General features: G+C 35.0%; 50 protein-coding genes, 4 pseudogenes and 1 riboswitch. Of the genes and pseudogenes, 19 read left to right on the top strand and 35 right to left on the bottom strand.

Annotated features, from left to right (window positions below; all coding sequences use genetic code 11):
• Positions 1–398: 398 nt before the first annotated feature.
• On the bottom strand, positions 399–707 hold the full coding sequence (locus ACTYA4_RS14735; protein ID WP_443482143.1) for a hypothetical protein: 309 nt from the start codon (positions 705–707) through the stop codon (positions 399–401).
• A 64-nt stretch (positions 708–771) separates the two neighbouring features.
• On the bottom strand, positions 772–1,089 hold the full coding sequence (locus tag ACTYA4_RS14730; protein WP_443482144.1) for a hypothetical protein: 318 nt from the start codon (positions 1,087–1,089) through the stop codon (positions 772–774).
• Between the two features lie 761 nt (positions 1,090–1,850).
• On the opposite strand from ACTYA4_RS14730, the gene ACTYA4_RS14725 reads away from it, so the two are divergent.
• Positions 1,851–2,312: a YhfM domain-containing protein gene (locus tag ACTYA4_RS14725; RefSeq protein WP_443482145.1), complete on the top strand. Its 462-nt coding sequence runs from the start codon at positions 1,851–1,853 to the stop codon at positions 2,310–2,312.
• A gap of 1,094 nt (positions 2,313–3,406) precedes the next feature.
• Here the strand turns inward: ACTYA4_RS14725 and ACTYA4_RS14720 are convergent.
• Positions 3,407–3,544, bottom strand: a complete 138-nt coding sequence (locus ACTYA4_RS14720; RefSeq protein WP_443482146.1) for a JAB domain-containing protein — start codon at positions 3,542–3,544, stop codon at positions 3,407–3,409.
• Positions 3,545–3,683: 139 nt separating this feature from the next.
• Between ACTYA4_RS14720 and ACTYA4_RS14715 the strand changes: the two are divergent.
• Positions 3,684–3,907 (top strand): annotated as a pseudogene (locus tag ACTYA4_RS14715) (type 1 glutamine amidotransferase family protein); the annotation flags it as partial.
• Positions 3,908–4,015: 108 nt separating this feature from the next.
• Here ACTYA4_RS14715 and ACTYA4_RS14710 read toward each other — a convergent pair.
• Positions 4,016–5,323, bottom strand: coding sequence for an acyl-CoA thioester hydrolase/BAAT C-terminal domain-containing protein (locus ACTYA4_RS14710; RefSeq protein WP_443482147.1), 1,308 nt, complete (start codon positions 5,321–5,323; stop codon positions 4,016–4,018).
• Positions 5,324–5,530: 207 nt separating this feature from the next.
• Between ACTYA4_RS14710 and ACTYA4_RS14705 the strand changes: the two genes are divergently transcribed.
• Together ACTYA4_RS14705 and ACTYA4_RS14700 are read left to right on the top strand one after the other, a co-directional pair.
• Positions 5,531–5,701 (top strand): VOC family protein, encoded by a 171-nt coding sequence (locus tag ACTYA4_RS14705; RefSeq protein ID WP_443482148.1) that lies wholly within the window; start codon positions 5,531–5,533, stop codon positions 5,699–5,701.
• A gap of 4 nt (positions 5,702–5,705) precedes the next feature.
• The gene (locus ACTYA4_RS14700; RefSeq protein ID WP_443482149.1) at positions 5,706–5,897 is read left to right on the top strand and encodes a VOC family protein; all 192 of its coding nucleotides are present in this window, start codon (positions 5,706–5,708) and stop codon (positions 5,895–5,897) included.
• A 126-nt stretch (positions 5,898–6,023) separates the two neighbouring features.
• Here the strand turns inward: ACTYA4_RS14700 and ACTYA4_RS14695 are convergent, their stop codons facing one another.
• Positions 6,024–6,521 (bottom strand): JAB domain-containing protein, encoded by a 498-nt coding sequence (locus ACTYA4_RS14695; protein WP_443482150.1) that lies wholly within the window; start codon positions 6,519–6,521, stop codon positions 6,024–6,026.
• A gap of 1,305 nt (positions 6,522–7,826) precedes the next feature.
• Between ACTYA4_RS14695 and ACTYA4_RS14690 the strand changes: the two genes are divergently transcribed.
• Positions 7,827–8,573, top strand: coding sequence for an Abi family protein (locus ACTYA4_RS14690; RefSeq protein WP_443482151.1), 747 nt, complete (start codon positions 7,827–7,829; stop codon positions 8,571–8,573).
• On the opposite strand, the gene ACTYA4_RS14685 is transcribed toward ACTYA4_RS14690, so the two are convergent.
• The 4 genes from ACTYA4_RS14685 to ACTYA4_RS14670 all read right to left on the bottom strand — a co-directional run bounded on the left by ACTYA4_RS14685 (position 8,521) and on the right by ACTYA4_RS14670 (position 10,516).
• Positions 8,521–8,826: an alpha/beta fold hydrolase gene (locus tag ACTYA4_RS14685; protein WP_443482152.1), complete on the bottom strand. Its 306-nt coding sequence runs from the start codon at positions 8,824–8,826 to the stop codon at positions 8,521–8,523. The two genes, ACTYA4_RS14690 and ACTYA4_RS14685, sit on opposite strands and share 53 nt — an antisense overlap.
• Before the next feature lie 83 nt (positions 8,827–8,909).
• The gene (locus ACTYA4_RS14680) at positions 8,910–9,140 is read right to left on the bottom strand and encodes an AbrB/MazE/SpoVT family DNA-binding domain-containing protein (protein ID WP_443482153.1); all 231 of its coding nucleotides are present in this window, start codon (positions 9,138–9,140) and stop codon (positions 8,910–8,912) included.
• 735 nt (positions 9,141–9,875) lie between these two features.
• Complete coding sequence (locus ACTYA4_RS14675) at positions 9,876–10,259, bottom strand: retropepsin-like aspartic protease (RefSeq protein ID WP_443482154.1); 384 nt, start codon at positions 10,257–10,259, stop codon at positions 9,876–9,878.
• On the bottom strand, positions 10,256–10,516 hold the full coding sequence (locus ACTYA4_RS14670) for a hypothetical protein (RefSeq protein ID WP_443482155.1): 261 nt from the start codon (positions 10,514–10,516) through the stop codon (positions 10,256–10,258). Before ACTYA4_RS14670 ends, ACTYA4_RS14675 begins: the two co-directional genes overlap by 4 nt.
• Before the next feature lie 579 nt (positions 10,517–11,095).
• Here ACTYA4_RS14670 and ACTYA4_RS14665 point away from each other — a divergent pair.
• A pseudogene (locus ACTYA4_RS14665) lies at positions 11,096–11,338 on the top strand (transposase); the annotation flags it as partial.
• 12 nt (positions 11,339–11,350) lie between these two features.
• On the opposite strand, the gene ACTYA4_RS14660 reads toward ACTYA4_RS14665, so the two are convergent.
• On the bottom strand, positions 11,351–11,944 hold the full coding sequence (locus ACTYA4_RS14660; RefSeq protein WP_443482156.1) for an Imm64 family immunity protein: 594 nt from the start codon (positions 11,942–11,944) through the stop codon (positions 11,351–11,353).
• Positions 11,945–11,949: 5 nt separating this feature from the next.
• Positions 11,950–12,111 (bottom strand): annotated as a pseudogene (locus ACTYA4_RS14655) (SAR2788 family putative toxin); the annotation flags it as partial.
• A gap of 132 nt (positions 12,112–12,243) precedes the next feature.
• Here ACTYA4_RS14655 and ACTYA4_RS14650 point away from each other — a divergent pair.
• The 6 genes from ACTYA4_RS14650 to ACTYA4_RS14625 all read left to right on the top strand — a co-directional run bounded on the left by ACTYA4_RS14650 (position 12,244) and on the right by ACTYA4_RS14625 (position 19,345).
• A complete protein-coding gene (locus tag ACTYA4_RS14650; RefSeq protein WP_443482157.1) occupies positions 12,244–12,540 on the top strand; it encodes an ArsR/SmtB family transcription factor in 297 nt (98 codons plus the stop codon).
• A 188-nt stretch (positions 12,541–12,728) separates the two neighbouring features.
• Positions 12,729–15,536 carry a non-ribosomal peptide synthetase gene (locus ACTYA4_RS14645; RefSeq protein WP_443482158.1) on the top strand — a complete coding sequence of 936 codons (2,808 nt, stop codon included), beginning with the start codon at positions 12,729–12,731 and terminating at the stop codon, positions 15,534–15,536.
• Positions 15,533–16,375 carry an alpha/beta fold hydrolase gene (locus tag ACTYA4_RS14640; protein WP_443482159.1) on the top strand — a complete coding sequence of 281 codons (843 nt, stop codon included), beginning with the start codon at positions 15,533–15,535 and terminating at the stop codon, positions 16,373–16,375. Before ACTYA4_RS14645 ends, ACTYA4_RS14640 begins: the two co-directional genes overlap by 4 nt.
• Positions 16,365–17,735 carry an MFS transporter gene (locus ACTYA4_RS14635; RefSeq protein ID WP_443482160.1) on the top strand — a complete coding sequence of 457 codons (1,371 nt, stop codon included), beginning with the start codon at positions 16,365–16,367 and terminating at the stop codon, positions 17,733–17,735. The genes ACTYA4_RS14640 and ACTYA4_RS14635 overlap by 11 nt, the downstream gene beginning before the upstream one ends.
• A 47-nt stretch (positions 17,736–17,782) precedes the next feature.
• Complete coding sequence (locus tag ACTYA4_RS14630; protein WP_443482161.1) at positions 17,783–18,448, top strand: 4'-phosphopantetheinyl transferase family protein; 666 nt, start codon at positions 17,783–17,785, stop codon at positions 18,446–18,448.
• 678 nt (positions 18,449–19,126) lie between these two features.
• Positions 19,127–19,345, top strand: coding sequence for a hypothetical protein (locus tag ACTYA4_RS14625; RefSeq protein ID WP_443482162.1), 219 nt, complete (start codon positions 19,127–19,129; stop codon positions 19,343–19,345).
• A gap of 428 nt (positions 19,346–19,773) precedes the next feature.
• On the opposite strand, the pseudogene ACTYA4_RS14620 reads toward ACTYA4_RS14625, so the two are convergent.
• The 11 genes and pseudogenes from ACTYA4_RS14620 to ACTYA4_RS14570 form a co-directional block, all read right to left on the bottom strand.
• Positions 19,774–20,262 (bottom strand): annotated as a pseudogene (locus ACTYA4_RS14620) (type I restriction endonuclease subunit R, EcoR124 family); the annotation flags it as partial.
• A gap of 191 nt (positions 20,263–20,453) precedes the next feature.
• Positions 20,454–21,632: a hypothetical protein gene (locus ACTYA4_RS14615; protein ID WP_443482163.1), complete on the bottom strand. Its 1,179-nt coding sequence runs from the start codon at positions 21,630–21,632 to the stop codon at positions 20,454–20,456.
• A 124-nt stretch (positions 21,633–21,756) separates the two neighbouring features.
• Positions 21,757–22,542, bottom strand: a complete 786-nt coding sequence (locus ACTYA4_RS14610) for a hypothetical protein (protein WP_443482164.1) — start codon at positions 22,540–22,542, stop codon at positions 21,757–21,759.
• A gap of 42 nt (positions 22,543–22,584) precedes the next feature.
• Positions 22,585–22,905 carry a hypothetical protein gene (locus ACTYA4_RS14605; RefSeq protein ID WP_443482165.1) on the bottom strand — a complete coding sequence of 107 codons (321 nt, stop codon included), beginning with the start codon at positions 22,903–22,905 and terminating at the stop codon, positions 22,585–22,587.
• 207 nt (positions 22,906–23,112) lie between these two features.
• Positions 23,113–23,586: a DnaA N-terminal domain-containing protein gene (locus tag ACTYA4_RS14600; protein ID WP_443482166.1), complete on the bottom strand. Its 474-nt coding sequence runs from the start codon at positions 23,584–23,586 to the stop codon at positions 23,113–23,115.
• 248 nt (positions 23,587–23,834) lie between these two features.
• The gene (gene rlmD / locus ACTYA4_RS14595) at positions 23,835–25,229 is read right to left on the bottom strand and encodes a 23S rRNA (uracil(1939)-C(5))-methyltransferase RlmD (protein WP_443482167.1); all 1,395 of its coding nucleotides are present in this window, start codon (positions 25,227–25,229) and stop codon (positions 23,835–23,837) included.
• A 67-nt stretch (positions 25,230–25,296) separates the two neighbouring features.
• Complete coding sequence (locus ACTYA4_RS14590; RefSeq protein WP_443482168.1) at positions 25,297–26,157, bottom strand: DNA-3-methyladenine glycosylase family protein; 861 nt, start codon at positions 26,155–26,157, stop codon at positions 25,297–25,299.
• 196 nt (positions 26,158–26,353) lie between these two features.
• On the bottom strand, positions 26,354–27,106 hold the full coding sequence (gene pdaA, locus ACTYA4_RS14585) for a delta-lactam-biosynthetic de-N-acetylase (protein WP_443482253.1): 753 nt from the start codon (positions 27,104–27,106) through the stop codon (positions 26,354–26,356).
• 108 nt (positions 27,107–27,214) lie between these two features.
• A complete protein-coding gene (locus ACTYA4_RS14580; RefSeq protein ID WP_443482169.1) occupies positions 27,215–27,553 on the bottom strand; it encodes a hypothetical protein in 339 nt (112 codons plus the stop codon).
• Positions 27,554–27,763: 210 nt separating this feature from the next.
• A complete protein-coding gene (locus tag ACTYA4_RS14575) occupies positions 27,764–29,299 on the bottom strand; it encodes a fumarate hydratase (protein ID WP_443482170.1) in 1,536 nt (511 codons plus the stop codon).
• Positions 29,300–29,685: 386 nt separating this feature from the next.
• The gene (locus ACTYA4_RS14570; protein WP_443482171.1) at positions 29,686–29,868 is read right to left on the bottom strand and encodes an SE1561 family protein; all 183 of its coding nucleotides are present in this window, start codon (positions 29,866–29,868) and stop codon (positions 29,686–29,688) included.
• Between the two features lie 409 nt (positions 29,869–30,277).
• On the opposite strand from ACTYA4_RS14570, the gene yfkAB reads away from it, so the two are divergent.
• A complete protein-coding gene (gene yfkAB, locus ACTYA4_RS14565; protein WP_443482254.1) occupies positions 30,278–31,396 on the top strand; it encodes a radical SAM/CxCxxxxC motif protein YfkAB in 1,119 nt (372 codons plus the stop codon).
• 1,022 nt (positions 31,397–32,418) lie between these two features.
• Here yfkAB and ACTYA4_RS14560 read toward each other — a convergent pair.
• From ACTYA4_RS14560 to cax, 3 genes are all read right to left on the bottom strand, one after another.
• Complete coding sequence (locus tag ACTYA4_RS14560; RefSeq protein WP_443482173.1) at positions 32,419–33,243, bottom strand: YfkD famly protein; 825 nt, start codon at positions 33,241–33,243, stop codon at positions 32,419–32,421.
• A 100-nt stretch (positions 33,244–33,343) separates the two neighbouring features.
• A complete protein-coding gene (locus ACTYA4_RS14555; protein ID WP_443482174.1) occupies positions 33,344–34,048 on the bottom strand; it encodes a YczE/YyaS/YitT family protein in 705 nt (234 codons plus the stop codon).
• Between the two features lie 543 nt (positions 34,049–34,591).
• Positions 34,592–35,653 (bottom strand): calcium/proton exchanger, encoded by a 1,062-nt coding sequence (gene cax, locus ACTYA4_RS14550; protein ID WP_443482175.1) that lies wholly within the window; start codon positions 35,651–35,653, stop codon positions 34,592–34,594.
• Positions 35,654–36,167: 514 nt separating this feature from the next.
• Here cax and ACTYA4_RS14545 point away from each other — a divergent pair.
• On the top strand, positions 36,168–38,087 hold the full coding sequence (locus ACTYA4_RS14545) for a heavy metal translocating P-type ATPase (protein ID WP_443482176.1): 1,920 nt from the start codon (positions 36,168–36,170) through the stop codon (positions 38,085–38,087).
• A 289-nt stretch (positions 38,088–38,376) separates the two neighbouring features.
• Here the strand turns inward: ACTYA4_RS14545 and ACTYA4_RS14540 are convergent, their stop codons facing one another.
• Together ACTYA4_RS14540 and ACTYA4_RS14535 are read right to left on the bottom strand one after the other, a co-directional pair.
• Positions 38,377–39,135 carry a YihY/virulence factor BrkB family protein gene (locus tag ACTYA4_RS14540; protein WP_443482177.1) on the bottom strand — a complete coding sequence of 253 codons (759 nt, stop codon included), beginning with the start codon at positions 39,133–39,135 and terminating at the stop codon, positions 38,377–38,379.
• A 104-nt stretch (positions 39,136–39,239) separates the two neighbouring features.
• Complete coding sequence (locus tag ACTYA4_RS14535; protein ID WP_443482178.1) at positions 39,240–39,710, bottom strand: low molecular weight protein-tyrosine-phosphatase; 471 nt, start codon at positions 39,708–39,710, stop codon at positions 39,240–39,242.
• A 251-nt stretch (positions 39,711–39,961) separates the two neighbouring features.
• On the opposite strand from ACTYA4_RS14535, the gene ACTYA4_RS14530 reads away from it, so the two are divergent.
• Entirely contained in the window at positions 39,962–40,183 is a 222-nt protein-coding gene (locus ACTYA4_RS14530; RefSeq protein WP_443482179.1) for a DUF1128 domain-containing protein, read from the top strand.
• Between the two features lie 694 nt (positions 40,184–40,877).
• A complete protein-coding gene (locus ACTYA4_RS14525) occupies positions 40,878–41,201 on the top strand; it encodes a helix-turn-helix domain-containing protein (protein WP_443482180.1) in 324 nt (107 codons plus the stop codon).
• Between the two features lie 95 nt (positions 41,202–41,296).
• Here the strand turns inward: ACTYA4_RS14525 and ACTYA4_RS14520 are convergent, their stop codons facing one another.
• The gene (locus ACTYA4_RS14520) at positions 41,297–41,452 is read right to left on the bottom strand and encodes an anti-repressor SinI family protein (RefSeq protein WP_443482181.1); all 156 of its coding nucleotides are present in this window, start codon (positions 41,450–41,452) and stop codon (positions 41,297–41,299) included.
• Between the two features lie 32 nt (positions 41,453–41,484).
• Positions 41,485–41,569, bottom strand: a riboswitch (cyclic di-GMP riboswitch).
• Positions 41,570–42,270: 701 nt separating this feature from the next.
• Between ACTYA4_RS14520 and ACTYA4_RS14515 the strand changes: the two genes are divergently transcribed.
• Positions 42,271–42,603 (top strand): helix-turn-helix domain-containing protein, encoded by a 333-nt coding sequence (locus ACTYA4_RS14515; RefSeq protein WP_443482182.1) that lies wholly within the window; start codon positions 42,271–42,273, stop codon positions 42,601–42,603.
• Positions 42,604–42,718: 115 nt separating this feature from the next.
• On the opposite strand, the gene motB is transcribed toward ACTYA4_RS14515, so the two are convergent.
• The 3 genes from motB to ACTYA4_RS14500 all read right to left on the bottom strand — a co-directional run bounded on the left by motB (position 42,719) and on the right by ACTYA4_RS14500 (position 45,322).
• A complete protein-coding gene (motB, locus tag ACTYA4_RS14510) occupies positions 42,719–43,516 on the bottom strand; it encodes a flagellar motor protein MotB (RefSeq protein WP_443482183.1) in 798 nt (265 codons plus the stop codon).
• A complete protein-coding gene (motA, locus tag ACTYA4_RS14505) occupies positions 43,509–44,306 on the bottom strand; it encodes a flagellar motor stator protein MotA (RefSeq protein ID WP_443482184.1) in 798 nt (265 codons plus the stop codon). Before motA ends, motB begins: the two co-directional genes overlap by 8 nt.
• A gap of 638 nt (positions 44,307–44,944) precedes the next feature.
• Positions 44,945–45,322, bottom strand: a complete 378-nt coding sequence (locus ACTYA4_RS14500; protein ID WP_443482185.1) for a DnaJ family domain-containing protein — start codon at positions 45,320–45,322, stop codon at positions 44,945–44,947.
• A 143-nt stretch (positions 45,323–45,465) separates the two neighbouring features.
• Between ACTYA4_RS14500 and ACTYA4_RS14495 the strand changes: the two genes are divergently transcribed.
• Positions 45,466–45,624, top strand: a complete 159-nt coding sequence (locus ACTYA4_RS14495) for a hypothetical protein (RefSeq protein ID WP_443482186.1) — start codon at positions 45,466–45,468, stop codon at positions 45,622–45,624.
• A 66-nt stretch (positions 45,625–45,690) separates the two neighbouring features.
• Here ACTYA4_RS14495 and ACTYA4_RS14490 read toward each other — a convergent pair whose 3' ends face one another.
• Both ACTYA4_RS14490 and pgmB read right to left on the bottom strand, forming a co-directional pair.
• A complete protein-coding gene (locus ACTYA4_RS14490; protein ID WP_445505702.1) occupies positions 45,691–47,883 on the bottom strand; it encodes a DNA topoisomerase III in 2,193 nt (730 codons plus the stop codon).
• Between the two features lie 154 nt (positions 47,884–48,037).
• A complete protein-coding gene (gene pgmB, locus ACTYA4_RS14485) occupies positions 48,038–48,712 on the bottom strand; it encodes a beta-phosphoglucomutase (RefSeq protein WP_443482202.1) in 675 nt (224 codons plus the stop codon).
• Positions 48,713–48,848: 136 nt separating this feature from the next.
• Between pgmB and ACTYA4_RS14480 the strand changes: the two genes are divergently transcribed.
• Positions 48,849–50,081, top strand: coding sequence for an aminopeptidase (locus ACTYA4_RS14480; RefSeq protein ID WP_443482203.1), 1,233 nt, complete (start codon positions 48,849–48,851; stop codon positions 50,079–50,081).
• Between the two features lie 178 nt (positions 50,082–50,259).
• Here ACTYA4_RS14480 and ACTYA4_RS14475 read toward each other — a convergent pair whose 3' ends face one another.
• Together ACTYA4_RS14475 and ACTYA4_RS14470 are read right to left on the bottom strand one after the other, a co-directional pair.
• A complete protein-coding gene (locus ACTYA4_RS14475) occupies positions 50,260–50,634 on the bottom strand; it encodes a hypothetical protein (RefSeq protein WP_443482204.1) in 375 nt (124 codons plus the stop codon).
• A 590-nt stretch (positions 50,635–51,224) separates the two neighbouring features.
• Entirely contained in the window at positions 51,225–52,343 is a 1,119-nt protein-coding gene (locus ACTYA4_RS14470) for a hypothetical protein (RefSeq protein ID WP_443482205.1), read from the bottom strand.
• Between the last annotated feature and the right edge of the window lie 352 nt (positions 52,344–52,695).

Genomic DNA, 52,695 nt, shown 5'->3' with positions numbered 1-52,695 from the left:
GGAGCCACCTTTGATAGGGTATTTACTTTATTGGCTCTTAACAGGGAAAATAATTTGACTGAAAATTTCGACAGTATTTATACAACACTAGTGATTTATAATACTTGTTATCACCAGGTACCATGGTTTCTTCAAAATATTTTAGAGCATGATGATTTCATCTAAACACAATCAGAAAAATTTTTATTTTTCTATTACCTTACACTAGATTCATTAGAGCTATCGATTATTTTGTATTTATTTCCAGTTTTACTTCCAATTAAAAAGCCCCCTAAGCCCTTCCAAAAACACAAATTATCAGAAGGGTTTATCGTAATAATTTTGGAATTCTTAGGTTAAAAATCGAAAAATGAATAATAGAATAATTTTGATCATTTTCTATACTGCTAATTCTTACATTAACCCCACCACATTGCTAAAACAAATAATGACCAAAAGGAAGTCGGTAGACCTATGGTACTAATAACAAGGGTATATACACCAAATCTACCTTTTTCAATTATTTGTTTTTTAATAACTATATATGTTAATACAGGTGTGACTAAATACAAGAAAACACTTATCATTGTTAGGGCAGTTAAATAGTATATAGGGTGAATTTCTATAATATTTTCATTCAAAAAATAAGCAATTCCCTGACCAAATATTCCTAATATGGTAGCTAAAATGATACTTCCAATTATAAGAACATTAGCTTTTATCATCATTCTCACCTCCAATTAATAATCAACAATTAAAAGTCACAGCAAATCATTCAACTTTATTTCAAATCTACATTTGCTTATTTTCCACATGCTCTACTCCATTTTCTGTATAAGATTCTAAAATAATTTTCCCATTACCCTTATAATAAAAATACGTTTTATCATCATTCTTTAGTTTAATACCAACCATAAAATTTTTATTTCCACTTAAATTCGCTATAAACGATCCACTAGAGATAATATCCTTTTTAGAAATGTTTTTTTCGGTTGTCAAATAGTTAATTACACTACCTTCAACACTTTTTTCTTTAAATTTTATGTAAGCAATTAGACTTCCTATCAAAATAAATACAACGAATAATACAATCCAAATTTTCTTCCTCATTTAAACCACCTTTATATTTCCTCGGTATCATTTAGTGTAATTTTACACTTAACCTGTTGTTTTATCAACCCTTTTAATTCTTAATTTTCCCGACGAATGGAAAATGCCTACACTAAGTTACTTAGTATCGGCTCTATTTTTTAATAATTTTATTATCTTTTCAATGACTTTATTATTCTTTTCCTTTGTCCGAATGCTTCCATAGAAACATGATAGGAAGAGCTTTAGCCATATGGTTGTGTCCCTTGCATTGCGTGATCCAATTCTCCTTCATTACTTGACAGGATCCAAAATGGAAATGAGTATAACCCGCGACAAGGTTCCCCTTCTGATACTCCTCTAGCTTTTTTCCTCGCGTTCCCTTTGTTTCTTAAGCATATGGCATATGGAACTTCTCCTTTTGGATGGAAAAGTAGAGTAGTGTAATTCATGTCCTTTCTATTTTACATTGCCATGAAACAAGAAAAGCCATTCATTGAGGATTCTTTTATCCTATTATTCTCGATTTCATGTTCCACCCAATGGTCACCGTTTAAATCTTTGCTGTATTTCACACTTAAAAATACGCTACCTTTTTTTGTTATAGGCTATGTTAAATTTTATTGTTGATTTATTAAGAAAGGCTGTTTTCGTAAAGTTTTGTTGTTTTTGGTATTTAGATTTTCTGTGTTGAAATTTATCCATAGAAACATTTAGATGGGCTGACTCGTCTAATGAGAATGAGAATGATACTAATAATAAACTTTGGGAGGTAATATGATTTGAGAAAAGTTATTCTTATGTCATTATCCTTAACTTTTATATCTTCACTTCTTTTTGGTTGTCAACCGAAAGAAAATATCACTACTGAAACTGCTGTTAATCCAACTACTAAGACGGAAAACAATAAAAAACTGTCAATTAATAGTGATTTTAATAGCGTCAGCATTTCAAAAACAAAAGGTGTTGATGAAATTACTTTTGATGATAAAGAATCTATTGATGCCTTTCGAAGCATATTACCAAATGCAGTAAAAGAAGCTGGCATAGTTAATATGGCTGACCCCGAATTTTATTTGGACATCGGTTACAACAGAAAAAATCACCAAAGTTTGTATTTATGGATAGGCGAAAAAGGACAAAGAAATACATTTATGAAAACGGAAGATACGCACACCATTTATACGGTTTCAGAAGAGGAGACCGATAAATTGATTGAATTAGTTGATTCTCGCTTTAATTAAGCCTTCGTATAAAGTCTTTTTTATTTTTTGGTTATCGAAATCGAGAGAGATTGCTATTTAACTATATCTAGTCTAAGAAGATTTTTTTAGAAATAACTAGAATAACTGAAACAAATAGAAGGATGATTTAAAAGAATAATGAAAGGTTCCACAAGGAATCTTTCTACCAAAGAAGAAACGTTGTTTTCTTCTTTTCTTTCTTCCTTGAATGTTATTTCATCGCATTCTCACCCTATTTGTTCAACCCAAGCACCATGATTTACACCACCCCATCGGGTAGGCTTTCGTCAGCCGGACTGTTACGGTAAATTCTCACGCCTATTAGCCGAGCTTAAAACACGCTTTTCCTTACTGAACAGCGTGCTATTCGACGCAGGGGGAGCCTTTCAGAGCGTTACCTCCTCATTCGACTCCTCGACATAACCCCTTCAGTTTTAGAAATCTAAAACTGCCTGACCTTTACCGAAATTGTGTGACCACATTTCATTTAAGTCAGGAACAGTTCGCACAAACTATATGGCCCTTTAACGGAACAACTCTATTGTCACTCAACAGCTCATTAATTCACCTTTATATTCAGATGCTCTTTTCCTTTAAAACACCCCTTTAGATAACCATATCCAAAAGGGTACGGTGCAACTTTTTTCAAAACGGTTTAACTTTTTATAAACGGTTCATCTTTTTTTCAAATCTACAATAACACTGGTTATCACGGTTTAGCAGGGTTACTTCAAAATACTTTGGAGCATTGCCTCCCTTCCTTGGTCCGAGTACGTCACTTGAAACATATTAGGAAGAGCTTTAACCACATGATTTTGGTCTCTTACATTAATTGATCCAATTAGCCACCATTTCTTGATAGGTTCCAAAATGGAAATGGGTATAACCCGCGATAGGATTCCCCATCCGATACCCCTCTTGGTTGCTGCCGCGCATTCCTTTTGTTTATGTACTATCTTTATTGTTAGCTTTCTACGTTTGAAGAAACGTTGTTTTCTTCTTTTCTTCCTTCCTTGGTTGTTTAAGGATAAATAATAACTTTTCTGAAAGATACTCCACGAAATAAAGGGATATCTCTCTCTTTATTATAGTTCCTAATGCTCTTTCATGCTGTTGTAATCTGCTTTAGCATTGACGATTACATGATCTAATCCTTCAATCCCTAATTCTACTAATCTTGTAGTTACGGTTATATCTTCTATAGAAGGAGTCACATCACCGCTTGGATCCACTCATGGAGTTTTCCTAAGTCTAGCTTTTTAAGTATGCTTAGGATACTTTTAATTACTGTACATTTAAAATAGTAGCTCCAAATCGTTTTTTATCTACATAAGTATCAATTTGCCAATTCCCTTCTGACAATAAATTTATGGAAGAAGAGCAACAACGCATTGGATGGATATTGATAGATTTGAACAGGAAGTCCCTGACGTATCAGTCCAACGTGGTGTTAAATTTGTGATGAAGGTTCACTTTTAACTTCTGGAGGGATTTCAGCAGGAATTAATATGTCTTTTCATCTGATTTCTCCACTACATGGTAAAGAAGTTGCTATAGAGACAGCAAAACGAATGAAATATGAAATTAAGTTATAATTATCCTTTAACTAATTGAAGAAGAATGATATTACTGTTTATGTTTTATTTCTTCAACAAACGGGCACGTTTATGGAAGAACCCGTAGATTTAAGTATGAAGTTATATTTAATTATCAAACTTGGAATTAAAGTGGTTTAGAGTCTTTATCCATGAATCCTCACAAGATTGGTTGAAACCTTGTATATTATTCTTTCTATTAGGTCTGTATGCTTGAAATGGAATTGTCAAAAAATGACCACAATCTTGATAGGAAAAATGTTCATACCTGTGAATAAAATTATATTTATCTAGATATTTTTCAGCAATATTACAATGCTTGAAGGATGGCCATATTTCATCATCTACTGAAGATAAGAACAGGATATCCCCATTAATTTTTTCTAAAGGTATAGAAGCTTTTAGATTCTTTTTATCTTTTAATACAAAATCGTATAAATCAATAAGATTTACAGTTTTCCAAGATAAAAGTTTTTTTAAAAGAAAAGAGCACAATGCTTTCATTGAGATCCTTGCGTAAGGTATTTCACTTCCCTTAAAAGTCCATGAAGAATGACGAGACATTTTTTTATTTTTAGAAATTCCTTCGTAAACATAGCAACTAGGTGTATTAGCAACGATTTTTTTTATTTGAGGAAATAAAGTTCCGGCTAATAAAGCCATCTCGCCACCTTTTGAACGTCCATAAAGATATATTTGATTTCCTTGTGTTTTAGGGTGTGACTGTAAAAAAGAAATAGCATTTTCTATGTATTCTATTGGAATCTCTGATAAGTTTTCTGATAAACCATCAAGGCCAAAATAGGATAATGCAAGGGTGTGAAATCCATGAGAAGCCAATAACGAAGCTATCATCTGAGCTTTTTCAATTCTTCCATCACTACCACTAAGTACAATAATGCAAGGTTTAATCTCATTTAAAGAAGTGTTTATAAATAATCGGCCTGTAAGGTTTTCATTGTCAATTGTGGTGACCTTTACATTACTATCTTTAAATAGTCTTAAACAAGGTTTTTGACATACAACTTCATTATCTATAGTGAGAGTGAAAGTTACAGAATAACTTTCAAAAACATTTATAGAGTCTAGTTTTGTGGGGATATTTAGATTTTTATTAACTTCATATTGACTCATCGAAGAAAATAACCCCATTGAATCACAATAATTATAACTTCCATCAATCGGAATCTGTTTTGATAAGTCTACTACTCCTTCATCATTGGCGATAAAATAACCATAAGAATTCCAAACACCATATGAATGTTGTATTGGAATATTGATACACTGATAATTATCTGTCGAGGCTTCTATTTTTATTTTTTGATTAGGAAGTAGCCCTATAACCTTAATATTTATTCTTTCATCAGCAAAAGATTGATCTTTCGAAAAAATAATGTCTAATTGTTTTGTTTTCATTGACTCATTCCTTTCGTTCTATTTCCTAATATTCACTTTACCATTTTTAGGTTATTAAAGGGACTATTTTTTAATGTGCAATTTTGGTTAATATGGTACATACAAAAAGGCGAAAAACAACAGTTTTCGCCTTTTTCTCATTTTCTGCAGTACAATGAGAAAAAATCATACATTCAAATTTCTTATTTTAAAAAGGGAAACACGATTATGCAAATCTATAAAATTTTAACGCCTATTTATGTAAATGACCTGGAAAAAACCCTTCCTTTTTACGAAGAACTACTTCAAACCAATGCAGGAACAAGATTTCATTATGCTGAAAGGGAATTAAACAATGCCGTTGTTGGCCAACTTCTGCTTATAAGCGGAAACGGATGAAAAATTGGCAGCTGTAAGAAATATCGCTTTGTCTTTTTTAGTAGATGATGTTCTCGCTTATAAGACTTGGCTTTTGGATAATGGAGCCGTAATCCTGCAGGATATTACGAAAGTGTCGACAGGGTACAATATGATGGTGCAACAACCAGATGGTACGCTAATGGAATACGTTGAGCACACCAAAGTTGGTGAATAATGAACAATAGCACGAAAACGGGAAACAAAGGTGCTGCTATCTTCGGCATAATTCTTTATTCTTTTCTTCTTTTATTGAATGGTTTCTACGTTCGAAGAAACGTTCTTTTCTTCTTTTATTCCTTGATTAAAAAATAACAGTAACATCAAAAGATTTCCGAAGAAAAAAAGGGAGATTGCTCTCCCTTTGCCCGTGCTCTTTCATGCTGTAATAATCAGCTTTTGCATTGACGATTACATGATCTAATACTTCAATCCCTAATACTTTCCCGCATTCTACTAATCTTGTAGTTACGCTTATATCTTCTAGGGAAGGATTTACATCTCCGCTTGGGTGCTGGTGACTCACAACGATGGAAGCACTGTTATTAAGAATGGCTGCTTTAAATACTTCCCTCGGAATAACCAAGGAGACATTCAATCCTCCTACGTGTGCGCGGTGTACTGCTACTACTTCATTTTTGGTAGAAAGACACATCACGAAAAATACTTCTCTGTCTTCATCTCCGATAAACTTTGCGGCAACGATGGCTGCATCTTGAGGAGATCGTATGATATATTTTTGCTCGCCCTCCACTTCCTTGATTACTTGTTTAATGCGTACTACTTCATATACTTTTTTCATGTTTCCTCTCTCCTTTCTGCGTTTGAGAGAGGATCAACAATTCGCGCAAACAGGGGGAAGGGCGTGCTGACGAAGAAGCACGCTTGCCAGTTTTGGGTAGGAAAAGTCCAGAAAAGTTCCTTCTTTCTGGACTTTTTCGTTAGAAATCGAGAAAAGCCCAATAACTTAGCAAGCGTTCCATTGCGTAGTTGGCAAGGTTACGCTTGTTTAGCCCACTTGGCTTTTCCGCTTTCTTTCCCAAAACGCCCGCCCTTCCCGCTGTCATAAGCGAACTTGTTACAATAAGGAGAACGAAGGAAGGATAGAAAAGGAAAACAAACAGAAAAAAACGGCAAGGGTTCGATGCCCGCAGCCGTTTAGCAAATAGCTTTTTATTATTTGACATGGCAAAAAATAAAAAAGCGTTCTGTATGAAAGTTCTTTCTTCATACAGTCGTCTTTTTAGAGGCTCGATGCCTCTAAAAAGACGTGGTTTATTAGGGGAAAAAGAGCGATGTTTAAGCGAGCGAAAACGATTCCTGGCAACAGCCAGGAATTTCCCTCTTTTTCTTTATCTTTTAAGCATTTCGGCTCGTTCGATGCGGCGACCTGCCGCAAAGAAGACAGGAATCTACGGCATATAGGCGAAAGCCGTAGATTCCGTTGTTATCGGATTCTTTAGTGTCGAAGCGATACGTACGGAATGACAGAATAAAGTATTTCTTTTCTGATCATTCTGTTGTGCTGCCGCTCTATATCCTAAAAATTACTTGTTATACTACTTTCTTTTTTTCTTTATTTATTGTTTTATTTCTACGTTGGAAGAAACGTTTATGTTATCTTTTCTTGATTATTTAACACTTAAAATCACTTATAAATAGCATGTTTCAAATCGAATACTTTTAGAGAAAGTTCGTTATACTTTACATATCCGTATCGAATCAACCAAATAAAGAATCTTAAAATATCTAGGATTGAAGAACTTTTGTGAAAAAGTTTGATCATATTCTGCTTGTGTTGTGCCATTAATATTTGAGCGGATCTCATAACTTTTCCTAGTCTCTATACCTTTTTCTGTTTTAAATAAATTAAGATATAACGTTGAAACTAATTTTGTAGCACATCCAAAAACTTTTAATAGTACTCTTTTACCTTTATCCTTTATCCCTACATGCTATATACACGAAAACATTATAAAGCGTATTCACTTCAATTCGTTGACAAAGATGGCCCCAAGGTATATGCTATTAGTAACAGAACCCACCACGCCTCTTAACAATGCGGACCAAGGTGGGTCATTTTATTTATTCAAGGAGAAATGTTACGTTGGATTCTGAAAAAGATATTCCAAAAGTTAAATTACCCACTACATATACGGAACAAGTGGAATTATTTAAAAGCAGAAATTTACATATAGAGAATTCTGACAATGCTGAAAAAACACTACAAAGGATCAATTATTATCGACTTACAGCTTACGGACTTACTCTTAAAAATCCGTTAAATAAAGAGCAGTATGTTAGCGGTTCATCCTTTGAAACATTATTTTCTTTATACGAATTTGACCGAAAATTAAGATTATTGCTTTTAGGAGTATTAGAAACCATTGAAATAGCTTTCCGAACACATATTTCCTATGAGAGTGCTCATAAATTTGGTCCTCTTGGCTATAAAGACAAAGAAAACTTTATTAATGAAAAGTTTCATAAAGATTCTTTAGATGAATTGGATACATTGATTAAAAGAAGTCGTAAAGGTGAATTGTTTATTCAACATCATTATAAAAATTATCATGGAGAAATCCCTATTTGGGCGGCAATGGAAGTAACATCCTTTGGATTCTTATCCAAACTATATCGAAATTTAAACGAAGATGTAAAAAAACACATCGCTAAAATGTATTACAATGTTCCATACCTATACCTAGAAAGCTGGTTGCAAACATTATCGAACGTTCGTAATGTTTGTGCACACTATGGAAGATTATATAATAAGTTGTTAACGTTCAAGCCTCGCTTATTTACAAAAGAAAAATATCCACAGCATAAACATGATAATGCTGTGATAATTTAGGCAAAACTTTGGAATAATCTTCCCAAGCCATACCTTGACCATGAATTAATAGAAGTGGTGTTTTTCCATTACTTGGACCTTTACCATAGTTTAATACTGTACCATCCTTTAATTTTATTTGTTTTTCAATAAATCCTGAATTGTACATTTTTTTTAAAGGTTTCTTAATATAAGTCATATTCGTATAAAAATAAGATCCAACCAATATCACTATTAACAGGAATAAAACACCAGTAATTATCATCTTCTTCATCCTTTATTCTTTTATAAGGTATTCTGAATAAAAGCAGAACCTAATTGAATAGTGGATTCTCATTCAAATTTTGAATTCGATAACTATTCCTCATCTGATTCTTTTATAGGCTTCGAATTTAAAATAGCATCAGCAAATGCAAAGAATACTTCTTGTTTGACTAATGCTATGCCTTGTTTTTCATCACCTAACATTAATAGAGAGTCTCCTGGCTTAATATTAAATATATCTCTTGCTTCTTTTGGAATGACAATTTGTCCTTTTGTACCCACTTTCACAGTACCAAAAATATGTTTTCCTTCTGGATGTTCCATTATGAATCCACCTTCCTCTTCATTGTCGAATGTATTCTTTTTCTTATAAGTATAACTTTTCATACTCAGTATATAATTATCACAGATATAGTTCAAGGAATAACTGAATGGGAACAGAGAATATCGGAGAAAAACGATTGAAACTTTATTGGACAAGGGATTGAGAGGATATTGAAGTAGCAAAAGAGACACCCCGAAGCGACCCGAAATTTGTCGAATGTAAGTAAAATATTTGATAGTGAACGGCCCGTTCTTCATTCGCACCAATTCTCTACGAATCTTCTCGCTCTAGGCATGTAATTTTTTGGTACCATTTGACTCTCCTATCTTGGGTAATATCAGATTGAGACTTCTGAGGTCTATGAATTCACTGCTTTTAGGATTTTACGTTTGTTAGGTTATTCCTTTATCATGTGATTGGAACCAGTTTATCCCTTCCTTTTACTATTTAGTTACCATGAAGAAAATTATCTTCAAAATAACTGTATTTCACTTTTTTTTGGAAGTTAAAAAAATAGTTGCTTATTTGGAGAGAAGAACGAGAAAATATTAATTGTACATGGGATTGATATGAAAAAGACCCCGAACTCGCAAAAGATTTTTTTCACGAAATCAGAGTCGGATTAGCAAATGTTTATTTTGGGGTTACACCTTTAAAACCATATGCAAGACACACTCCACATGGTTTGGATGGTTATGACAGATATTTACAGATGTAGTAGCGTTTACCTTAACCTAGTTATTTCTTACTTCCATATTTTCAAAGTCAATGATTAATTTATTTATGAGAAAAAAATCACTCCCTATGATTCCGTCAAATCCATGCATCTCCCTAACATCACCGAGCTGTATAATGAAATCATTCAGTTGGTACTCATCTATATTCATACCGCTCACTTTTTGTTCAATGCAAATTTCAGTACCGCCAATTCCGTACATCTTTCGTGTTATCGCATTTTCTAGATCAAGCAATATTCCGATTTCCTCGCATAAATCCGTATCTAAGATGGTTGAAGAACAGCCAGTATCAAGTAGTACGTTACTAAACGTCTTTTTCTTTCCGTTGTATTCAATCTCAACCGAAACTAGAGGTAAATGATCATCCATTTTAAATTTCATACTCTTCTTCGCACACCTATATATGGCTGCTCAATTACCTTAGTTTCCTCATTATTTGTGTGAAAGATATATAATTCGCGATTTTGATTTTCTGCATGTAATTTTTTATACACTTTCCATGCGGCATTCCCATTTTCAAAGTCATCAATCACTGCCATTTCTTCAATGACTCTTTCTTTTCCTCTTGTTTCCGATTTTAATGCTTCTACTAAGACACAACGTTCTGGAAAATGATGACGTACTTCAGACCATTTCATTCACATGCGCCTCCAGTTCATTAATTAATTTCTTTTTATTATATCATTTTTATCATGCAAAAAATTAGATACCTTCCATTTGGGTCACACTGACACCTCAAAGCGCCTCGTAATTTATTGAATACAAGTAAAATATTTGATAGTGAGAAGCTCGTTCTCCATTCTCTCTATTTCTTTACGAATCTTCAGGTCAATAGAGCAGACACAATCTTCTATACTGCTAATCTAGCAATATTCGAAAAAATCTGGGACGTCACTGTAAATTGCACCCCTTATAGTTGACAGTTTAAATTCGGAAATCATGACCATAATGAATCTTAAAAGGAGTGATTTCCATGTCCAAGCAAAGAAGTTATAAACGTTATTCGTTTGAGTTAAAATTGGAGGCAGTTCAAAAGGTATTGGCAGAAGAAAGTGTATTAAAGGTTGCGAAATAATTCGATGTAACAGATCCAGATTACATTTTTAAAGACAGCGAAAGCCAATCAACTGAAAGTAGCATTCCAGCGTTTTTAGGAAAAAGACATATCTGAAACAGAAGCCTATTTAGATCAATGGCTTTCTTGAGCAAGACGGTCTCAAATTCCAGATATGGTTAAGTTGGCGAAAAGTATACACAAGGATCGTTATGGCATCCTTCAATGGTTTACGAGGTGTATCAATAATGGCATCCTCGAAGCAACAAATGGATTAATTCAAGCTGCCAAACGACAAGCAAGAGGATACCGCTTCACCAAAAACCTAATAACGATGATCTATCTTATTGCAGGTGGGTTGAATTTAAAGGTAACAGAGTTATTAGAGAGTAACCCCTTCATTTAACTTACAGACCACTTAGTAGTTAAATGAAGGGGTATTCCACTCAAAACTGCGAATAGCCCCATAATAAACATCTAATGTATTACTTTGTCCAATAACAGCAACAGGGTATGAATCGTTATCCTTTATTAAGTGTTCAAATTCATCTGGTTGCATTTCAATTTCAATTTCATGACCAGCGAACGAATACGCATATCTAGCCTTCTTATACAGTTCAATTAAAGTATTTACTATATGTTCTCTAATAACTGGTATATTAGCATCATCACTATCTTTAGGAAACATATATTCCCAACCAATTCCAAATAAAAAGCCAAAATAGTTGCTTTCTTTTTGAATTGTAAGATTTAATTCTCCTAGGCTTAACCCCAAGAATGAACCAGATAATTCAAATGTTGTATAGAAGCCATTTAGAAAAGATTTTTCTACTTTATTATTCTGAATTTCGTGTTCAAGCCAAACCTCACCATCAATATCTTTACTATATTTCACACTTATAAATTCGCTACCGTTTTTAGTTATAAAATCTCTAATAGTCTCCATTGTCTCAACTAAATCATTGTCTTTATTGAAAACAATACCGATATTAATATATCCACCTACACCCAATTAGTTCACCTCTTTATAATTAACTCACCAATACGTATAAAATTATCTTTTTGGTATGATTCGAGCTTATATGCAGTAATAAATTCTCCGTTTTCTTTAAAAAATGCAGCATTATTTCCATTGATGTGCATAACAACGGGGTCATCTTGACCACTATGTCTTGTTTTGTCAGAGCAGTATGCGTCGTCAATCATTTTCTCATAGCAGCTTTAGATAATGACTGGAGTTTATCGGGCAGTGAAAAGAGTTTGATAGTAACTTCAATTGATAAAATGTTTTGGAGTTGATATAATAGTATTATGATTATTAAACTGACAAAAAAACAAGAAGATGAAATAAGAATAAAAATTTTTAAGGCTCTTTCGGACCCGTTTAGATTAGAAATTATTAGATATTTAAAAAAGGTAAATCGCGGAGTAAGTTGTGGTGAAATCGGAGAGATAGTTAAAATTAATAAGTCAGCAGGTTCTTATCACTTTAAAGTTCTTCGAGAAGCAGGATTAACTCTTACACGAAAGGAGTCCAGAGAAAAATACGTAACTCTTAATTATGATATGTTTGATAAATATGTGACAAAATTTCTGGATTCTCTTTGAATTCAGAAATTTTTTTATTTGGGAATATTAAATTTGGTAGTTCATTCTTGAAAAGTAAATATATAGGTGGTATACTACATAAAAAAGTTTAAAAGTATTTGTACTTTTAAACTAAAATTTTTAATGGCGTATGTATTATTGTTAAAAAGTATTTGTATATTTGAACTAGAAAGGAGATGGAGATAATTATGGTAACCGATAATATTGCCGCTAAAAGTGTAGTGCGAGAGGGATTTCACCAGAATACAGAAAACCTTTCCGAAATGATTTCTTATTGTGTTGAGAAATTTCCGAATAAATCAATTATATATGCTGATTCTAGAGGGGAAAGAGTTACCACTTATCTCGATACCTATAATGAATCTAAGTTGTTACTTAGTAATTTGTATAAGAATGGAATTAATACTGGAGATATTGTTGTTATAGCCTTAGAGGAACATTCTGACTTTATTCCTTTAATTTGGGCCTGCGTTTTGGGAGGGATAATACCTTGCCCAATAATTCCTCGAGTTACAGATATGGAAGTATGGAGAGGAAGCCTAAATCATATATCAAAGTTGCTTAATAATCCCACCTTCATTATTTCATCGCGTAACCTTAAATTATTTGATATAAGTAATAAAATTCTCAAGGTAGAAGACTTACATAATTCTGTATCTACACCTACAAAAGTTGATAGCAATAACATTCCGGACATCGCTTTTTTAATGTTGAGTTCTGGTTCAACTGGTGCTCCAAAAGCAATTGTCTTGACTCATAAAAATATCCTTAATTCATTAGAAGGAAAGCGACTTGCTACAGGAATATCAGATACCGATATTACCATGAATTGGATTGCTTTTGATCATGTTGCGGCATTAACAGAGTGCCACTTCTTGCCATTGTTCACGGGTTCAACACAGGTTCAAGTTCCAGCGGTTGATATTGTTTCAGATCCACTCTTTTTTTTAAAACTAATTAGCAAATATCGAGTTTCCCATACATTTACTCCTAACTTCCTCCTGGGACAAATTACATCACTGGTAGATAGTGCAGATGGTGGTTTACCAGAAAAAATTCAGCAATTGGATTTTTCTTACCTCAAACGTATTATTTCTGGAGGCGAGGCTAACGTATGTGAAACAGGCGAACGCTTCTTAAATACATTTGCAGACTTAGGTATCAAGCGTTCAGTTATTTGGCCAGCATTTGGTATGACCGAAACCTGTGCTGGATCAATCTATTCAACTAATTTTGAGAATGAAATTGGCAAAAGTGAGTTCGCAACTCTCGGAAAACCTATTCCTAATTTGAAAATTCGAATTCTTGGGGAAAACGGAGAGGTCATGAAGCCAGGTCAAGAAGGGGAACTTCAGCTGCACGGTGCTATGATATTCAGTAAATATTATTCCAATGAAAAAGCTACAAAGGAAGCATTTACTGAAGATGGATGGTTTAGAACAGGGGATCTGGGCATTATTGAGCCCAACTCAGGATCTTTACGCTTAGTAGGGAGAAGTAAAGATAGCATTATTGTTAATGGTAATAATTACTTTCTTTACGAACTTGAAACAGTAATTGGAGGTCTTGAAGGTATAGCCCCTTCTTTTATTGCTGCATTCTCAACCCGACCAGTTGGATCAGATACAGAGTCACTTGTTGTTTTCTATACTCCACTGAGTAATTATAATACGCTTCAACAACTTAGAAATATTAATATTGCAATTAGAAATATCACTATATTACACTGGGGATTTCGTCCTCTTTTAGTGCTCCCTGTATCCAAAGATATACTTACTAAGACAAGTCTTGGTAAAATTCAGCGTTCCAAGCTGCAAAAGAAATACGAAGCAGGAGAGTTTGACAGTTTAATAGCAGATTTTTCTGGCTTAGAAAAAGAATATACTCCACCAATTGTTCCTGCTAAGTATGAATACGAAGAGAAAATAATCAATTTATTTTCGAAGATAACAGGAATTCCAATAAGGGAAATAGGTGCGACCAGTAATTTCTTTTCATTAGGCGGTACGTCACTAGAGATTTTACGTTTACTTACTAGTCTTAGAGAACAATTTGATGTCAAACGAAATTTTTCTTTAGTGGACTTGCTTCGAGCCCCTACACCAAGAGGGATAACTAGTCTTTTTTCTTCCAATGAAACTATTAATAAAGAATACAATCCAATCGTACCACTTCAGGAAAAGGGAGAGGGGACTCCCATTTTTATGATTCACCCAGGAGTTGGAGAGGTTTTGGTTTTTGTAAATATGGCTAATTTTTTCATGGATGAAAGACCTGTTTATGCTTTAAGAGCACGTGGATTCAATCCAGGTGAGAAATTTTTTGAGTCTTTTGATGAACTTGTATCTATCTATGTTGCTGCTATTAAGAAATATCAACCCCATGGGCCGTACTATATTGCAGGCTACTCCTATGGTGGAGCAGTTTCACTACCGGTTGCGCAAACTTTGGAAGCAATGGGGGAGAAAGTACACGTTTTAGTAATTGATGCTCCGCCAGTAATTGAACATCCTCGTGGTAAGGTTGATAGGGTAGAAAGTGCTCTTATGTTGTCTTTCTTTCTCGGCTTTATTGATAAAAGTCAACTTGATACTATTGGTAATAATCTAAGAGAATCTGAGGATATAAATCCAGTAGACTATCTTTTTTCATTGGCACCGACATCGAGAATTCGAGAGCTTGGACAAGATTTGACGACATTTAAACATTGGAATGATTTGGCTTATGGTCTTTCTCAAATTGGAGGTTCTTACAAACCTAGAGGAAGTGTAAATGACGTTACTGTCTTTTATGCTGAACCAATCTGGGGAAGTAAGACTGATTATTTAGCAACAATGTTAAAGAAGTGGGATAAATATTCTCGCTCCCCTGTGCGGTACATCGAAGTTCCAGGAGAGCACCATACAATCCTCAATCCTGAATTTGTTGATAAATTTCAGGAGATATTTCGATCTGAGTTATCGAAAATGGTCAGCAAACAAGGAGTTGAGAAATGATGAGTAATAATCACGTCCTATGCTATGATGAGGTCGGACAGGGTGAAGAGACCATGTTTGTTCATGGCTATATTTCCGATCGACGGATTTGGTCGCAGGTAAGAGAACATTGGCACGATTCGGGTCACTTATTTTTCCCTACTCTTGAAGGCTTTTGGGAAGAGTCTATGGAGGCCAAAGAAAGTGATTTTAGTGTTGATAATCATATTGAAGATATTATTGATTTCTTAGAAAAAGTTTGTACCTCGCCTGTTAATCTCGTTGGATGGTCATATGGAGCGTCACTTGTTTTGCTGGTTGCTGCAAGAAGACCAGATCTGGTGAAATCTGTGTTTGCTTATGAACCTGGCATTTCATCTTTTGTTTTAAATAAAGAAATATTGCAGCAAATCCAGTGTGATCGTGTAGAAATGGCAAGTCCCGCTATAGAAGCAGTAAAAGCTGGGAATACAAAAGAGGCTGTTAAGTATATTGTTAATGGAGCCTGCAACCGAGCAGGAGTATTTGAAGAATTCGATGAGGAACTAAAACAGAGATTCTTTGATAATGCAAGCACGGTTCCGTTGATGTTTACCAAACGGAGTGCCCCAAATTTACCCGTTTCTTCTGAGGACTTAAAAAGAATTTCGTGTCCTGTTACTATAAGTTACGGTGAATATGCTCGTCCTGCGTATAGGCTTGTCGCAAAGGAAGCTGCAAAAATAATTCCCAATTCAATAATACAGATCATTCCAGGCGCAATGCATGTTGTCCCGGTGACGTCCCCGGAGATATTCCTGCAGAAGGTTCTTGAACATCTCAGTGGAGTTGACAGGAGGGTAGCAGCCAATGGCAAATAAACAAACAAATTCAACTTGGGTACTCGTGCTTACATCGCTTGGTTTCTTCATGGCGATGATGGATTCGATGATTGTAACAACCGCGTCAACAGCTATTCGAAATGATTTTAGAGTTTCGGTTGGCGAGCTACAATGGGCGCTCAATGCTTATAACGTTACAATTGCAGCTGTTTTATTGATTGGTGTTGCGATTGGAGGTCGCATCGGGCACAGAAAGTTGTATAATATCGGTCTCTTTATCTTTGTATTGGGTTCAGTCTTTTGTGCATTATCAAGTAATATAGATCTTTTAATAGCTTCTAGGGTAATACAGGGAATCGGTGCCTCTGTAATGACCCCTATGTCGATGGCCATATTAACGGCATCTATTCCTCCTTCCGAACGTGGAAAGGCTCTGGGTATTTGGAGTGGGATAGGCGGGCTTGCCCTCATTGTAGGGCCTGCATTGGGTGGTTTAATTGTTGCTAAGCTCGCTTGGCAATGGATTTTTTGGATCAATGTTCCCATAGGTCTTATTGGTATTTATCTATCGCAACGTAAACTACCAGAAACTCAGTTACAGGGTAATCATTTAAACATCATTGATTCTATACTGATTGTCCTTTCTTCAGCAGGGGTTATCTGGGCGTTATCAGAAAGTACTTCTAAAAAGATCGAGATTTCAACAATAATTATTGGGGTGTTAAGTATTGTTTTGGGAATCATCTTTGTTTTGCGACAGAGGCATGAAAAAAGTCCAATGATTCCACTTTCTTTTTTCAAATCTTGGACTTTCAGTGGGGGAATCATCTCTACTTTTTTACTTTACGCATCTATGTATGGCGTAGTGTTTTTCTTGCCCCAATATTTACAGGTTGTAGATAAATCAAACGCATTGATTGCAGGGCTTCAGCTTTTACCTTGGACAGGGACATTGGTCATTGTAGCTCCAATAGCTGGAAAAGCTGTTGATAAATTTGGTGAACGCTTGGTAGCGATCACTGGTCTGCTTCTTCAAGGAATAGGTTATTTGTTGATTGTGCTAACTTTGGTACTAGGGAATCCATATTGGCTAATGGTTATTCCACTTATCTTTGCAGGTGCTGGCATTTCAATGGCAGGGCCCGCATTACAGAAAGCAGCACTTGGATCTGTTAGCAGAACTGAGATTGCTAAAGCGTCAGGGATCTATAATATGTTTCGGCTCCTTGGTGGTGCGGTAGGAATCACGGTTTCTGTTATTATCTTCTACGCTTTTGGAGATATAGTGACGACGACTGCATTTACGACTGGCTTTAGCGCTGCAATGATTGGATCAGGCGTTCTTTCTCTACTAGGCATTTTTTCCTCAGTTGGTCTTCGCTCAACTCTTGCAAAATGATTTGGGCGATAAAGCTTGATTTCAATATTGAGATTTTGCGATACACAATGTTACTGCCAAAGATTAGCAAAGAACGACTTTTTAGGATAAAGGAATATAGAAAACAAGAAGACAAAATTAGAAGTGTTTTTGCTGAACTTTTAGTACGATATGCGGTCAATCAATTTAGAGGTTGTTCTAATCAAGAAATTAAATTTTGTACTGGAATAAATGGAAAACCGCAACTAGTGCTCCCCAATAATATTTATTTTAATCTTTCGCACTCTGGTTGCTGGGTAGTTTGCGTGGTAGATAATGATCCCGTTGGAATAGATATTGAAAAAATTCAAGAAATTGAAATGGATGTGGCTCAGCAAATTTTCACGCAGAAAGAAAGCCAATTTCTTAAACTTTCAAAGAATAGTTTAGAGCGGAAAAAACGATTTTTTAAGATCTGGACGATGAAGGAATGCTTTCTAAAAGCTATTGGGGAAGGTTTAAGCAGAGACTTATCCTCTTTCTCGGTTGAATTTAATCAGAATTGTTCTCCTAAAATATCCTTTACATCAGAGGGAGAGGATTTAAATTGCATATGGAAATTTAAGCAGTATGAGATAGATAATGATTATATCCTATCAGTAGCTTATACAAGGAAAATAGAAAAAATTCAGATGGTTGATTCTCAAATTTTTTATGATGGTGCTGTTCAATCAACAAATTATCCAAAGATATAGATTATAATAATAAACCAGGTAAATTATATTTGATGAAATTGCTAGCATGTCCATCGTTACTGCTTAACTTATAAGAACCTGTCTGAAAAATAAAGATTAGATAAGATATACATTCGAGTAGAGATAAGATAATCCCTCCCTTTTACCGGCTCCACACATGCAGAGTCGGTGAAAGAGATAAACAAATAGGTACTTAAAGGTGTATAAAGAAAACAGGTTTTGTTATACGTGTACCGTAGTGAGAGGCAGACTCCAATATCGCAAAGTTTCATAGATTGCAAGCTTAAAAGCTGGATTATTCAGCTTGTTCATTCCTTTGTTTTATTTTCATTTGGATTGAAGGTCTGTCTACCCACTAGGACATCAAAAACTACATCCATATAACCCTTAGATGATTATCCTACTATTAAACACTTCAAACAAAGAATCGTGCTGTTCATCTAGTCAGATGGAACAACACTGTTTTTCATTAGCCTTTTCCCTTCTCCATATTTGCCCTCTCTTCCTACAGAAACTAATAATGTTTCATTTCAGGAGGTTATTACATAATCTACATGACTAGATTAAAATTTTCTCAAAAAATTCACTATTATTTTTAACATTTTAGAAAAAGTATTGTTGAAGGCTATGAAAGGGGAGATCACCGCAACCTTTGCATTATCGAAGGGAGGTGAACGCATGGAACCTATTCGTACAGAGTGGCAAGTGCGTTGTGCGTTTAATAGCTTTTGTAAACGAGTATTGAAGCATGAAGCAATCAATGCTTATAACCAAAGGCGACAACAACAAGCACATGAAATGACCTTTTCTGACCTTACACCACAAGAAGAAAATCAGCTTTGTTTTTTGGTTACAGTGCCGCCCCGAAGCGACCTGAAATTTGTCGAATGTAAATAAAATATTTGATAGTGAACGGCTCGTTCTCTATTCGCTCTAATTCTTTACGAATCTTCAGGTCAATTGAGTAGACACAAGCTTGTTCGTGATGTTCCATTCAAATATAATTGCATCGTTTGTTGTTTAAATTCTGCAGTAAAGGTTCAGTTCGGTGTGTTCTTTTATCCATGTTAGATTCTCTATTGTCTTATTCTCCTTGACCTAAAAATAATTGTTCAATTAAGTGTAGCTATCTAGAACAACTAAAATTAGATATTAAATTGTGTATGATCTATGACCATCACTATAAATGTTAATACAATAAAAAAAGATGACTCCTATAAAATACAGAAATCATCCTCTTCTTGTTGCCTAATATTTGTAGTAGTTTTTTCAAAACGTCCATTATAAAGGGGATACTTTGCACAAGGAAAGGATCCTTTTCGATTCTATCTCAATTCATCATCCAATGGTAAAACAACTTCATCCAATGTTTTTCTCCATTGACGTTTCATCTCTGGTCCATACTTTAATGGTTTAGCTTCTGGATGAGCTACTTTGTATAGATCATATTGCTTACTATCAATAACGCTTCCGATATTCGGTATCCGATCCACCCCAGGTACATATTGAATTGCTGATGAATGAAGTTCATTTTCAGCTACATACCAAGTATTCGCAAAATTTTCAATCACTTGATCATGAGCTTCTGTGAAATATCGTCGCTTCACGGCAAAAATATCTTCATCTGGATCGATTTCCTTATCATCAATTGCATTCAATATTTCTCGATAGACTTGCTTGACATTTTCAGACTTCTTCAATTTTTGCAGTGCATTTTCAATTTCATCACGAATGCCTTGATCATTTGCAGAATAAGTATCCAATAGTCGATCAATATACATGGAGTCAATATCGTAAACCTTAATGGCATTCTTGGCTCTTAATGAATCTGGCGAATTTGAAACTAAGTCTTCATTCTTGTCAGCAATTTCATTGCATAACTCTGCTATTGTTAACGCACAATTTGCACTTTCATTCTGTCCTAAGTTATACTTACTCACGCTTCGCCTCCTATTAAAATTGTACCTTTTATGTTTACAAAAACAGTGTAAGGTTAGATTAGTCATCAATCAATTTTCATGGAAAACATCTCAATAAATAAATCCCTAAAAGGTTCGTCAAGTGTGGCACAAACGAGTTTACTCCAGGTACTTATTTCAATCGAATCACTTTCAACACACCAGATTTTATAGTGCTCATCACCATATCTATCAATAGGAACTTCAGTGTCTGTTACAGAATCTCTGAATTTTTCTTCAAAGATATCTTTTGAGTACTGGTTTACAGAAAAATCAATGTGATTAAAGACTCTTTTATCTGGATAGTACTGTGCGTGCACATAATTCGTAATTACAAAATTATCTCTAACTTTCTCAGGACTCCATAATTCTTCAACTTCAATATGATAAAAATTACGACCATCTCGATCCCTATCTGGTTTAATTATCATAACAACTTTATCCAGATACTTAGGATCATAGTGAACTATAATTTCCTTTTTATTAACTAGCTTTTCAATATCCCCAAAGTCAACTGTTATTCCACGATACTTTTGAAAATCCATAGTAGCAGTGCTTATCATCTTATCTGCTGGTACAGCTACTTTTTCATCGCATCTAAGAAATAATTCTTTTTTATATATTTCGTCGTTAATTATCTTAAGAGTATACAGAACATCATCAGTAGCTGCTCCAATCGTAGTATCAAAAAATATATTATAAAGATAATATCTTCCATCAATAATAAATCCTTGCCTCAAAAACTTGGCTTCACTTATTAGGCTTAATCCATACTTATTATGCGAGTTTCTTAATACTTCATATTTACGTATTTCCGCAACACCCTCAATTTCTATCATTTTACTTTTTATTAGATAGCATACCAATGCATATACTAACAACTTATGATCAAATTCAAAATAGTCCTGAAATCTTAACTTTGATGATATAACAGACCAAAGTATTGGAACACTTTTATTAACTTCTTCGTACTCCTTTTTAGGTTTTAATAAACAAAAGCCACTATACCAGAAATTATTATCATCAAAGCATAGCCAACATAATTCTTCAACATCTACTTCACATATCAGATACTCTTCGTAAGCCTCCTCTACTAATGCTGATAAAAAGTATGGTATATTGTCCGGCTCATGAGTAAATAACCAAAATGTATCAGCAGCATAGTGTTTTAAATATACGTTAGGGTAAAAGATATGTGCCACTTCACCATGTGGCTGTTTTTTCATACTCCTAAATATGATAAATCTTTCTTTTCATACAATTATTTTAAACCTCCTACCTTCAATCGAAATCAATCGTTATTCTCTTTTTAAACCCGGTAAAACCGTCTCTAAATACTCCTGCCAATAATCAATTATCGCCTTCCATGTCATGAAGCCAATAGTACATTAACAGTATTTCAAACTCTTGCTTTCTTCCTTTTGTGAAGGACTTTTTCGGCATCTTTCTATATAGGGAATCGAGATTAAAAAGATTACTTTTTTGCTTGTAATCATAATCGTACTTTCTCCAAGTATGTTGACTTTTTTTTCTATGAGTTGAAGGCCAAATATCCTCATTATCAAAAAATCTATTTATCCAATCATAAGCAAAGGCAAGAAGATTAACCTGATGTTTTGCCCAAGTTTTATTGATCCAATCAGTTATTTCTTCCGATATTGATGGTATTCCAAAATTAAACCTTTGCTCGCTTTCTACCCTATGATAGTCTTTTATTAAAAGAAAAAGCATTTCCGTCTGATCCTTAAGAAACGGCAATCTTTTAATCAATCTTGAGTAACAATCATATGAAGCATTTCTAAATTCACTATCAGCATTATACAGAAAGAAGAACTCATTCTCCTTCAAAATGTTTCCAATGTATTTATGTATTTGCTTCCCATATTCATTATAAATGCCAACAACCCATTCCCTAACGTCAGGCTCATACTCCCTAAGCTGCTTACGATACTTCTCTAGCTTTTCATTGTGCAGTACTGTTTTTTCTTCAGCTTCCGTAATATTCAGATAGTTATTAAAGTACTCGAACACATAATCGACGCAGATTTTCATATTTTGAGTACGTGCATCAATGTCAAATTCATTGAGCTTATCTTCTTTTTTTCTTCGAGCAATGTATTCCTCAATTCTTAGCATTTAAACCACCTCAAGCTTTTTCACTCACATGGAGCATAGGTATCACCCTAACAACTCACGGATCTTTTCCGTAAGTATTGCTTTTCTTGCCTCATAAAATTTTTCGAAGTCCTCTATTTCAAGTGATACATCTTGCGGAATCATGGCCTGTTTACAAAATTCCGACTTTTGTTCATCGTTCATATCATTGTAATAATCAATGAGACGCATATCATTTTTGCTACCATTACTCCTACCTTCAAGTAGATGTAAGTTAGGTAGACGATTACGCATTCCACGCCATCTTTTCCACTCTTCCATACTAACAGCTATTGGTTTGCTGCCGTTAAATCTGTTATCTGGATGTAAATAATTTTTGTTCACAGTGACGCCCCGAAGCGATCCAAAACTTGTCGAATTTAAATAAAATATTAGATAGTTAACGGCCCGTTCTTCATTCGCACCAATTCTTTACGAACCTTCTCGCTCTAAGCATGTAATCTTTTGGAACTATTTGTCTCTCCTATCTTGGGAAATATCAGATTGAGACTTCTGATGTCTATGAATTCACTGATTTTGGGATTTTTACGTTTATTGAGTTATTCCCTTATCAAGTGATTGAAACCAGTTTATCCCTTCCTTTTTAGCCTCTTCAGGTGTATGTGTATTAAACTGAGCAAGTATGCTTGAATGAATTTGCTTCACTTGATTAGAGGATAAGCCAATCTCCTTGCAGGCAAGCAGCATATACCCCATCGCTTGTTCCTTATCCATTTCAATTTTAGTATTAATATTTTGTCTATCAGGGGATATAACTTTTATGTTGAAATCTTGATCAGTTAACTCTTTTAACACTTCCATAAAGAGATGCTTATATCTCTCCTTGATCCATTCTTTTGAAAAGTCATTTGCCGCCGTAATTACCAGTGTATGTTCGTCCAATATTTGGCCAGATGTCGGTGCAATCCAAGTATCGAATGAAGGTTTTGATATCCTACTTGAGATTTCTATTAAAATGATCTCCCATAAATCTTGTGAATCAGTTTTAGAGCTTGAATCAGTCATAAACTTATCCCTCCCTAATCAATATTTATTTTTATTATAACAAAGCAGATGAACCATTTACTTTTTAGTCACCATGAAGAAAACAATCTTCGAAATTACTTTTTTTGAAGTTGAAACTATATTTTCTTATTTGGAAAGAAGAACTAGAAAAGATTCATGGACATTGGATTGCTATGAAAAAGACCCCGAAATCGCAAATATATTTTTTAACGAATTCAGAGTCGGAATAGCAAGTATTTATTTTGGCTTTACACTTTCAAAACCATCTGCGAAACACATTCGACGTGCGCTGTATGCGGAAACATATCCACTGGCTGAATATACTCCACTTTATACTCTTTCGATAAATAATCAATATCCTTTGCCAATGTAGATGGATTGCATGACACGTATACAAATTTCTTCGGTTTTACTTTTTTAATTGCATCTAATAATTTACGGTCGCAGCCTGTTCGCGGGGGATCGACTACTACTACGTCTGGGCGCCAGCCTTCTTCTACCCATTTTGGCAGCCAGTGTTCGGCTGTGCCTGTTACGTAGGTGGCGTTTTCGATTCCGTGACGTGCTGCGTTTTTTTGGGCATCAAAGATGGCTGCTTCGATTGTGTCCATGCCGCGCACTTCGCTTGCTCCGTCTGCCAGCCATAATCCGATTGTTCCAACTCCGCAATAGGCATCGGCAATTTTTTCTTTGCCTGTTAATCCTGCTGCTTTTTTTACTTCATCGTATAATGTGACGGTTTGAATTGGGTTTAATTGAAAAAATGCTCTTGCGGATAATTCGAAATTTAAGTCTCCTAATGTTTCTTGGATGACTTCTTCTCCGCTTAAATGCAATGTTTTTTCTCCAAAAATAAGCGAGGTTTTGTTCCCGTTAATGTTTTGTACAAGTGATTTTACTTCTGGCAGTCTTTTTTGAATTTCTGCCATAATTAATTTTTTGCGTGGCACTTCTTTTTGCGTTGTTATTAACACGACTTGTACTTCGCCTGATTGAAAGCCTGCACGCGTTACGATCGTACGGACAATTCCTTTTTGTGTGCGTTCATTATAAATTGGAACTTGCAGCTCTTCTAAAATACGTCTTACTTCTTCTGACACTTTATTCGTTAAAGGATGCTGCACCATGCAGTTTTGAATCGGCACTAATCGGTGGGAATCTATTCCATATAAACCTGCGATGATTTTGCCATTTTTTTGCTGCCCTATTTGGAATTGGCTCTTATTGCGATAATTCCATGGCTCTTTCATGCCAAGAGTTGGACGAATATCCAACTTATCGACTTTAAGCTTTGTGTGCCGTTCCATCGATTGGATGACAATATCCCGTTTTTCCTTCAGCTGCTGATCATAAGCTAAATGCTGAAGCTGGCATCCTCCACATTGTTCGTAAATTGGGCAGGGCGCTTTTACTCGGAAAGGAGATGATTTTCGAATTTTTTTTATTTTTCCTTCTGAAAACTTCGGCTGAACTTTTGTAGCTTCTACAACGACCTCTTCACCTGGAAGTGCGCCAGGCACAAACACAACTTGCCGTTTGAAATAGCCAACGCCTTCCCCATTAATGCCTAAACGTTTTATTGTTAAAGGAAAGGTTTGACCTTGTGTCAGTTTCACCGTATTGGTTTGCTTTTTATCTTTCATTTTTAATGCTCCGTTCTTTTAGAAATCATCCTTTAATAGTAATACTTCTTTTTTCGAATATCCAGCATTACTCGATACTTCTCCATAAATAAAGAGACGCATAGCTTAAGTAAGGCTGCCAATTGACGATTAACGCTTCCATTTGTTCTTTTGTCGGCTTGTTTTCTAATTGAAAAAGCTTCTTTATCGCGTTTTGAATGCCAATATCTGCAATCGGAAATAAATTTTGTCTTCCCAACCCGAATAGTAAAAAGTTCTGTACCGTCCATGGTCCTATTCCTCTTAAAGGAAGCAGCTCTGTCATAATTTCTTCGTCTGTTTTTTGATAAAAACTATTTAAATGAAGGTTTCCGGCCACAATTTGTTTCGAAAGGTTTATAACATATTCTGCTTTTCGTGTGCTGAATTGCAATTCTCTTAATTCTTCAACGGTAAGTTCCGCCACTTTTTCTGGCTGTGGATAAAACCATACACCTTCTTTTTCAAAGCCATATGTCGTGACAAATCTATGAGTAAGTGTATAAGCAAATTTCAGATTCAATTGCTGATGGACAATGCATTTAACCAAGCAATTATATGGACTGAAATCTAATACGATTGGTGTTCCATGATGTATCTGAAATAACTCTTTTAAATCGGTTTGTTGAAAATGCTCATGAACAGATTGCAAGGAAATATCCCATTGAAAAATTCGCGTTAATTGTTGTAAAAGCAGCCCTTCCATCTCTCCTTCAATGCCATAAATTTCAAACTTGGGATTTTCCGTTGTTCCTATTGCCTTTACTGTAGCAACATACGGCACTTTTTCTAATAAAAGTGGTACTTTTACACTTCTGCCTGCTATATCCACTTGATGAAGGGGGTCTAATGCTAAACGGCTTAAAACTAAATCAAAATTATAAGGACCTATAAACTCAACTATCTGCAAAATGGATCATCCGTTCTCTTTTTTCTGTATTATAGCACTTTATTGTTGCAATTTTCTCGGTTTTTGTTGCAGTTTTTCCGATTATTGTTGCAATTTTCCTCATTATTGTTGCAGTTTTTTCGATATAGCTATTCTTCTACAAAAAACGCCATTTTTCGCCCATCATGATAAAAAAACAGACCCAAATTTGGATCTGTCATGAGGTTTTTTTCGTTAAATCATCAAGGCTTTTAAACGTATATCCTCGTTTCTTTAAGTCTTTAATAGCTTGCTCTAATGCGTCGGCATTATCTTTTGATACGGTATGCAGGAGCATAATACAGCCCGGATGCGCCTGTGCCATCATATTATCGTAGCTGTATTTCCAGCCTTTTTGTTGATCTGTTTTCCAGTCCACAAAAGCCAATGACCAGAATACTTGTGTGTATCCTAACTCTTTTCCTATTTTTAACGTACGCTCACTAAACACGCCACGTGGCGGCCGTAAGTAGGCCATGCTTTTTTGACCAGTCAGCTTTTCTGTTTCTGTTACGACCGTTTGTAATTCTGTTTTCAGCTTTTCATCCGAAACTTGCGTGAAATCTGGATGGTGATACGAGTGATTGCCGATAATATGTCCTTCTGCTACCATTCTTTTTACTAAATCAGATGCACTTGTTAAATAGTGGCCGGTGACAAAAAAAGTAGCTGGTACTTGTTCTTTTTTTAATACATCTAAAATTTTTGCTGTATAGCCATTTTCATAGCCATTATCAAATGTTAAGTAGAGTACTTTTTTATCTGGATTATCTTTATAATAAGCTCCATATTTACTCAGCAAATCATCTAGTTCTGTTCCTGCTTCTGCAGGCTGTTCGTTGGCAGCTTTTTTGAATCCCCAGTTGATCGGACGATTGGAGACATTCGCAAATGCAGGTTGAATGCCAACAAACAGCAAGAGACATAACATAACGCTATATTTTGCAATAACCTTCACTTTTTTTCCTCCTAACTTACATAACCTGCTCTTATTGTTTGAGTTAAAAAGGAAAAAATGCTTGGTTAATTTGGGTAAATTTTATTGAGTTTCTACTGTATTCTTTCTGGTAGATGAAAATTTTATTAAGCCGGATAATAAGAATAACATACTAACTGTCCATAAAACTCCTGCAATACCAAGACATAGAGAAATTTCTTCAGATGCCATCGGATGATTAACATCAAAACTGATTGCATTTAATGCTTGGTATATTGCCCAACTAAAAAACACAAAAAAACCAATAACCAGTCCATAAGCAGTTCGAAATGGCTTTCGTTGTTTTGAAAACATTAATAGCAATACAATGATAAACGCTATACCCATTATGATTGAAACTCCACCTATTAGCATACCCATTGTTTCTTGCTCCATTTGCATATTTCTACACTCCCGAACAAAAAATTTCTATCCTATTTATTTTAACATAAAATAACAAACTCTCTTGTAAAATGAAGACGAGGATTTGGAAAGGATTATTGCATTTTATTGTCAATTAGTCAGCAATTAATGTGTTATTTGTATCAAATAAATAAAGGGAGTCCAATTCATATGAAAATTGAACTCCCTATTATCTTGCTTTTTTAAAATTTACTGAAAAACAACTTCTTTAAATTGCCCCAATTTCTCTAAAGATGACTGTTCCACATCTTGATGAAGGGAATTGCCATGTGAATCCATTGTTACGACTGCTTTAAAGCCTTCGACACGTAAATGCCACATTGCTTCTGGGATGCCGAATTGCATCAGGTCGACCCCTTCAACAGATTTAATGCAATCCGCGTAATATTGGGCTGCACCACCAATGGCATTTAAATAAACGCCGCCATGTTCTTCTAGTGCTTTTAATGTTTTGGCACCCATGCCGCCTTTACCGATCACTGCTCGAATGCCAAACTTTTTCATTATATCGCCTTGATACGGTTCTTCTCTAATGCTCGTTGTTGGTCCTGCTGCTTTTACATGCCATTTGCCATCCTCGTCTTTTAACATAACCGGTCCGCAGTGGTAAATAATTTGGCCATTTAAATCGATTGGAGCGTCGTTTGTGCTTAAATGTTTGTGTATCGCATCTCTGCCTGTATACATCATTCCATTTATTTGCACAACATCGCCGACTTTTAATTGGCGGATATCTTCTTCACTGATCGGTGCTTGCAGTGTAATAACTTCTTCCTCACCAGTACTCTGTTTCGTTTCTTCTTGGTTAAAATTAATTTTGTCTCCGTCTTGATATTTCCATTCAGAAATAACTCCAGTCTCTGCGTTTACTTTTACCGCTAAACGACGGAATGCCCAACAGTTATAAGCAACAGAAACGAAGAAGCTTGCCGGAATTCTGTTCATTACGCCTACTTTACAGCCTAAAAGCGTCGTTTCGCCTCCGAATCCCATTGTTCCAATTCCAAGTTTATTAGCGTTTTCCATAACATAATCTTCAAGTGCAGCAAGTTCTGGATACGGATTTGTATCATCTACTGAACGGAAAAGCTGTTCTTTTGCTAAATCATATCCAGCAGAACGGTCTCCGCCAATTCCAACGCCGATGAAACCGGCGCTGCAGCCTTGACCTTGTGCTTGATAAACAGAATGCATGATGCATTTTCTAATGCCATCTAAATCACGGCCTGCTCTTCCTAACCCTTCAAGCTCACACGGAAGACTGTATTGAATATTTTTATTTTCACAGCCTCCTCCTTTTAAAATTAAAGCAATTTCGATGTAATCTTGTTCCCATTGTTCAAATTTAATAACTGGTGTGCCTGCTCCTAAGTTGTTTCCGCTGTTTTCTCCTGTTAAGGAATCAACCGAATTTGGTCTTAGCTTTCCGTTTTTAGTAGCTAGCTCTAATGATTCATAAATCGCTGCTTTTATTTCTAGTTGATTTGTTTGGATTGGTGTTTTAATTTTGAAAGTCGGCAAGCCAGTATCTTGGCATATAGGGGAAATTTCCTCATCAGCCATGCTAATATTTTGGGTAATCGTCGCTAAACTCATTGCAGAACGAGTCCCAGCACTTTCTAATGCCTTTGCTTTTTTAATTGCTCTTCGTACGTCATGTGGAAGATTTGTTGATGTCTCGACAACCAACTGATAGATGCTTTGTTTTAAGTTTTCTACATTCATGTCATTGCCCCTCACCCTATTTTTATTAATAGGAATTTAATCTACTGAAAATTATACTTTTCCTGACAAAAAGTTTTTTGTAATCGTTTTCAATTATTATTTTTGGCTGTTTTCTCAAAGTTTGTTGTTTTTATATAAAAAAATAGGAGAAGAAGTACTCAGCAGACGGAATACACGTAGACTCCTGTGGGAATGCGAGAAAGACGAGACCCCACAGGAGCGTATGCGACGAGGAGGCTCGACGCTCGCTAAACGGACGAAGTGTATGCAGGCTGCGCGTTTAAAAGCAACAATCTATACGAAAACAGCCTTATTTTTTTATAAAGTTATCCAAGAGGAAGAACCTTCTTTTTAATTGAGGTCCTTCCATGATTAGTTTGCATTTATTAATCTCGATGCTTAAATTCATTGCATTTTGATTCAATATCGTCAATCATTTCTATTAAACGGTCAATATCTTCTAACTCTGCTTCTTCTGGATCGATTGCATCCAATACTTCTAAAAACATATTTAATCTTGTTTTTAAAAAATCTACTTGTTCGTTTTTACCTGTAATCGAACTACCCAAAGAGAATCTCTCCTTTCACTATCATAATCATCCTACCGAACTTTTTTCGATTCGGCAATGCTTTTCCTTTTTCCTACCTATCATTTTACACCGTGTAGTAAAAGATGACATAAAAAAAGATTACCAATGGCCATTTTTCCTAGACTAGATACGATATCATGTTCCACTTTATGATACACTACTAAATAGATGCTTTACTAAAAACATATGTATATTAAGATAACGATTATCTGATTTTCTTCTATTAAATGCATCTTTATAAACAACAACATCGTGAAATCTTTCACTAAGTTTTCATACTCTATTTGATTCGAGCCAGCTTTTATTTGTTTTTTAAAAAGGGTTTGACAATCTTACCGTTTCGCTCAATAATGACTAAAGATTTGAATGAAGAAGGTGTAAATTAATGATTTCTCAAAACACATCTATTAACCCAAGTGTTGACCCGTGGGAAGCGTATATGGATATCGAGCAGCACGGGAAGCTAACACTTTCTAATATAGAATTTACGACCACTACATTATGCAATATGCGCTGTGAACATTGTGCTGTCGGGTACACGCTGCAGCCAAAAGATCCTAATGCCCTTCCGATAGACTTATTATTAAAACGATTAGAGGAGATTCCTCACCTTCGTTCTATCAGCATTACTGGCGGAGAGCCGATGATGAGCAGAAAATCGGTCGAAAATTATGTGGTGCCTTTATTTAAGTATGCACATAGCCGTGGTGTGAAAACCCAATTAAATTCTAATTTAACATTAGGATTAGATCGTTATGAACCGGTTATTCCTTATTTAGATGTTCTGCATATCTCGCATAACTGGGGAACAGAGGAAGAATTTGCAGAGACAGGCTTTGCGATGATGGCAAAAAAACCCACTTATGAACAAAGGAGCAAGCTGTTTCAAAATATTATTACAAACAGCAGAGCTTTAGTAGAAGCTGGTGTTGTCGTGTCTGCTGAAACGATGTTAAATAAGCGAACGCTTCCTTATTTAGAACATATTCATCGTCAAATTGTCGACGAAATGAAGTGTCAAAGGCATGAGGTGCATCCAATGTACCCATCAGACTTTGCTTCAACATTGGAAACCTTATCTCTTGATGAAATTCGCGACAGTATTCATCATCTGTTAGATATACGCGATGAAAATGTTTGGATGTTATTCGGCACCCTTCCTTTTTATCCGTGCAACAGCAAGGAAGACGATTTACAACTCTTAAATCGTCTATATAATAGTAAAAACGTAACCGTTCGTAATGATCCAGATGGACGTTCTCGTTTAAATGTTAATATATTCACAGGCGATGTAATTGTAACCGACTTTGGTGATACTCCCGCTTTAGGAAATATTCAACAAGACCACCTGGGAAGTATTTTTCAAAAATGGATGGCAACCGATTTAGCCAATTCTCTTAATTGCCACTGTCCAAGCGTTCGCTGTTTAGGGCCGAATGTGTTAGTGAAAAACAGCTATTATGAAGGCGTTGATTTTTCAAAAAGAAAAGCATTAATTGCAAAATAAAAAATGATTAAAATAATAGTCTGTTTATAATAAGAAGCGTCGAAGCTGGACAGTTCTATCTAACTTGAAACATATAAATTCTGGTGCTTGGACAAGGAATTGCTTCTCTTACCTTTGTTTTGTTCTTGATCAGGCGTCTCAAAGACTAAACTCGGGTTTTTTCCCCTTGTTTTGTCCTTGATAAGACATCTTAAAGACAAAACTCGGGTTTTTTCCTCTTTTTTGTCCTTGATAAGGCGTCTCAAAGACAAAACTTGGGTTTTTTCCCCTTTTTTGTCCTTGATAAGGCGTCTCAAAGACAAAACAAGGTTTTTTTCCTCTTTTTTGTCCTTGATATGGCGTCTCAAAGACAAAACTTGGGTTTTTTCCCCTTGTTTTGTCCTTGATAAGACATCTCAAAGACAAAACTCGGGTTTTTTCCCCTTGTTTTGTCCTTGATAAGACATCTCAAAGACAAAACTCGGGTTTTTTCCCCTTTTTTGTCCTTGATAAGACATCTCAAAGACTAAAACTCGGGTTTTTTCCCCTTTTTTGTCCTTGATAAGGCGTCTCAAAGACAAAACTTGGGTTTTTTCCCCTTGTTTTGTCCTTGATAAGACATCTCAAAGACAAAACAAGGTTTTTTTCCTCTTTTTTGTCCTTGATATGGCGTCTCAAAGACAAAACTCGGGTTTTTTCCCCTTGTTTTGTCCTTGATAAGACGTCTCAAAGACAAAACTCGGGTTTTTTCCCCTTGTTTTGTCCTTGATAAGACATCTCAAAGACAAAACTTGGGTTTTTTCCTCTTTTTTGTCCTTGATAAGGCGTCTCAAAGACAAAACTGGTTCTAACCACCTTGTTTTGTCCTTTATACCTTTAATGGCATACGAAAGGGACTTCCTAATATATAGGAGTTCCCTATTTTAGTTGAAATCAACAGTATTATTTAATAATTTAAGAAAAGCACACTCGTTTAAGTTGAATAATTATATACTTTCGTACCTTTCAAAAAAGGATGCAGCTGCATCCTTTTTCTTTTAAACTTATCTTGGCTTATCAGTTGCAAGGAATCCAAAAGAAATATGATCTTGCACAGGAATCCAGGCACCGATTCCTTGTGATGTCACGTTTTTCACGATAATCGTCTGTTTTCTTCCTTTTAACATTAAATATACTTCGCCATATGTTACTTTTCCCTTTTCATTTACAGCTGGTGCATATCCATATAAATAGCCAAGGTTTTTGGCAGGGATATTATAGACTTGGTCTTTTTTTGTTCCTGTCCCAATCACTGTTTCAAAAGCAAGTGGTAATCCTGATTTTTGCATTGCTTTTACGAGCATCATTTTTTTCACATCTTCTGCATTTGGAATTTTTGCTGTTAATCCGCCTCTCACTATTTTTTGTGCCTCTTGTACGTAATGAATTTGATACGGTGCATTTCCGCCTCTATTATCAAAGAAGTTGGTGTTAATTTTTTGATATTCCCAATTTGGCGCCGTTTCTGAAGACTCGTAATTTAATGGCCATTGCCCTAGATAAACAATTGCTTTATAGCCAAGTGTAAACGGTGTACTGTTAACTGATGACTCATTTAACATGCGAATTAAATCAGGATTTTCAATCTTTACTTTTGATGAATCAATAAGCTGTTGTGTTAATTCACTTGGCTGCAATTTCGGCATATCTTGCGCCGGATTCGGATACGTATTTTCTTTTGTTATGTTCATAACAGAATTCGGAATAGCTACTAAATTCGATTTAGGCAATTCCGCTTGCTTTTTTTCGTCTTTTTTTGCATAGGCAGGTGTTTGAGTTGTAAGCATCAATATAAAAGTTAATAGGACAAACGAGATTTTTTTACGCATAGTTAGAACTCCTTTTCATTTCAATAACGAATATTTATTGTTATTTTTTTCGGAGTTCGACATTTTTATCCATTAATTTTTTACAACAAAAGTTTTCTGCTTATTTCATCCATAACTTGTTCATGATTCCATTGCAATAAGGATGAAAAAATTGAATAGCTGGTCCGATGCCAAACGCAATAATAACAGTTCCAAGTCCAATTGGACCATTTACAAGCAAAGCAAACAGCAATGCTAATACTTCCCCTATTAATTTAGCCGCCATAATATTTAAGCCAAACCTTGTTTGCATACTTACCATAAAATGATCGATTGGATTTAAAGGAAATCTTGCTTGTAAATACATTGCAATTCCTAATCCAGCAATAATCAAACCAGCAATCAACAGTACAAATTGATTCTTAAAATAAAAATAATTAAAGCTGTTCAATAAAGCAGCCATCCAAAAATCGACAAAAAAACCGATTATAAATACAGTAATCAAGGAAAGGATATCCGGTCTTTTTTTCAACAAAAGTCCATTTACAAAAATTAACACAATGCCGATAATTACGATCCAGCTGCCAATGGTTAAACCGATTAAATGAGAAAGTCCTACATTTAATGCGTCCCATGGTCCTGCTCCAAGATTCGCTTTTATCGTAAGTGTTGCACCAAAAGATAATATGATAAGGCCAATTATATAAAAAAGACTGCGATAAAATACGGACATCTTATCTTCCTTTCTTTTTAAATAGACTGTTTTCTCAAAGTTTGTTGTTTTTTCAATAATACATATGGAAAAGCATTTCTTAGCAGCCTGCATACACGTAGTCTCCTGTATGAATGCGAGAAAGACGAGACTCCACAGAAGCGTATGCGACGAGGAGGCTCGACGCTCGCTAAACGGACGAAGTCTATGCAGGCTGCGCGTTTAAAAGCAACAAACTATACGAAAACAGCAATTAAATAATTACATGTCCTTAATACATATGCACAGTCTCAAAAAAACTTGTCCAAAAAATGCAGAAAATAATAATCTGAATATTTACAACTATCGAAAAATATACTATAATAAGCTTATCAAATAAAAGGAGGGCAGCTAATCAAACCGCTTTTTTAAACTAATAAAGGAGGATTATTAATACTATTGGATATTCATCAATCAAGCTTTATTTTATCGCAAATTAAAATGGAAAAAGGTTGGTGATTCGATGGAAGCGACTTGATTTACTTCCCTAAACAGAACATATTCATTTAAAGGTATACTTATTCAAACTAATATCCGAATAAAGAAAGGAAGATGTACATCCAAAAAAGCCCACCTGCTGTAAAGAAAGCAGGTGGGCTTCTGTTATGCTACTACCATTTACAATATATAAAATCCAATTCCCATAATGACATAGGCGGCAAGCAGCGTCGCACCTTCAAACCAATTTGTTTCCCCATCATTGGAAATAACGATCATTAACAATACCGACGCGGCCATAGAAACAAGCTCCGGCAACGTAAAGACCAAACTCATCGACGTTGGGAAAAATAACGAGATTAAAACAAGCAATGGTGCAACAAACATTGCTATTTGCAAAGTAGAACCTACTGCAATTTCTACCGCAATGTCCATTTTGTTTTTATATGCCATTACGATCGCAGATGCATGTTCTGCTGCATTACCGACAATCGCTACGATGATGACCCCAATAAATAACTCACTCCAACCGAACGACTCGGCTACGACTTCAAATGTATGTACTAAGTTTTCAGATACATACGCAACTGCTAGGGTAGCAATCGCTAAAATACCCATACTCTTTTTGACAGACCATTCCGGCGTCTCTTCATGAGCCTCATTGTTTCCTTTTGATTCTGACTGGTAAACCCCTCTATGTGTTACAAGTTTAAAGACCAATGCTGCTAAATATAATAAGATGAGAATGACGGATATTCCGACACTCAATGATTGCGTTTCGTTCCCATCCATAGATATGGAGAAAACTTCCGGAATTACAAATGCCACAATGACCGCAAACATTAATAATCCCGAATTATGGCGAGCATCATACACATTATAATGCTGTCTTTTGTATTTGATTCCTCCTATAAAAAAGGACAATCCAGCAACTAATAATAAGTTTCCAAGCACGGAACCGGTAAGTGATGCCAAGACTACTTCCGTTAATCCTTCCCTCAATGCAAAAATAGCAATAATTAATTCAACTGCGTTGCCAAATGTTGCATTTAATAGACCGCCAATTCTCGGTCCTGCGACGATTGCTAAGCTTTCTGTTGCTCTTCCCATAAAACTGGAAAGAGCAACAATCGTTAAACAATAAATGATAAACATTAAAATACTCGGCAAGTGTAATAAGGAGCCAATAACGGATAAAGGCACTCCTATAAAGGCCGCAAACATAAAGATTTTATTTACCATCCTAATTCCCTTCCTTTCATTTTAAGTTTAATTTTCCCTTTTCTGCTAAAGATAAACATCATGATATCAGAAGTACATTCCATTTCTCACTTATTTTAACATAGTTTAAACATAGAAAATAAAGGATCAACCAAATCTTTCGACAGTTCGCGGAATTACCGGAATTAACGCAGGATTTCCTTTCCTTTTCGCGAATTTATTGCTATTATGTTTTATTATTTTTCGGAAAACAAAAATTATTATAAACTAGTTAAGTTTTTAGAACAAAGTAATGGGAAATGCATATATAATATGGTAAGATGATTGTAATTAAATAATCTCTGTAAGCAATATGGATGATAACTTCGGCTAAAAATTCAATTGTATAAACAGTTTTTCGTAAGGAATAATGCTGTCACCTGTAGAGGTGGCAGCTTTCGTGTTTTTTAAGGGTAATGAATGTGATTCTCTCTCTCAATAAGAATTAGTCATCTTTGCTAAAAGAAAATAAAAAAGAAAACAGGAGGAATAAAAAATGACAACAGATACAAGAATGCTTTCACAAAGACAAATAGAAGAAGAAACTTTATTAGAAAAAGTAACGCCCCATTTAGAATTAATCGCTGCCATCATCAGCGGTGTTCTTATCTTAACAGGATGGCTGCTTAAGTCTTCACAACAAGAAAGCTTATCTATCGCATCCTATATACTTGCCTTTATTATCGGAGGCTTTGCAAAAGCAAAAGAAGGTATTGAAGAAACGATTGAAAACAAAGAATTAAATGTAGAAATGCTGATGGTATTTGCAGCAATTGGTTCAGCTATCATTGGTTATTGGACAGAGGGAGCTATCTTAATTTTTATTTTTGCAGTAAGTGGTGCCCTTGAAACATATACAATGAATAAAAGCAATAAAGAAATCTCCTCTCTTATGAGTTTACAGCCGGAGGAAGCAGTTAAGCTCCTTCCAGATGGCAGTGAAGTAGTTGTCCCTGTTGCTTCCTTGTCAATCACAGATAAGATCCTGATTAAACCTGGGGAAAGAATTCCGGCAGACGGAAATATACTAATCGGAAATAGTTCTATTGATGAATCGGCGATCACAGGTGAATCCGTACCAGTAACAAAAAGCATTCATGACGAAGTATTTGCTGGAACAGTTAATATTAATGGTTCTATTACAGTAGAGATAACAAAAAATACAAACGAAACGCTCTTTCAAAAAATTATTACACTCGTTCAATCGGCACAAAGTGAAAAATCTCCTTCTCAAGCATTTATTGAGAAATTTGAAGGAACATATGTAAAAGTGGTTTTAGCTTTTGTGTTTGTCATGATGTTTCTTCCGCACTTTCTATTTGACTGGTCTTGGAATGAGACATTTTATCGAGCAATGGTTTTATTAGTGGTTGCATCACCATGTGCCCTTGTTGCGAGCATTATGCCTGCCACTTTATCGGCTATATCCAATGGTGCACGAAACGGAATTCTTTTTAAAGGCGGCGTTCATTTAGAAAATTTAGCACATATTACAGCAATTGCTTTTGATAAAACAGGTACACTAACAAAAGGAAAGCCAGTTGTAACAGAAGTACTTGTTAAAGAAGGCTTATTAGAAAAAGAGATATTGCTGACTACTGCAAGTATTGAAAGTCATTCGAACCATCCATTAGCAAAAGCGATAGTTCAATATGCAAAATCTACTTACGAAGAAGAACTTCTTCAGCCGAACAGCATTCAAGATACTTCTGGATGGGGAGTAACTGCTGTTGTACAAGAAGAAGAATGGAGAATTGGGAAAGCAGAGTTTGTTGGAAAAGAAGCAGCCGAACAATTTCGTAACTATGCATACAATCGCTTAACAGAAGAAGGAAAAACAGTTGTTTTTGTCAAAAAAGCGGAAGAAATCGTCGCATTAATTTGCTTAAAAGATATTGTTCGTGACGAGACAAAAAAGGCGATCGACAAATTAAAACAACAAAATATTTATACCGTTATGTTAACAGGAGACAGTGAAAAAACAGCAAATGCCATTTCAAAAGAAAGTCATGTGCATGAGTATATAGCCGAATGTTTGCCTGAAAATAAAGTAACGCATATTAAAGAATTAAAAGATAAATATCAAAATGTGGCAATGGTTGGTGATGGCATTAATGATGCTCCTGCACTTGCTACGGCAACTGTAGGGATTGCAATGGGAGAAGGTACTGATGTAGCGTTAGAAACCGCCGATGTTGTCCTGATGAAAAATGACTTGCCAAGAATTGCCGAAGCAATAAAACTTTCGAAAAAAATGAACCGCATTGTTAAACAAAATATTATTTTTTCAATAACTGTAATTATACTCCTTATCAGCTCAAACTTTTTACAAATGCTTGATCTTCCATTTGGTGTAATAGGTCATGAAGGAAGCACAATCTTAGTCATTTTAAACAGTCTGCGTTTATTACGTTGATAATAATGATGATGTAACAGTTTTCATCGAATAAAAAAGGCTGACTCTCCAAAAATCGTTATTAACGACTTTTGGAGTCAGCCTTTTATCATTTAATGATAGCCATTTTGTCCATTTGCAGAACTGGATGTTTTATGTTTTGGTTTACTTTTCCCTTTTTGCTTCGTACCGCCGTCTTTTTTTGGCATAATGTGAATCCCCCTATTTTGAAATTTCCCCTTTAATAGTTTGTACTTCATGACATTTTTTATAAAGGTAAATAACGGATTAAACCTGCCAAGTGTCTACTTCAACATTTCTTTTTATCGGTATAATAGGCGTTAATTTCTCCGCCAATCATTATTATCACGCCTGTTAAATAAAACCATATCATCGTGATAATAATGGCTCCGATGCTTCCGTAAGTCGCTGAATAGTTGCCGAAATTTCCAACATAGTAGGAAAAACCGAATGAAACAATCACCCAGCCAACAGTTGCAAATAGTGCTCCTGGAATAGCACTGATGCATGTAATTTTTATATTCGGTGCAAACCAATATAATGCTAAAAAAACAATAAATAAAATAACTGGACTAACTAAAAAGCGCATAGCGCCCCAAACCGTTAAAAATTCATTAGACAAATTAAATTTGGAAAAAAGAAAAATACCTATTTGCTCTCCAAAAACCGGCAATAATAAAGCAATGACCACAACTGCAATCATCGCTAACGTTAAAACGATGGACATGGCTCTTGCCACAATAAATGAACGCGTTTCTTGCACATTATAGGCTTTGTTAAATGCTTTTACGATTGCATTTAAACCATTTGATGCAGACCAGATCGTTGCGATAATCCCGAACGATAATAATGTCCCATTTTTATTTAACACTTGTTCTAAATTTGATTCAATAATAATCATGCTGTCACTAGGTGCAAATGTTTCAAAAATCCCTAACAAGTCTTCTTTTGTTATCGGTAAATAAGGAAGTAATGTCATCATAAAAATGATAAGTGGAAAAATCGACAATAAAAAATAATAAGCCAATTGTGCAGCAAGATCAAACACATCATCCTGCTTTATTTTTTGTGCTAATTTCTTTATAATCGTGATAATGTCTCCTATTTTTCTTCACCTTCCTATACTAAAAAAGAAAATGGTTTGTACTATTATTAAAAGTGATACGTTGTTTTAATCTCCTGTAATAATGCTTCACAGCCCTCTGTAACTAACCCGTATACTTCTTCAAAATTACCTGTATAATAAGGATCTGGTACTTCTTTTCCCTTGTTTTGTTCCGTATAATCTAATAGCAAACGAGCTTTGGCAGTAGGGTCCGCACTTAATTTTTTCATGTTTTCAATATTGGTTGGATCCATAGCAATTAAATAATCGAATTGCTCAAAATCTTCTTTTATAAACTGCCTGGCAACGATCCCTTTTTCACTAATATTGTTTTGTTTTAATATATGTCTCGTTCCTTTATGAGGGGGATTACCAACATGCCATCCACCAGTACCTGCTGAATCGCAGCTTATTTTATCTTCTAATCCTTCTTTTTTTACAAGATTACGAAAAATTGCTTCTGCCATTGGCGAACGGCATATATTTCCTAAACAAATAAATAACACTTTTACTTTCATGATAGTTTCCTCCAATTTAATTATTACATACATACAATACACACTAGCATTCCTACTAAATTGAAGCAATCCTTCTGCTTTTTTCCTTCACGGCTGATTTATCAGCAGGCACAGAACAAGCACTTTTAAAAAAATATTGCAGTTAATTGGGCTGCTAGGCAATGACCATTGACTTTTTCGCAAACCCATGAAAAGATGTATTAAATAGAAGCTTAATATAGATTTAATTGAAGAAAGGAGAAATACAAAACATGAATTTAAATACGAAATCACCTGAGAATGTGGAGTATATGATTGAACAAATAAAGGAAAAATTAAAAGTTTTAAACTTCGGAGCTATTAAGCCATCTCATTTTGATGGGGAAATGTATGAAGAATTAAAAGAAATTTACGAACATGTCATGAAAAAAAATTCATTTAGTCCAAATGAAATGCAAGCAATTGCTGAAGAATTAGGTTCCCTTCGTAAATAATACCTTTTCACCAAAAGAGGGAACAAGTTCATCATTCCCTCTTTTACACTATAAAACGCTGCGTAAAATCAATATATCACATTTTATGATGAAGTGTAGCTATCCTTTTTTAAGCAGGAAGAAGAAGCTGTGGTTCATGATATACATAAAAAGCTATTTAGCTGATCTAATGAAAATCCTTCTGGAATAAACAATACAGCAATATTATAATAAGAATTTCTCCCTACTTAGGGAATCTTTTTATTTGTGATAAGATGAAGAAAAAACTTTTTTCCATTTGTTTACTCATTTCTTCATGGAGTTCAAGTAGACAATCGCCATTTATTTACCAATACGTCTCTGGATAAAATGTATATCTAATTAATAAAGGCTGTTTTCTAAAAGTTTATTGTTTTTGAATAAAATAATAAACTAGCTAAAACACTGAGCAGCCTGAATACACGTAGACTCCTGCGGGAAATGCGAGAAAGACGAGACCCCGCAGGAGCTAGCGACGAGGAGGCTCGGCACTCGTCCGCGGAAAGCGAAGTGTATTCAGGCTGCGGGTTTAATAACAACAATCTATAAGACAAGAGCGTTAATAAAAATACATGAAGGAATTGGACAACATCGAACAAATCGTTCTTTATATGGAACTTGTTGTTAATATTTGATATGATAGTAGTACAGATTTTGATAAGGTGAGTGAGGCTGTATGATTGGAGATCGTGTAAAGAAAATACGACAAGAAAAAAAAATGTCATTGTCAGAATTAGCCGAACAGGCTGGAGTTGCCAAATCGTATTTAAGTTCATTAGAGAGAAATTTACAATCCAATCCATCCATTCAATTTTTAGAAAAAATAGCTGCTGTTTTTCATATTCCTGTTGATCATCTTATCAACGAACAACAAAATAAAGAGGAATTAGATGCAGAATGGCTTAAAATCGTAAAGGAAGCGATGGATTCTGGGGTCTCTAAAAACGAGTTTCGAGAGTTTTTGGAATTTAACAAATGGAGAATTGAACAAAAAAAATAGAACCTCCATCGATAATGTAAGTTCTGCAACTGGGAAGGCACAAAGTTTGTGTCTTTTTTATTTTATGTAAAATACTAGGGAGATACGAATCTAAATTATTCATTAGCCGTTTTAAGAATTAAGCAATCATTTAAATTATTTCGAATAAAATTGCGCACTTCTTGTATATCCATACCGAGTTTTTTTGCTTCCATGATTAGTTGTATCCAATCTGTGTCCAGCTCTTCCTTTAATAATTTTTCATCTATCACTTAATTCTTCCCTCCCAAAAATACGTTTGTATTTTTGCAGTCCGGCTATCATCGTACATATACTTTAGACCCGTGACTTTGCGTCCCTTTCTTTCGAAAGGTTTGCCATTTTCATTACTTTCCCTTACTAACCAAAAAGACTACCTATTTACTATTTCTATATTATACAACTTAGTTCATTTTATATGTGACTTATTTTGTCGGATTATTATGCATTTTACGTTGTTTTTTCCTAGTATTTTCAACATTTTATTTATGATTCCATATAATTTGTCGAATTTTCTGCCAAGTTATTTTTTATCATTTTCCCTATCATCTTCTTTATTACCATCCATATTTTCATAGCCGTTTATAACTTTTCTAACTAAAAAATTTGTATGAATTTGTTCAAAAGTGTTTGCATCAAAAAATGGGTTTGTTGTTAAATCATTATGACATATAGGGCAATACCATGATCCTATCTCACTACTGCTAAAGGAAGGTCTATGACATTTATCACAATTTTTCCTGTATATATTCCCCACCCTCTTTTTTCTATCAATTTTATTCTTCTTAAATTGCAAATTGTGTCAAATTACAGCGGAAAGTTCTTTTTAAATGTTTATATCGTTCTTTTTATAGAACCATCATACGTAGTATAGTTCAAATCTCTTATTTTGGAAAATTCTAAAAATGTTCATTTTTTCTTTTTAACGAACAATTTTCGTTCTTTTTCTCGTCTTTTCTCTTATTAACTAGCTTTTTCATACTTTTTATCGAAGAATTTGTTCGTTATAATGAAAAATATATTTGTACAATACGTAAGGAGAATTATCTAAATGGTAGGAGCACGCATTAAGTCATTAAGATTAAAAAAAGGTTATTCTATTAATGAGCTGTCAGAACGTGCAGGTGTTTCCAAATCATATTTAAGCTATATCGAACGTGGCATCCAAAAGAATCCATCCTTACAAATACTTTCAAAGCTTGCTAAGACCCTAGATACCAATTTGGATGAACTGCTGGAAACAGAAGATGCCATTGTATCAGAAACAGTGGACGAAGAGTGGTTGAAGCTATTGGAAAATGCAATAAAGGAGGGGGTTACAAAAGAAGAATTTTCTTATTGTTTAGATTTTATCAGATTCAAAAAAAGGACAAATGATAAATAGAAAATCATGTTTCAAAAAGGCTTTTTTCGTATAGATTGTTGCTATTTAACCACAGCCTTTACAAAAAAAAAGAATGACTCCAATAGTCTTATCAATAACCATGGAAGTCACACTTTTAATTTTTTACTGTTCGCGGTTGTATTAAAATTTCTACTCGGCGATTTTTCTCTCTGTTCTTTGCTGTTTTATTACTAGCAATCGGTTTAAATTCTCCATACCCCTTTGCACTAAAGGAACTTGGATCCAAGTTATGATTATTTAGCAGCAGCTTCATAAAATTAATTGCTCTTGTAACGCTAAGCTCCCAGTTCGATTCAAATTTAGCATTACGAATTGGAACATTATCGGTATGACCACTAATAATAATACTTCTTGGTGGATCCATTACAAGTAATTTCGAAATTTCAGAGACCACTTTTTTGTCGTGATTCCGTATATCCGCACTTCCTGATGCAAACAAGACATTATCTCTTATTGAGACGAGTAAACCTTCATCCGTTAAAGAAGTTTCCAGCTTGTCTGTTAACTTTTTCTCTTTAATGTATGAATTTACCTTATCCTGAATTTTTTCTAACTCTTTTTGATCTTGCTGCTTCTGCATTTCTTTTAATTCTTCTTCTGTAATAGAAGATGATTCTTTTGTTTTCTGCTGTTTATTTGGATTGTCTAAGTCCACTTTTTCTTCTATAGGAGTTGATGCTGGGCTAGGATAGTCAAATATGCCTGTACCACTCTGAAATTGTTTATTAAAAACATCTGCAAGTGCTGCGAATTTTTTTGCATCGACAGAACTCATCGCATATAACACGATAAATAAAGCCAATAATAACGTTAATAAATCAGAATAGGGAACAAGCCAAGATTCATCTACATGATCTTCATGATGTTCCTTCTTTTTTCTTTTTTTACTCATTATTATTCACACTTTCTGTTTCTTCTAAGAATTTTTTTCTTTCAGCAAGTGGCAGATAAGAAGCTAATTTTTGTTCAATTACTCTAGGCGCTTCTCCTTCTATAATCGATAATATTCCCTCTATCATTAAATACTTTTGCTTTGCTTCTATTTGAGATTTTCTTTTTAATTTATTGGCAAATGGATGCCATAATACATATCCAGTAAAAATCCCCATTAATGTCGCTACAAAGGCTGCACTGATTGCATGTCCTAAGCCTTCTGCATCGTCCATAAATCCTAAGGCTGCTATCAACCCAATAACTGCTCCAAGTACTCCTAATGTTGGTGCATACATTCCAGCCTGTGTAAAAATAAGCGCTCCTGCTTGATGTCTCTCTTCCATCGCTTCAATCTCTTCTGATAAAACATCGCGAATATACTCAGCACTTTGACCATCAACAGATAAAGATAAACCATTTCGTAAAAAAGGATCCTCCACTTCATTCGTTTTTGCTTCTAGTGCTAATAAACCTTCTTTCCGTGCAAGCTGCGCCCATTCAGAAAACATACGAATAAGATCGGGGATGTTTTGTTGTTTTTGCTCCTTAAACAAAATCCCGAATAATTTCGGTACCCTCTTTATTTCACTTGTTGGAAAAGCAATAGTAACTGCTGCTGCTGTTCCTAATAAAATAATTAATATTGCTGCGGGATTGACCAATACTGCAGGGTTAACTCCTTTAAAAACCATACCAACGCCAACCGCAATCAACGCAAGTATTATCCCTATAAGAGACGTTTTATCCATTCAATTCACCTATCTTACTTCATAATATTTCCTCAAGCTGTTGAAAAACGTTCGCTCTCTTCGTCACTCCCCGTTTTTTGCGGTGCTCATTACCAGGTAAAAGTGGAGGAACGACTAAATACGCAACGTCCTGTTGCAACGTCGTTCTGACCAACTTCCTGTTAGCCGCCGCTCCTCAAAAAGGGTCATTCCTCGATAGACAAACGTTTTCAATCAGCCTGAAAGTTTGCAGTCTTACTTTTTCGATACTCTGCTGTATATTGTCAACACTCTTAATCCTCTACTCTATACTTCGACATTTCTTGTCATTTTTTTAGGGAATTTTTCTTTTATTTTTAGAAAATCCTTATTTTGTCACAAATTCTAAAACAAAAAGGCTCTTTTCGATAGATTGTTGTTATTAAACCCGCAGCCTGAATACACTTCGCTTTCCGCTGACGAGTGCCGAGCCTCCTCGTCGCTATGCTCCTGCACAAGTCTCGTCTTTCTCGCTTTTCCCGCAGGAGTCTACGTGTATTCAGGCTGCTCAGTGCTTCAACCATGTTTATTGTTTTATTCAAAAACAACAAACTTTTAGAAAACAGTCAACAAAAAAGACGACATTTTACAACATCCTCTTGAAGTTAAACATTTATTTGTCACTTTTCCCATAGTTTACTTTCTATTTTTTGCTGAAATTTTTTAAACGAAGCGGAATGTGAAGTGCCTCTCTTTTCTCTCATCATTTTATTAAATCGCAATAATTTTTCATTGTATTTTTTTTGCAGTTCTTCTTTTTCTTTATCACAGCATGTTTTTAATAAATCCTCGATTGTTAATAATTCCTGCTTTAGCTGATTTTCTTCTGGACTGAATCCGGCATTCTTTAAAACACGATAAGCCATTCGAAGTTCTTCAGGAACTGCAGCCAAGTCATCTTTAGGCAAAGTTTTTCCAAAACCAGGCAAATTGTTAAATTCTCCATTTTTATACGCTTTTTTTATTTTTTCTTCTGAAATGAGCGAGGAAAAATCCATAATAGACCTCCTAAATCTTTTCTTCATCTTACCAAAAAAAGGTGCGTGTATACAGTAACTTATTCTATGCTTCTTTTTAAGTGAGTATAGAAATGCAGCTTTTATCAGACAATAAAAAAGTCAAAGAAAAGGAGGAAAAAATAATGGCTCGCGGTAAACATTTTGAACATAAGAAAAAGCATCATCCAGGTCCTTTTCCTGAAAATACTCGTATGAGTACACATGTTAAAGATGCACCAGAAGATGAGGAATTTATTGTTACGCAGGAGGCTTTTAAGAATCGGGTGGAGGAGGAAGAGTAATTTCTTCCTCTTTTCCAGACTCGTGACAATCGTTTGCTTTCTTCGTTGCTCTCCTTCCTAAAATGATTATTTATCTAATTTAAATCCTTTTAATAAATCTGCAAATGCATTATTAATTGGTTCAGCTTCTTTTTCTTGCTGCTTCATATACTTCTGTACAGTACGTTTATCTACTTTTCCACCAGATTCTTTTTTACGTCTTGCTTCAAAAGCAGACATTTTTTCTCGATATCCACATTTGCATGCGAAGATTTGACCTGTGCCTTCACCACGAAGTTCCATTTTCTTTTTACATTGAGGACAGCGTGCGTTGGTTACGCGTGCTACGTTCTTTCTATGACCACATTCACGATCTTGGCAGACAAGCATCTTGCCTTTTTTGCCGTTTACTTCAAGCATTGGCTTTCCACAGTCAGGGCAAGACTTTGTTGAGATATTGTCGTGTTTATATTTTTTATTGCTTGCTTTAATTTCTGCGACAATTTCTTTTGTATGTTCTTTCATTTCATTAATGAATACATCTTTTTTTAGTTTCCCTTTAGCTATCAGCTCAAGCTTTTGTTCCCACTCAGCCGTTGTAGCTGGCGATTTTAATTCTACTGGTACTAAATCTAGTAGTTGGCGACCTTTAGAAGTGATATAGATTTCTTTTCCACCACGTTTTTCAATTAGAAATGAATTGAATAATTTATCAATAATATCGGCCCGAGTTGCCACAGTACCAAGTCCACCAGCTGATTTTAACGTATCTACAAGCTTCTTATCGTTTGTTTCCAAGTACTTTGTAGGGTTTTCCATTGCTGATAGTAAAGTAGCCTCTGTAAAACGTGCAGGCGGCTTTGTTTGTCCTGATGTTTGAGCGATTAACTTTGTTTTTAATACATCCCCTTTTTCAAGACGAGGTAATAACTGCTCTTTTACATCATCCGTTGATTCTTCCTCATCGAAACGGTTTTCATATACTTCTTTCCACCCAGCGTTAATTACCGTTTTTCCTTTGGCAATAAATTTTTCATCATTGATTTTTGCTTGTACTGTTAACTGCTCGTATTCAAAAGCAGGAAATAATACAGCTAAGAAACGTTTTACGACAAGGTCATATATTTTGCGTTCTTTATCTGTAAATGCTGAGAAATTCACATAACCTTCAGTTGGAATGATAGCATGGTGATCACTTACCTTGCTATCATCTACAAAAGCTTTCGTTGCTTTAATTGGCTTTTTTAAAACTTTATTAGCGAGTAAACGATATTCCCCTGCACCACACGCTTTTAAACGCTCTGGAAGCGTACTAACAATGTCTGAAGATAGAAAACGCGAGTCTGTACGAGGATATGTTAACACTTTATGTTGCTCGTACAGTTTTTGCATAATATTTAATGTTTCTTTAGCTGAATAACCAAAGATTTTATTGGCATCACGCTGCAACTCTGTTAAATCATATAGAGCAGGTGAGAATGTTTTCTTTGCTTTACGGTCAATGGAAACAACCGTCGCATCTTTACGTCCCAGTGATTGAACGACTGAATCGATTTTTTCTTTATTAAAGCTGCGACTATTGCCATTCGCATCTTGCCAAGTTAATTTAAGTCCATCTGTTTGCGCTTCAATGCCATAATACGTTTGAGGTTTGAAATTCTTAATTTCCTCTTCACGTGCTGCAACCATTGCAACTGTTGGTGTTTGCACACGCCCACAGTTTAATTGTGCGTTGAATTTTGTTGTTAAGGCACGAGTTGCATTTAAACCGATATACCAGTCTGCCTCTGAACGTGCTACTGCTGAAGCATATAAGTTTTCATAAGCTTTACCAGGCTTTAAGTTATTGAAACCATCTTTAATCGCTTTATCTGTTACAGAGGAAATCCACAAACGTTTGATAGGCTTATGAACTTTTGCTTTATCAATAATCCAGCGTGCAACTAATTCGCCTTCTCTGCCTGCATCTGTAGCCACGATTATTTCATTCACGTCACTGCGATTTAACTGTGCTTTTACAGCATGAAACTGCTTTCCGGTTTGTTTCATGATAACTAATTTCATGCGGTCTGGAAGCATAGGGAGATCTTCTAGGTTCCATGATTTATATTTATTATCATATACCTCAGGGTCTGCTAAAGTGACTAAATGCCCCAGTGCCCAGGTAACGATATATTTGTTTCCTTCTAAAAATCCATTTCCCTTCTTTGTACACTTCAATACATTTGCGATATCGCGTGCAACGGAAGGCTTCTCAGCAATTACTACAATTTTTGTCATTTGTTCGAACTCCTTTACTACTATATACCGTCTAATATACCATAGTTTGAAAGCAGAAATTATTTATACATTTCTAATTACAAAAGACGAAGGATTTGGAACAAGTCTCTGTGATTTATGGAAGACTAAATTTAAAGAGAGCAGAATGTGATATTCACTCTGCTCTATTTTTCATAAATTTTTTTAATAAACTCTCTAATTGTAATTCTTTTGTGCTTTTTACATGCCAATCTGCTTTTTGTAAATAGTCTTCTTCGCCAACTCCAACGGAAAACATCGGTGTTTGCATAATTCCACTTAATCCTGCTTCACCGTCTTCAATTGCAGCACAGTTTTTATACTCAACATCCAAAAGATCAGCCGCTGTTAAAAATATTTCTGGATCTGGTTTGCCTTTTTTTAATGAATGTGGGTCTACAATACATGTAAACCAATCACGTACACCAAACTTTTCTAATAAAAACGGCGCATTGGAACTGGACGATGCAATCGCCAACTTTATTCCGTTTGCTTTTAACTCCGAAAGAAAATCCTTCATTCCTGGAAGCATTTGCTCTTCAGTAAAGTCAGCAATCATCTCTTTATAGTAGTCACTTTTTTTATTTCCCAATAATATTTTTTCTTCATCGGACAATGATACATTACTTCTTGAGACAAGCTCCTCGATTAACACTGTTCGTGGAATTCCTTGAAAACGCAAATTATCTTCTATAGAAAAAGGAACGTTTAATTCCTCTGCAATTCTTTTTGTTGCCTCATAATAAAGGGAAACCGTGTCGGCAATAACACCATCAAAATCAAAAATAACCGCTTCTAATACTTTAGTCATGTTAGCCTCCTATAATTATTGCTTTTTTTATTATAGCCTATTAGTTTATTTCTGCCTGTAAAAAAGATACAATAATAAGGAATACTGCACCGATTGTATAAATACATACACTTAAAAGGCAAAGGAGCGTAAAAAAATGAGTACATTCCAACAAAATCTAGAAAAATATGCAGAGCTTGCTGTAAAGGTTGGCGTCAATATTCAAAAAGATCAAACGCTTGTTATTAACACGACGATTGAAGCAGCAGAATTTGTACGCATTATTGTAAAAAAGGCTTATGAAGCAGGCGCAGAGAATGTTGTGGTGAACTGGACAGATGATGTGGTTACGAGAACAAAATATGAACTAGCACCAGCAGAGGCATTTTTAGAATTTCCAAAATGGCGAGCGAAAGAAACGGAAGAGTTGGCGGAAAATGGCGCTGCATTTATGTCTGTATTATCTTCAAGCCCTGACTTATTAAAAGGGATTTCTTCTGAAAAAATCAGCAACTTTCAAAAAGCTTCTGGCAAAGCATTAACAACATTCCGCAAGTATATTCAATCAGACAAAGTCAGCTGGACCGTTATTGGAGCTGCTTCTAAAGCATGGGCAGACAAAGTATTCCCAGATGCACCAACCGAAAAACGAGTGGAATTACTATGGGATGCTATTTTTAAAGCTTCACGTGTAGATAGTGAAAATCCCGTGGATGCATGGTTAAAGCATGACGAAACATTACATAAAAAAGTGGATTACTTAAATAAAAAAGCATATAAGAAGCTTCACTATCGTGCACCTGGAACAGATTTAACGATTGAACTTCCAGAAAAACATTTATGGTGTGGTGCAGGAAGCATCAACGAAAAAGGTTTGGAATTTATGGCGAATATGCCAACAGAGGAAGTCTTTACTGTTCCTTATAAAACAGGCGTTAATGGTACTGTCTCTAGTACAAAACCATTAAGCTACGGCGGCAATATTATTGATCATTTTACTGTTACCTTTAAAGATGGGCGTATTGTGGATGTAAAAGCAAAGGAAGGAGAAGAAATTCTTCGTCAATTAGTTGAAACAGATGAAGGTTCACATTATTTAGGGGAAGTTGCCCTTGTACCTCACCGTTCTCCTATTTCACAATCAAATATACTGTATTATAATACATTGTTTGACGAAAATGCTTCTAATCATTTAGCCATTGGAAGTGCTTATGCTTTTTGCATTGAAGGCGGCAAACAAATGTCGAGTGAGGAACTAGCGGAACATGGATTAAATGAAAGCATCACACATGTAGATTTTATGATTGGTTCCAATCAAATGGATATCGACGGCATTACCGCTGATGGAAGTATTGAACCTATTTTCAGGAATGGGGATTGGGCGTTTTAATAAAATCACATGCGGCAACTACTGAACAAGTTAAAAATTGGATGTGATTATTAAATGATGTTATTTAACGTTTTGGTCATTACATTAACTCTTAAATCAAGGGTTCAAATATTTATTTCCAACCTACACTAATGAACAATTTACTTCTTCTTAATAAAATACACAAATCCCGAGATAATTATTTATCATCGGGATTTTTTTCTAATATATATCTTAAGGTTTCATCTAGTAAAAAGAATACACATGCAATTCCTAAAGAATAAAAAGTCAAAAACCATAAAAATATAATTGGTGCTATCCCCAAAATCAAATGAAAAGCAAAAGAAAAAAATAATCTTGCTTTTCCGATTTTTTTGGTAATGATTTCCACCAACAAAGAGCCAGGTAGACCGTATAATGTAATAGCAATACCTACATATAACATTGAAATAAAAATATTACTAAAAAAATTACTTTTATCAGCCAAAAAGGAACTTGGTGGTGTAAAAATTGCAATAAAAAAGCTGGAAATAACAAATGTAATACATGCTGTTAAGATCTTTCTCTTTATCATATAATAATCTCCTTGAAATAGTGAATCAAAAAGAATATTCCATTATAAACATCAAATATGTAGGCTGTTTTCTCTAAGTTTGTTGTTATTTAAGTAAAAAAAGGGGAGAAGAAGTACTTAGCAGACTGAATACACGTAGACTCCTGTGGGAATGCGAGAAAGACGAGACCCAAACAGGAGCGTATGGGAAGGCACTGAAAAAAGTGTTTTATTAGATATAATTATAGGTGAAACACTTAAATTTATTAGGGTGAAAATGGTATAGAGAGTTTGAAAACGACCATCATTTTGGTTAGGAGAGGCGTCCGCACGACTCCTGTGGGATTAGCGAGACAGGCGAGACCCTGCAGGAGCATAGCGACGAAGCGGCTCGACGCTCGCCCCACGGAAAGCGTGTGGTAAGCCTCGGAAAACCGAACGAAAACCTCTGCGTTGCTTGGATTGTCACTACCTATATATTATAGCATTTACTTTTTCAGTGGCCTCGCTTATGCGACGAGGAGGCTCGACGCTCGCTAAACGGACGAAGTGTATTCAGGCTGCGAGTTTAAAAGCGACAATCTTTACGAAAACAGCCTTTATCAACCATATTACCTTTTACTTAATTCCAATGTTTGAATGATTTGAGCATTGTTGACCAATATTTTAAGCTCGTAGTTGCCTGCATGATAGATGGCAACTGCTTCATTTTTCTTCTTGTTAACGAAGTATGCATCCGGTTCTCCCAGCATTTCCTTTACGTTTTCCAATGTTCCTTTTAGACGGATTCCTGGAATAGAAATTGCTGATACTTGCTCATTTTTTTTATTGTAATAATAGGTTACTTCAGGAAAAACCAACGTAATGACATCTTTTTTCACTTCTTCTTTTATAAAATGTTCATTCGATGTTTTGATCTCATTACTATTTGTTCCAATTGGATATTGACTTCCTATTAACATTCCCTCACTTGCTTTCCTAATAACAGAAGAGGTAATAGCTAAGTTTTTAAACGGATAATAGTACATCTCGTCCATCAGCCAATTTTCTACTATTCCTTTCTCTTGAACGGAAGTAACGTCCAACGGCTCTAATTTCAATTGTTTAGGATCAAGCGTCCATGTGGTAAACTCAAATGTTTTTTCATCTATTTTGTTGATTGTTTGTAAATAATTTTGTTGAATATTTTTTATCTTATTATCATAAATAGGAACTGCCTCATTCGTTAGAAATGATAATTCCCCGTTTTTTATCGTGTACAAATACGCCTTTGTTTCATCTTTGGCTGCTTGCTGAAAAATGGCTGCGATCGTATGCTTATTCACATAATATGTACTTTTGTTTTTATTCATTAAATTAAAAACGAAAGGCTCCTTCATCCCAGCAGCTTGTTTAAAAGCAAAGGGACCATTTTTTTCATTTGCTAAATAAAAAGAAAAATCCCCTTCGATAATTGGATCATCTACTTTACCAAATGTATTATTTTCTTTTAAAGTGTATTGTTTCTCTTCTTCACCAACTAAATAAGCTTCATACTCTTCATTTCCTTCTCTTATATTCCATTCATAAAGAGCTTTTTCTTTTACTTGAGACAGTTCCTTTTTTTCTTCTGTTTGTTTGCTATCGCTAATAGTTTCTAAATTTTGGTTCTTCTCATTTATTCTGATCACTGTCACGATGATTACAGCTAGACATATTAACACTAAAAAAATATATTGATAAGGTTTCATACTATTCTCCTGATTATTTCACGCTTCTAATTATCTTCCAATAGAGATGTTCCAAAATAGAGGAACGCTGTCGAATCTCTTCGCTTTGATTATCCTCCTTTTTGAATACGCTCTAATAATATTAACAAAAGGAGCTACGTTCTACAAAGCAAGCTTTTTCCAAATGCTCTTGCATCACCCGTTATTTCACCATCCAGAAGTGAAGGAAATGATCATTTTCTCCTAATTTCATCCCTTTTACTTGCCCTGCTACATTTTTAAAGGGTAGAATTTATGTATATTTTATATTAAGACTGTTTTTGTTTTTTACATAAAAAACATTTGGAAAAGTGTTTCTTAGCAGACTGAATAC

The organism is Niallia yueguangensis (genome assembly GCF_052663115.1).
This window is presented reverse-complemented; position numbering and strand designations above follow the sequence as displayed.

Coding starts and splice junctions, on each gene's coding strand:
- ACTYA4_RS14735 (WP_443482143.1), bottom strand. CDS start 707: ATGATGATAAAAGCTAATGTTCTTATAATTGGAAGTATCATTTTAGCT.
- ACTYA4_RS14730 (WP_443482144.1), bottom strand. CDS start 1,089: ATGAGGAAGAAAATTTGGATTGTATTATTCGTTGTATTTATTTTGATA.
- ACTYA4_RS14710 (WP_443482147.1), bottom strand. CDS start 5,323: ATGAAAACAAAACAATTAGACATTATTTTTTCGAAAGATCAATCTTTT.
- ACTYA4_RS14705 (WP_443482148.1), top strand. CDS start 5,531: ATGCAAATCTATAAAATTTTAACGCCTATTTATGTAAATGACCTGGAA.
- ACTYA4_RS14695 (WP_443482150.1), bottom strand. CDS start 6,521: ATGAAAAAAGTATATGAAGTAGTACGCATTAAACAAGTAATCAAGGAA.
- ACTYA4_RS14685 (WP_443482152.1), bottom strand. CDS start 8,826: ATGAAGAAGATGATAATTACTGGTGTTTTATTCCTGTTAATAGTGATA.
- ACTYA4_RS14680 (WP_443482153.1), bottom strand. CDS start 9,140: ATGGAACATCCAGAAGGAAAACATATTTTTGGTACTGTGAAAGTGGGT.
- ACTYA4_RS14675 (WP_443482154.1), bottom strand. CDS start 10,259: ATGAAATTTAAAATGGATGATCATTTACCTCTAGTTTCGGTTGAGATT.
- ACTYA4_RS14670 (WP_443482155.1), bottom strand. CDS start 10,516: ATGAAATGGTCTGAAGTACGTCATCATTTTCCAGAACGTTGTGTCTTA.
- ACTYA4_RS14650 (WP_443482157.1), top strand. CDS start 12,244: ATGATTATTAAACTGACAAAAAAACAAGAAGATGAAATAAGAATAAAA.
- ACTYA4_RS14645 (WP_443482158.1), top strand. CDS start 12,729: ATGGTAACCGATAATATTGCCGCTAAAAGTGTAGTGCGAGAGGGATTT.
- ACTYA4_RS14640 (WP_443482159.1), top strand. CDS start 15,533: ATGATGAGTAATAATCACGTCCTATGCTATGATGAGGTCGGACAGGGT.
- ACTYA4_RS14635 (WP_443482160.1), top strand. CDS start 16,365: ATGGCAAATAAACAAACAAATTCAACTTGGGTACTCGTGCTTACATCG.
- ACTYA4_RS14630 (WP_443482161.1), top strand. CDS start 17,783: ATGTTACTGCCAAAGATTAGCAAAGAACGACTTTTTAGGATAAAGGAA.
- ACTYA4_RS14625 (WP_443482162.1), top strand. CDS start 19,127: ATGGAACCTATTCGTACAGAGTGGCAAGTGCGTTGTGCGTTTAATAGC.
- ACTYA4_RS14615 (WP_443482163.1), bottom strand. CDS start 21,632: ATGAAAAAACAGCCACATGGTGAAGTGGCACATATCTTTTACCCTAAC.
- ACTYA4_RS14610 (WP_443482164.1), bottom strand. CDS start 22,542: ATGCTAAGAATTGAGGAATACATTGCTCGAAGAAAAAAAGAAGATAAG.
- ACTYA4_RS14600 (WP_443482166.1), bottom strand. CDS start 23,586: ATGACTGATTCAAGCTCTAAAACTGATTCACAAGATTTATGGGAGATC.
- rlmD (WP_443482167.1), bottom strand. CDS start 25,229: ATGAAAGATAAAAAGCAAACCAATACGGTGAAACTGACACAAGGTCAA.
- pdaA (WP_443482253.1), bottom strand. CDS start 27,106: ATGTTATGTCTCTTGCTGTTTGTTGGCATTCAACCTGCATTTGCGAAT.
- ACTYA4_RS14580 (WP_443482169.1), bottom strand. CDS start 27,553: ATGCAAATGGAGCAAGAAACAATGGGTATGCTAATAGGTGGAGTTTCA.
- ACTYA4_RS14575 (WP_443482170.1), bottom strand. CDS start 29,299: ATGAATGTAGAAAACTTAAAACAAAGCATCTATCAGTTGGTTGTCGAG.
- ACTYA4_RS14560 (WP_443482173.1), bottom strand. CDS start 33,243: ATGCGTAAAAAAATCTCGTTTGTCCTATTAACTTTTATATTGATGCTT.
- ACTYA4_RS14555 (WP_443482174.1), bottom strand. CDS start 34,048: ATGCAGGCTGCTAAGAAATGCTTTTCCATATGTATTATTGAAAAAACA.
- cax (WP_443482175.1), bottom strand. CDS start 35,653: ATGGTAAATAAAATCTTTATGTTTGCGGCCTTTATAGGAGTGCCTTTA.
- ACTYA4_RS14545 (WP_443482176.1), top strand. CDS start 36,168: ATGACAACAGATACAAGAATGCTTTCACAAAGACAAATAGAAGAAGAA.
- ACTYA4_RS14535 (WP_443482178.1), bottom strand. CDS start 39,710: ATGAAAGTAAAAGTGTTATTTATTTGTTTAGGAAATATATGCCGTTCG.
- ACTYA4_RS14530 (WP_443482179.1), top strand. CDS start 39,962: ATGAATTTAAATACGAAATCACCTGAGAATGTGGAGTATATGATTGAA.
- ACTYA4_RS14525 (WP_443482180.1), top strand. CDS start 40,878: ATGATTGGAGATCGTGTAAAGAAAATACGACAAGAAAAAAAAATGTCA.
- ACTYA4_RS14515 (WP_443482182.1), top strand. CDS start 42,271: ATGGTAGGAGCACGCATTAAGTCATTAAGATTAAAAAAAGGTTATTCT.
- motB (WP_443482183.1), bottom strand. CDS start 43,516: ATGAGTAAAAAAAGAAAAAAGAAGGAACATCATGAAGATCATGTAGAT.
- motA (WP_443482184.1), bottom strand. CDS start 44,306: ATGGATAAAACGTCTCTTATAGGGATAATACTTGCGTTGATTGCGGTT.
- ACTYA4_RS14500 (WP_443482185.1), bottom strand. CDS start 45,322: ATGGATTTTTCCTCGCTCATTTCAGAAGAAAAAATAAAAAAAGCGTAT.
- ACTYA4_RS14495 (WP_443482186.1), top strand. CDS start 45,466: ATGGCTCGCGGTAAACATTTTGAACATAAGAAAAAGCATCATCCAGGT.
- ACTYA4_RS14490 (WP_445505702.1), bottom strand. CDS start 47,883: ATGACAAAAATTGTAGTAATTGCTGAGAAGCCTTCCGTTGCACGCGAT.
- pgmB (WP_443482202.1), bottom strand. CDS start 48,712: ATGACTAAAGTATTAGAAGCGGTTATTTTTGATTTTGATGGTGTTATT.
- ACTYA4_RS14480 (WP_443482203.1), top strand. CDS start 48,849: ATGAGTACATTCCAACAAAATCTAGAAAAATATGCAGAGCTTGCTGTA.
- ACTYA4_RS14475 (WP_443482204.1), bottom strand. CDS start 50,634: ATGATAAAGAGAAAGATCTTAACAGCATGTATTACATTTGTTATTTCC.
- ACTYA4_RS14470 (WP_443482205.1), bottom strand. CDS start 52,343: ATGAAACCTTATCAATATATTTTTTTAGTGTTAATATGTCTAGCTGTA.